This is a genomic window from Pelistega suis (assembly GCF_013133795.1).
In the GTDB taxonomy this organism is placed as follows: Bacteria; Pseudomonadota; Gammaproteobacteria; order Burkholderiales; family Burkholderiaceae_B; genus Taylorella; species Taylorella suis.
Window position 1 is genome coordinate 173,015 of sequence record NZ_JABGBN010000002.1, and the last position, 57,671, is coordinate 230,685.

Here is a 57,671-nt window from a genome sequence, read left to right on the forward strand (position 1 = left end):
GAACTAAGATTGAATCTGCTCATGTCGCCGTGAGAGAGATTCCTAGCGATTGGGTGGTTAGTGGCAGCCTAAAGCCTGAAGAATTTATTCATATTGAAGGACAGGTGATTACTGTCGCCTTAAAACGCGGTGATCCCTTGCTATGGGCCAATACCGCCACCGTTAGTAAAAGACCTTTTTCTGAGCGTATTCATCTAGGACGACGTGCCGTGACGATGCCTGTGGATAGTATTAATTCGGTGTCGGGCATGCTAGTACCAGGAGATTTGATTGATTTATACGTCTCTTTTGAATACCGACAGCGTCAAATTACAGCACCACTTTTACAAGGTGTCTTGGTGATGGCAACAGGACAACAAAGTCGGCAGAGTGAAGCAGGGGAAGCACAAAGTTTTTCAACTGTAACGCTAGATGCTGCACCAGAAGATGCCGCCAAGCTTGTCGCTGCTCGCCAAGCAGGTGTCATTACTGCGTTATTACGTAATCCTAATGATGATAAGGCTAGTCAAAAAGCCATTCGAGGGGATTTAGCCACTATTTTAGGCTTAGCAACACCACCACCGGTCATCAAGAAAAAACCTGCGATTGTATATGGAGATCAGCAACAACGCCGGTTACCCGCCTTAGCTATTAATAAAGAAGCAGAGGAAGGAGGGGCGACAGTTCAACGTGGGGTGATTGATGTACCTCATCAAGAGGATATTGTGAGTGCATGGATTAATTCTTTACCGCAACCTACACCAGAGCAATTACAAGTAATTGAGTAGTTTTACTAACAGGAGACCAATATGTTAAATCAAAGGATAAAAAAGGTGGCTATAGGGATTTATGTGTTGATGAGTAGTGTAGTTACATCAGTCGCTAATGCAGAGGTACAAACGCCTATTAAGATGCAAATTGGTGATATTAAAGTGATTGCGCTTGAACGTATTGCTCGTGTGGCGGTGGGGGATAGTAAAGTGCTCAATGCCAATACCGACGATGATAAGGAGTTAGTACTCTTTGCACGTGCTGAGGGGCAAACCACCTTAGAGGTTTGGAATACGGAGGGACAGCGACATAGTTACTTAGTGGATATTCGTTCAGCCAAAGCGCGAGAGATTAAGGAAGATATTCGTCGTATGTTAAATAAGATTCCCAATGTTAAAGCCTCTATTGTGGGAGAAAAAGTCATTGTTGAGGGAGATAGATTAAGTGATGCCGATCGTGAGCGGGTTCAAAAACTACTTTCCCATTATCCGCAAATTGTGGATATGAGTAGTCAAATAGGTTGGGATGATATGGTGATGATTGATGTGCAGATTTTAGAGATGCCACGTCACTATATGCAGGAGTTAGGGGTGAAATGGGCATCACAGACGCAAGGGGGCTTTCATCTGGGCGCCGCTTTTGACGCTAAAAGTCAAGGTTTATTAAGTCATCCTGCGGAGGTTTTTATGGAAACAGCGCTAGGTGGTAAAGCCGTATATTCAGGCTTAAATGCCGTATTGAGCTCTTCTATCCAAGCGATGGCAAGCCAAGGGCAGGCCGTAATTTTAGCGCAACCTCAGTTGATGGCACGTAGTGGGGCGACGGCTGAGTTTTTAGCAGGAGGCGAAGTTCCTTATTCGGTATCGGATGGCAATGGTAATACACAAACGATGTTTAAACCTTATGGTGTGAGTTTATACATTACGCCACGAATTGAGAAAAATGGCATTATTCGTTCCAAAATTAATGTGGAAGTCAGTGCCGTCGATAGTTCTTTAAGTCTTAATGGAGGGCCTGCTTTAAAAACCAGAAGAACCTCTACCGAGTTTAATGTGAAATCTGGTGAGCCTTTAGTACTATCGGGGTTTATCTCGCGTGACCAAACACAAGGCATGGAGCGCTTACCAGGGGCAAGTGATATTCCTATCTTGGGTGAATTATTTCGTTCTCGAAAATTCCAACAAAATGAAACGGAACTGGTGATTATTGTGCGTCCTATGGTCATGTCTGCACAAAATCATCAACTACAAAAGCGGGTGATGCGTAGTCAAGCCATTATTGATAGTAGTTTTGAAGCAGAGCCTTTGATAAACGTTGATTTACTTCCTAAGAATGCAAAGTTTGCGATTGTCAAAAAAGCACCTGTGGTTAAGCCGTTGCCCGTCACAAAGTCCACCAAACCGACCAAGCGTCAGTCAAGACACGGGAGGTAATCATGCAAATTGATGTTCGTTTTGAAGATGGTCGAGAGACATTATTGACATTAACTTTCCCCTACCGAGTTGGGCGAGCCAAGGATATGAATTTTGTAATCAAGTCATGGCGTGTGGCAAAACACCATGCCAACTTTATTCAGCGTGAGGGGGCTGTGTATATAGAAGATCAGGGCGCTTTAGCAGGAACCTTACTTAATGGTGAGCGAGTCCATTTAGGTGGGCCGCTTAAAGTGCGAGATGAAATTATTATTGGTCCTTGCCTGATGACAATTGTGTCTTTGGAGGAAGTAGTAATCAATCCTCCTGCGGTAGCTTATGAGCAAACGCAACCGTCTCTTGTCACACAAGTGCAAGAAAGTGCAGCAGTGCCATTATGTAAGCAAGCATTTAGGCGAGATGGGTTTATTCAAGAGAATGGTCTTTATGCTAAAGCGCAGAAAAGTCATGAGGGATATAGACTATCAAGTCAGCGACAGCAAAGAGAGATTGCCCATCGACAGCGCTTACATAGTAGTGTATTGGAGCGATTGGATTTGCGTCGTCGCAATATTGCCGAGATGAGTGATGAGGCTTTGCGTAGTGAGGTAGAGGCAATTCTCGATAAGATTCTTGAACAAGATGTAGAAATAGAGGCGGAGTTTGATAGAGCACAATTAAAACAAGCTGTTTTAGATGAAGCAGTCGGTTTAGGTCCGTTGGAACCGCTATTAAAAGATGCCTCTATTACCGAGATTATGGTTAATCGTTTTGATGAAATTTATATCGAAAGAAAAGGCTTATTAGAAAAAACATCAACGGTGTTTAGTAGTGAAAAAGCGGTGCTTGGGGTGATTGATCGTATTGTGGCACCCATCGGTAGACGAATTGATGAAAGCTCTCCTATGGTAGATGCCCGTTTGCCTGACGGATCGCGTGTCAATGCTGTGATTGCGCCGATTGCGTTAAAAGGAGCTAGTTTAACGATTCGTAAATTTGCCCAACATCGGCCACAAATGCAGGAGCTAATTGACTTGGGTTCATTAGATTATGCGATGGCAAGCTTTTTAGATTTGTGCGTGAAATACCGTATGAATATGATTATCTCTGGAGGGACAGGGTCGGGTAAGACAACGTTATTAAATATTCTGTCTCATTGTATTCCAGATAATGAGCGTATTGTCACTATTGAGGATGCCGCCGAATTGCGATTGAATCATTCACATTTGGTGAGCTTAGAAGCTAGACCTGCCAATATGGAGGGAAAGGGAGCGGTATTGATTCGTGACCTTGTGCGTAACGCCTTACGTATGCGTCCTGACCGTATTATTGTGGGGGAGTGTCGAGGGGCTGAGGCGTTTGACATGCTTATGGCGATGAATACCGGCCACGAAGGCTCCTTGACGACTTTACATGCGAATTCCACTAGAGATGCTTTATCACGCTTAGAAACCATGATTATGACGGCGAATATGGATTTGCCATTGCATGCGATTCGCGAGCATATCGCCAATAGTATTCATTTCATTGTGCAGCAGACACGGCTATCCAATGGGAAACGTGTAATTTCTTCTATTGCTGAAGTGGGTGGTTTGGAAAGTGGCGTGATTAAAACGCAGGAGTTGTTTGTGTATGAGCGCACAAAACATACAGGAGCATTTGTGGGGAAAGGGATTTTTCCTTCAGCATTTGAACAATGGCGTGAAGCAGGCGAAAGTATAGATATGGACTTATTTAATCAGCGTACGGTTTTAGCGAGCAGTGAAGGAAGAACGTTGTCATCATCAGCTAGCTGAGTGGATAAAGCATTCGTTTAACTATTCGAGGTATGTATTAAGGGCGTTGTGAGAGTATTGAGGGCATTGATGTCGTTAAGGAGGTCATTATGTTGGGATTGGCATTGATTTGCGCCATTATCTGTTTGAGTGTGCTGTTTTTTTTGGGTTTGCGAGCATTTAATCATGCTTTGTTAGCTTATGAGGAGCGGTTTAAAGGTCAGGCACAAAGGAATATGGCAGAAATTTTTCTCTTTTTTGATCCTTTGCAAGTTTGGAGTGCTGCCGTACTATGTTGTGTGAGTACGATGATTATTGTCTGGGTTTTAAGTCTTAATTTAATGCTTTCTCTTATGTGTGGACTTGTTTTGTTAGTACTGCCGCCTTTTGTATTTCATTATCTTAAGCAAAAGCGCTTAAAGCTTTTTATTGAGCAATTACCCTTGATGTTAAGCATGTTGTCTTCTGCTTTAAAAGCAGGATCTGGTGTACAGAGTGCTTTAAAGACGGTGGTGCAAGAGGCTCCAGCACCTTTATCTCAAGAGTTTGGTTTGGTGTTGCGTGAGCAAAGGTTAGGGCTTTCGTTTGATGAGGCTTTATCGAATTTGAGTGTGCGCATGCCGACAGAGGCGACATATCTCGTGGTGTCTTCGCTCAAAATAGCTGCTCAAACAGGAGGTAATTTGGCAGAAGCATTGGAGCGTGTTGCTAATACCTTACGTGCAGTTAAACAGATTGAGGACAAAATTGAGGCTTTAACAAGTCAGGGAAAATTCCAAGCCAAAGTGATGGTGTGTTTACCTATTGTTTTAATGTTTGTATTAAATATAGGTGATGTACAAGTGTTGTCGATGCTATGGACAACCTCTACTGGGTGGTGGGTGCTGGCGATTATTATGTTGCTAGAGATAAGTGGCATTATCTTTATTCGCAAAATCGTTAAGGTGGATATTTAAGCCTCGCCATATTTTGACAATCTCTATTCGCTAATACTGAATAAATTTATATGTTTATTATATGTTTAATACGTATTAATAATATGTTTATTTAATTTGAAATCAAGAGGGATATAACAAGGAGGGGGGTTCGTGTTATTTATTATTAGTGTGCTATTTTCCGCCATATCACTCAGCTTTTTAGTGTATGTGCTACTAAGTCCTAGCCTTAGTGATGAGCATCAACAGACGACTTATTTTAAACATTTTCGGTGGTTGTTCCCGTGGGTGAATGTCTTGAGTTTGTTGGTGATGCCGTTTTTGTCGTGGCGGTATCAAAAAAATATCGAAAAATTGATTGAAACTGCAGGTTACAAGGATAAGGTCTGGCTAAAAGAGATTGTGGGTCTGCAGGCAGTGGGTGGCATGGTGGGTATGGGTCTGTGGGGGATTTTATGGACACAAATCACGTTGCACTATGGATTAGGCTTATTGGGAGCCATAACAGCAGCATGGATAGGAGGATATTTACCGATAGCTTGGCTTAAGCGTAAAAGACAAGCGCGTAAGCTGGACATGCTTAAAGCGTTTCCGTTTTTTTTGGATATGGTGACATTATGTGTTGAAGCAGGCTCCAATTTGCAGACGGCGTTGATGGTCGCCATGCAAAGTATGCGTGAATGTGCTTTACGTGATGAATTGCAACATGCGATTAATGATATGCGGACAGGGACGGGGCGAATTGAGGCTTTAAAGGCAATGGCGGTACGTTGTGATTTAGCTGAGGTAAAGCAATGGGTGAGTAGCTTAGCACAGGCTGAGCTGTTGGGGACGAGTTTGGGGGTGGTATTGAGGGCACAGTCAGATCAATTCCGCCAAGAGCGATTTTTACGTGCCGAAAAACAAGCTGCCAAAACCCCTGTGAAATTACTCTTTCCATTGATATGTTTTATTTTTCCTTGCACATTCATTGTGATTGGTTTTCCGATTGTAATGAAATTACTGGCGATGGACTTATTTTAGATAGGAGTGCATTCGATGAGAATTACCTCGGCGATAAGCTTTTATCAGCGTTTAATGGGCTTATTAAATAGGAAAGACTTATCGCAAGATGAAGGGATGTATTTTCCTCACTGCAATGCGGTGCATACTTGTTTTATGCGTTTTCCAATTATGGTGGTTTTTTGTCGTTCAGGTAAGGTTGTTCAATGTCATCCCTATGTTAAACCTTGGCGATTTTTGCGCTGTGCAACAGCGGATAGTGTATTTGAGTTTGCGGTCTATAGGAAGGCGGGTGACAGTAAGCGACAAACCGATAGGGAGCATTTTTCTTCAAGGCAAATCGTGGAGCCTATGTCTTTTCAGTTGTATCAGGAAGTGCAAGTAATTATCGATGGCTTCTTCTTGGTGTCTGAGTAAACCGTTTTTCTTGGGGATTTCCCCTAAAGTTAGAGAAAGTCGCTAGGTGATAGAAGGGCTTTATCTTATACTTGAGAAAGTAGTTGATGTATTAATAAAAGGAAATCAAAGGAGTACGAACATGACTTTTAAAGCAGCCTTAGACGACTTTAAGTTTAATTTAATGGATATGGGCTTGTTAAAGTCTGTGCAGGCATTGCCGGGTTTTGAAGAGGTGACTGATGATGTTGTCTTGGCTGTTTTAGAAGAGAACGCTCGTTTTGTAGAAGAGCAGATTGCGCCATTAAATGCGGTGGGTGATAGAGAGCATGCGCAATGGTCCAATGGTCAGGTCAAAACAGTCACAGGCTTTAAAGAGGCATTTAAGGCTTATACGCAAGCAGGTTGGCAAGCTTTACAGCATGATGTGAATTATGGTGGACAAGGCTTCCCTAAAACCATTGCAGCAATTACATCAGAGAGCCTACATTCGGCTAACCTGTCTTTTGCGCTTTGTCCATTGCTGACAGATGGTTGTGTAGAGGCGATTTATCAAGCAGGGAGTGAAGAGCAAAAACAAAAATATATTCCGCCTATGCTTGAGGGACGTTGGACAGGAACAATGAATTTAACTGAACCACAAGCAGGTTCAGATTTGGCTTTATTAAATACCAAAGCAGTAAAACAAGCTGACGGTACTTATCGCATTAGTGGTCAAAAGATTTTTATCACCTATGGCGAGCATGATATGGCAGAAAATATTGTCCATCTGGTCTTGGCGCGCACGCCTGATGCTCCTCCTGGTGTAAAGGGAATTTCTCTTTTTATTGTCCCGAAGTTTTTGGTCAATGAGGATGGTTCACTAGGCAAACGTAATGATGTATGGTGTGCCTCTATTGAAGAGAAAATGGGAATCCATGCCAGTCCTACGACGGTCTTAATTTACGGTGATAACAAGGGTGAGGTAGGAGAAGGTGCGATTGGCTATCTTGTCGGTGAGGAAAATGCGGGTCTTGCTCATATGTTTGTGATGATGAATGAGGCACGTTTTAATGTGGGGGTTCAAGGGTTTGCCTTGTCTGAGCGCTCATATCAACAGGCATTAGCGTATGCACAAGAGCGTGTCCAAGGCAATGTAGAGGGGAGTAAAGGTGCTGTGCCTATTATTCAGCATCCTGATGTACAGCGCATGTTACATACCATGCGCGCTTTGACACAAGGTGCTAGAGCGACAGCGCTTTATACCGCTATGCATCAGGATTTAGCGCATCATCATCCAGATATAGAACAACGTAAACAATTTAAAGCGATTCAAGAATACTTAGTGCCTATTGTTAAAGCGTTCTCAACTGAAATGGCTATCGAGGCAACATCACTGGGTGTCCAAGTCCATGGTGGTATGGGTTTTATCGAAGAAACCGGTGCTGCGCAACATTTCCGTGATGTGCGTATTACGGCTATTTATGAGGGAACGACAGCCATCCAAGCTAATGATTTTATTGGTCGTAAAACTTTGCGTGATGGCGGTGCTGTGGGCAAGTATTTTGTGGCTGAAATGCAAAAAACAGTTGCGGAACTACAAGCGAGTGGTAATGAGAAATTGGGCTTTATTGCACAACAGCTCGAGCAGGCCGTGAAGGCTTACCATGTGTCTATTGATGAAGTTTTGGTGATGGCTAAAGAAGGAGCCATGAAAGCAGCATTTAGCGGTAGTGTACCGTTCTTAATGCTGGCGGGGTATGTGCATGCAGGTTGGCATTTAGCAAGAGCTGCTTTAGTGTGTGAGGGCAAGTCAGCGCCGTTTTACCAAACTAAGCAAGCAACAGCGATATTTTATGCTGCACATTTATTGCCTCGTGTCACGGCATTAGCGGCTACGCTGAAGTCTAGCAGAATAGTGGCAGATTTAGGCTTTACCGAATAAACGAGTACTAAGCGTTATTGATTATTCTTCATCAGGTTATATCCTCCGAGGTGCGTCTATCGGTTCTAATCGGATAGGCGAACCAAGGAGTGATGGTCAGTTTAGTATTCGATACACGGTATCATGGTATTGAGGAGTGGTCACTGGTTTAGTATTCGACAAGCGTACCAAGGAAGAGTGTAGTTGGGATAATACTTGCCCACAATAAAGCGGTAATGGCATCACCATAGTAAGGATTAAGTTTGCTTAGTAAGGCATGAAGATCTCTACGTAAGCCACGAGTTTGAGTTGTGCGGACATGTGCCCAATCTTCTAGGTATCGACGAGATACAGCAGGTGATTGTGACGGCTTAATCAGTGAATAAGGTGAAGCATGATGGGTAGTGTTGTTTGAGCGCTTAGAACCTGCATATACTGTGTTATTCATTGTATTCATCATCAGTCCCTCTGTCTAAAAGAGATAAATTTAATTGGTTTATAATGGGTTTATATAGTCTCTATAAAGTAGGCTAAAGTCTGTATAACGATATGACTGTATAAAGCGAACTTTATAGGGTCTTAACTATATAAAACTATGTAAAGTAGGCGCCATCTACCTGTCTATTAGCTCACCAACAGGTAGATGGATAATCAGGACCCTAAACCTGATTGCCTGTTGTCGCGACTATGCTTACGACATTTATTACTGTATATTCAACCAGTACTATTTGCAAGACATTTTATCCAGTACTGGATAAATATTTTTTTGATGTTGTTTTTTTTAAACAGTTCCCTTTTTTAAGCCATAAGGTCTGACATGAAAGGCAATAATTTGGAATAATGTGTTGGAAGTGCTTGAATATACAAGAGAAAAAAGCTAAACTAAAAGGCTAAGTTTTACCCATCCTCTGGCAACTACCATTCTTAAAGGTAAGAGCGGTTATAGATAGATGTCATATCTTTTTATATCAATGTTAGGGTTGCGAATGATGGCATTGAAGGAAAATTCATGAACTTAATTCAAAAACTAGAGCAAGAAGAAGTTGCTCGCTTAACAGAAGGTAAACCAGTAGTTGAGTTTGCCCCTGGTGATACAGTCGTTGTAAATGTAAACGTAGTTGAGGGTAACCGTAAGCGTCAACAGGCTTACGAGGGTGTTGTTATTGCTAAGCGTAACCGTGGTTTAAACTCTGCGTTTATCGTACGTAAGATTTCTTCTGGTGAAGCTGTTGAGCGTACATTCCAATTGTACTCTCCACAAATCGCTTCTATCGAAGTAAAACGTCGTGGTGCTGTTCGCCGTGCGAAACTTTACTACTTACGTGATCGTTCTGGTAAATCTGCTCGTATTAAAGAGAAATTATCAGCTCGTAAAGCTTAATATTAAGCTTAATGTGAGAGGAAGCACCTGCAATAGTGGGTGCTTTTTTTGTATCTAGTATCTATTTTGTATTGTCTGGGTATATGGCACTATCAACTATTCGACACGGCAATCCGACATTTGACCCTCAGGCACAAGAAGCTTTTCAAGCCAATCAAGGCTTATCTGTATTGCCAATGGAGAGAATGAGTATCGCTTTTATTCAAAAGGCATTGAGCTCCCCGCAATTGGTTTCTTTGGATCCTATTATTGAGCGTTGGAATCATGAAAAGCGTCTTATTCATGCGCAGCAACCTTATGCGGAGGCAGCGACCTTAATGTTGCTTGTGGAAAAAGAGCAGGGGGTCGAGATGTTGCTTACACGTCGTGCTATGCACTTAAAAAAGCATAGTGGTCAAATTAGTTTCCCAGGAGGACGCATTGATAAAGAAGATGCATCGGCAGAACAGGCTGCATTGCGTGAGACATTTGAAGAGATTGGTATAGCGTCAAACTCTATTCAGTTACTAGGACAGCTTCCTGACTTCTTTACAGGGACAGGCTTTTTGATGAAACCTTTTGTTGGGATGCTTAAGCCGGATTATGTTTTATCTATTAACCGAGAAGAAGTTGATGAAGTGTTTTCAGTACCCTTGTCCTTTTTATTAAATCCCAATCACCATTTCTTGCATAAAGTCACCGTGGATGAGGGGTTGCGAGAGTATTTTTCGATGCCATGGCAGGATTATTTTATTTGGGGAGCCACCGCTGCGGTTATTCGTAACTTGTATCATGTTTTGGATGTATTCGAGGTGTAGTTAAACCTTAGTGATTATCCCCCACTTCACTTTACCCCCAGTTTCTTAGCGAGTTTGTGTAAGTTACTCGCATCAATATCCAGTATTTTGGCGGCGGCTGTCCAGTGATACTGGGTGTGCTCTAAGGCAGTTTTAATTAGCGTATATTCAAATTGTTGCAAAAGCGGTTTTAGTGGGCCGAGTGAGGGGGTATGAGTAGAAATTTGAATGGTGTGCCGATCTTCCTGTGATGGTGTTGCCGCTACAGCATCTAACGCTAATGCGTGATGTTCTGGATGTATATCTAAGTAGCGAGCTTCTAAAGTCGCAATTTCTTGGCGGTTAATACCAGAGGCGGTGATTTTTAAAGCCGCTCGACTAATAATATGCTCGAGTTCTCGTACATTGCCCGGCCAACGGTATTGCATCAAGAGCTGACTTGCTTCAGGACTCAGACGGATACCACGCAAGCCTAGGCGTACACGGTTTTGTTCTAAAAAATGTCCGGCTAAAAGCAGAATATCTTTATCGCGTTCGCGAAGGGCGGGGACTTGAATTGGGAATACCGATAGTCGATGATATAAGTCCATACGGAAACTACCATCCTCAGAGGCCTTGAGTAAGTCACGATTACTGGCGGCAATAATGCGAACATTAACGTGATGGGTTTGGTCGGAACCTAGGCGTTGGATTTCGCCATTTTGTAATGCACGAAGTAGTTTGGATTGGATAGGAAGGCTTAGTTCTCCAATTTCATCTAAAAAGAGTGTGCCTTTGTCCGCGACTTCAAAACGCCCCGCACGTTCATGTGTTGCACCTGAGAATGCGCCTTTTATATGTCCAAAAAGTTCACTTTCGGCTAATGCTTCGGGTAGGGCAGCACAGTTGACAATCACCATCGGTTGAGCGTGTCGCTTAGAATGTGCATGGATATAATGCGCAACTAAGTCTTTACCCACACCGGTTTCTCCGCTAATGAGGACAGGCACTTCAGCATCAGCTACTACATGAATATCATCGAGTAAACGTAATACAGCAGGGCTATTACCGATGATTTTTCGACTATTTTCAATATTGTGAGGTAATTCGATGGTACTAAAGTGGTGGCGTTCATCCAATTGATGTTCTAAGTCCGCCACCCGAATAGTGGCTTCTAAATAGGGTAAATACTCTTTGAGTAAGGCTTTTTTATCTGTGGTAAAGGTATTGACCATTGCATCCAGAGTCAAAATCCCCCACAGTTGTTGGTTAATATGGAGTCTTATGCCCAAGCAATCATGGACCAGTAGTGGCTCCCCGGGGCGCGTGTTGACCAGACCGTCATAAGGATCAGGTAAAGGAGAGTGGTGGTCAAAATGTACTAAGTCTGTGGTATGGACGATAGTGGATAGACGAGGATGTTCATTCAGTGAGAATTGTCGTCCTAGTGTATCGTGACTTAATCCCTCAGCGGCTACCATGAAGAGTGTGTCGTTATGTAGGCGCAATAGACCCACAGCGCTACATTGGAAAGCTACTTTAATCGTATTGACTAAACGACTTAAGCGCTGGGTAGGAGAAAGTTCAAGGGATAAATCCGCAATAAGGGAATGGATAGTCAAGGTAAAAATAACCTAATAGGTAAAAAATACCCATATATTATAAGGTAAAAAATACCTTGCTTGCTGTAAGTGATTGAAAATAACTTAAATAAAAGTTGGCACGCTATTTGCTTATAAAAAGATGACGGCACTATAAAAGTGCATTGTGACTGCTCATAAGCAATGACAATACGCTAATGGCGCCACTCAATGTTTCATATCGCAGTAGATATTTTTAGGAAAAGTTATGGGAAATTATAAAAAGCTGTGGTTTTGGCTTATAGGTATCTTAATCGTTACCTTTTCAATCTTAGGGTACTTTGGTGCCGATGTTTATCGTAATGCGCCACCGATTCCTGCTCAAGTAAAAGTTGAGGCAACAGGTGAGGTGTTAATGACGCGCGAAGATATTTTGCAAGGTCAGTCGGCTTGGCAAAGTACAGGCGGTATGCAAAACGGTTCTATCTTTGGTCACGGTGCTTATCAAGCGCCAGACTGGACAGCGGACTGGTTACATCGTGAGTTAGTAACTTGGATGAATTTGTTATCGCAAGAGCGTTTTGGTGTATCTTATGAGCAAGCAAATGAAGAGCAAAAAGCTATTCTAGAAGCGGCTGCGAAAAAAGAGTATCGCACCAATACTATCGATGCGAATGAGGTAGTGACAATTTCTGCTCGTCGTGCTCAAGCGATGAAGATGACTGGCGAATACTATAAAGGTCTTTATGGTGATGAGCCTTCATTAAATAGTACTCGCGAAAGCTTTGCGATGAAAACTAACACGCTTGCGGATCCTGCGCGTCGTGATAAATTAGTGAATTTCTTTTTCTGGAGTACATGGGTTGCGGCCACAGAGCGTCCAGGATCTGATGTGACATATACCAATAACTGGCCACCAGAGTCAATTATTGATAATGTACCTTCTGCAGAAAATGTTATCTGGTCAATTATCAGTGTGATTCTTTTAATTGCAGGGGTAGGTCTATTAGTATGGGGTTGGGCATTCTTAAGCAATCATGCTGAAGATGAAACACAAGCACCAAAGATGGATCCTATCACGACATTTAAATTAACACCATCACAAAAAGCCTTAGGTAAATATGCTTTCTTAACGGTGGCATTATTTGGCTTTCAAATGTTAATGGGGGGTGCCGTTGCACACTATACGGTAGAAGGTCAAACATTCTACGGTATCGAATTATCAAAATGGTTCCCTTATTCTTTATTACGTACATGGCATTTACAAAGTGCGGTACTATGGATTGCGGCAGGTTTCTTAACAGCCGGTCTATTCTTAGCGCCGATTGTGAATGGTGGTAAGGATCCTAAGGGTCAAGCATTAGGTGTGAATGTATTATTCCTTGCTTTATTGGTGGTAACGGTAGGCGCTTTTGTAGGTAACTACTTAGCGATTGCAGGTCAAATGCCAGCAGAACTTAACTTTATGTTAGGTCATCAAGGTTATGAATATTTAGACTTAGGTCGTGTATGGCAGTTTGCTCTATTCTTGGGCATTGCTTTCTGGTTATTCTTAATGGCACGTTGCCTTGTTGGTGCATTTAAACAGGGTGGTGATAAAAACTTACTCGCGCTCTTTACTGCGTCTGTTGTGGCTATTGGTCTATTCTACGGTAGTGGTTTATTCTATGGCGAACACTCAAATATCGCGGTAATGGAATACTGGCGTTGGTGGGTGGTTCACCTATGGGTAGAGGGCTTCTTTGAAGTATTTGCAACAGCGGCTTTAGCCTTTATCTTTAGCTCAATGGGTTTAGTATCACTCCGTATGGCAACAACAGCATCATTAGCTTCAGCATGCTTGTTTATGCTAGGTGGTGTACCAGGTACTTTCCATCACTTATACTTCACTGGTGCAACAACACCTGTGATGGCGGTAGGTGCAAGTTTCTCTGCTTTAGAAGTGGTACCTTTAGTGGTATTAGGTTATGAAGCTTTTGAAAACTGGAGCTTACGCAACCGTGCGCCATGGATGGCAAACTTACGCTGGCCTTTAATGTTCTTTGTAGCAGTGGCTTTCTGGAATATGTTAGGTGCGGGTGTGTTCGGCTTTATGATTAATACACCAGTGGCTTTATTCTACTTACAAGGTCTAAACACAACAGCCGTTCACGCACACGCAGCATTATTCGGTGTGTATGGTTTCCTTGCTTTAGGTTTTGTATTACTCGTATTACGCTATATTCGTCCAACGATGCAATTTAGCGATGGTTTAATGAAAGCCTCTTTCTGGGCATTGAACTTAGGTCTTTTAGGTATGATTGCGACCAGCTTATTACCTATCGGTTTATATCAATTCCACGAGAGTGTTAGCGTAGGTATGTGGTCTGCACGCGGTGAAGCCTTCTTACAACAAGACTTCCTTGAAAATTTACGTTGGATTCGTACGATTTCTGACGTGATCTTCTTGGTCGGTGGTTTTGGTGTGGCATTACAAGTATGTAAAGGTGTATTCTTAAACCGTGCGCCAAAATAATCACGATTCATCTTAATCAGTGATATTCAAAGGAACCAGCATCATATGTTGGTTCCTTTTTTATTGGCGTTAATATTTTGCTTTTTAAAAATGGCTTGTGTATAGTAGTTAAAAATCTTTTTAGAGAGGAAATACGATGAAAAAGACGGTATTGATGACAGCATTGATGGCTGTGTTTACTTTGACCGCTTGCGAGGATAAGCAAGCGATACAACAAGCGTCAGAAGCGGTCAATACTCTTGTACAGTTAAAAAAAGACTATCAACAGCTAGAAAGTGCTATGACAGCTAAAGATCAAGAAATTACGCGCTTAAATAAACTGCTGGAAGAAGCACAAACGTCACAGTCCGCTGGTGATGTCGTCGGACTTCATGTCAAGATTAAAGAACTCTACAAAGCAAAAGAGCAATACCTCCTACTTAAAGAAGGCGATGTAGAAGAGGGCGAAGGGACTGTGCAAATCGTAGCTCGTGTGGCAGAAACCAATCAAGCATGGTTAAATGATTTACTCATGCGAGAGATGTTGGTAGAGGCTGTGGATGAGGAAAAAATGAAAGCATTTGACCAGTCTGCTCAAAAAGTCGATGAGGCGACTTTACAGACACATTATGAGGAAATGTTTGAAGAGTATCAAAAAGAAGCGATTGAAAATCGCCTCATCGGTATGCATAATGTGATGCGCATGGACTATATGGGTCAACGCAATCATCTAGCCCAGTTTAGCATATGGAACGAGTCTTATAACGGTGGTGCACATGGTGTACACCACACCAATTATATTGTGGTAGATTTAGCCAAGCAGCAACGCATCACCTTAAACGATGTCTTCTCATCTTCTGTTATGGAAGAGCTTAATCTTCTCTTACAAGGGCAATATTTCGTTGTTCTAAGTCATCATGAACTAGAGGCGTCTTTAGATATGAAAGATTTCCGAGTGTCGGATAACTTCTATTTTTCACCCACAGGAATTACCTTTGTATATCCATTGTATGAGTTAGGACCTTATGTCCTTGGCGAGGTAGAGTTGAGCTTGAGTTATCAACAAATGAACCATCTGCTGAATAAACCTTTCCAACAAACAGAAGCGGATGGCTTTTTTAAAGATGACGATTTTTAGTCACCAATATTGAGCCCTAAAACAATGGGGGTTAATACCCCCATTTTTCGTCGAAATAGTGTTTTCATCTATTGCCCACTATTGCTGGGGACGAGCAGGAGCTTTAGCCTTTAAAGTAAACGCAATACGATAAGATTCAGGTGCAGAGCTTTTTTTGGCCTGTTCAAGCTCTACGCTAGGTTTGTAGAGAATGCGTAAATCGTAAAGCCCATTTTCTGGAATGGTATATTCTGTGTTATTGCTAAGAGGCACGATATTGGTACCGTAAAGAAGCATCTCGATATTGTCAGAAGCTTCTAATTGAAAATGAATCTTTTGCCCTTGTTCTGCGAGCAATTGATAAGAAGAGTATCCCACACCTTGCACATAGCCACGGTATTGTTGCGTATCATTAAGGTCATGTAATTGGATATTTTGGGTCAGATTAGTGAGTGATTTGACGGTGGTTGGATCAAGTAAAAAATCTTGTCCTGCACTTTGCCCGCTGGTATTCGCCACAGACTCACTCGGTAATTCGGGTGTTGATGGGGCAGTGAGAATAACACCTAAAATCGTCGTGGCAATGATAGCAATAATGAGTTTTTTAGAGTTGGTCGTTAATTGCATAATAATCCAGCGTTAACGGTAGTAATCAGCAATTATAAACTGACATTATTAATTTTAAAATAACCTCTCGTTTTTTCGATAAAACTCTCTGTATCATTGTTATTTCTGCCTATATCGGCTATCCTTTCGCTATTGTCTTAGGAGAGGAATGCGCAAATGCATATTTTTGTGTTAGGTAGTGGTGTTGTAGGAACAACAACAGCGTATTATTTAGCTAAAAAAGGGTTTGAAGTGACGGTCATTGATAGACAAGAAGGTCCCGCACTCGAAACTAGTTTTGCGAACGCGGGGCAGATTTCACCGGGCTATGCATCCCCGTGGGCTGCACCAGGGGTACCGTTAAAAGCAATTAAGTGGATGTTGCAAAAACACTCACCACTCATTATGAAACCAACGTCTGATTTAACGCAATACCGTTGGATTTGGCAGCTGATTAAAAACTGCAATCCTAAGAGCTATGCGATTAACAAAGAGCGTATGGTACGTATGTCAGAATATAGTCGTGATTGTATTGACCAATTACGAGCAGAGACAGGCATCGCTTATGAGGGTCGTCAAAAGGGTACGATTCAATTGTTCCGTAAGCAACAACAATTAGATGGTGTGAGTAAGGATGTTAAGGTGCTCGAAGAGATGGGGACACCTTATGAAATTCTTGATAGACAGGGTATTTTATCGTATGAACCGGGTCTCAGTGGCACGATTAATGAGTTCGTGGGTGCTTTGCGTCTACCTAATGACGAAACAGGTGATTGTTTTATGTTTACGCAAGCCTTGGCTAATCTAGCTAAAGAGGCGGGTGTTAAGTTTAAGTTTAATCATAGTATTGACCGCTTTGAATACAAAAATGGTCAAATTCAAGGTGTCTGGGTCAATGGTCAGTTGGAAACGGCCGATGCTTATGTGGTTGCTCTCGGTTCATACAGTACGGCGATGTTAAAGCCGATAGGTATTGATGTGCCAATCTATCCATTAAAAGGCTTTTCATTGACTATTCCTATTTCTGATGAGAGCAAAGCACCACAATCCACCGTCTTAGATGAAACGTATAAAGTCGCATTAACGCGTTTTGATAACCGTATCCGTATGGGAGGTATGGCAGGGGTGAATGGCTTTGATTTAAGCTTGAAACAAAAATATCGCGATACCTTGCATGAGGTCTTTAATCATGTATTCCCTGGAGGTGGTCACTTAGAAGAGGCGACTTTCTGGACTGGTTTGCGTCCTGCGACACCAGATGGTACACCGATTGTGGGTAAGACACGCTATAGTAATCTCTGGATTAACTCAGGGCATGGTACATTAGGTTGGACGATGAGTTGTGGTTCTGCTAAATATCTGGCAGATTTGATGGCGGGTGAACAACCGCAAATTAGTACAGAGGGTTTTGATTTGAGTCGTTATTCTGCCTAGCACCCATGAGGCTTGGGTCTCTACATCGCAAGAGAACGGTTAGATTAACCCCCCCCATAAGTGAAGACTTATGGGGGGTGGTTTCATGGTTTAACGATTATATTTAGGGTCAGCCGCTGCTGTAAATACCACGTCAGTTGATGAGTTTAATGCAGTACCACACGGGTCTTGTACGACCATAATAGACAGACCTACAGCAACCATTTGCATAGCAACATCATGCTCAATATTAAATAAACTTGCTGCCATAGGGACAAGCGGTAATGCGCCTCCGGGTACACCTGAGGCTCCAATAGCACCAATGACAGCTAATAAGACAAGTAATAGCGTCGAGAAAAAATCAACAGGGATTCCTACTGAATGTACGGCAGCAAGAGTCAGTATTGTAATAGTAATCGCTGCTCCTTCCATATTGATAGTGGCTCCGAGAGGAATGGATACACTATAAACCTCTTCTTTTAAGCCAAGTTTTTTACTTAAATTGAGATTAACGGGAATATTAGCGACGGAGCTACGAATAAAGAAGGCAATAATGCCGCTTTCTTTTAGGCAAGTGAATACGAGTGGATAAGGATTCCGTTTTGTTTTGAGAAAAACAATTAAGGGATTGCCGAGAAAGGCCATGAATGCCATCGCTACAACAATAAGCAAAAGAACATGGAGATAAGCATTTAATGCTTGCAAACCTGTAGTAAGGATGGTTGATGTGATTAAGCCAAAGATGCCAATAGGAGAAAGTCGAATGACCCATTGAACAATAGCGCTGATAGCAGAAGAGAGACTATTGAGTAGTTGTTTAACAGGCTCTGGCGACTTTTTTAAGGCTAAGCCAAGAACTGTTGCCCACACTAAAATACTTAAGTAATTAGAGTCAGACAATGCTTTTATAGGGTTACTCGCTATTTTAAAAAGGAGATTGCTAAGCACTTCTCCTAAGCCATTTGGTGTTGGACGATTAGCGGCTTCAATACCTTGTAAAGGAATAGTCACAGGGAATAAGAAACTGATACTGACGGCGATAATAGCCGCCATTAACATACCAATAGCGTATAAAATTAATACTGATTTAAGTCCGTGTGATTTACTTAATGTTGAGGTTTGGTGTTGAGCTATGGCTGAAATAATGAGAATAAACACTAAAACAGGTGCAATAGCCTTTAAAATTTCAACAAAAAGTTTACCCAGTAATTGAGTAATAGCAAGTACAGTATCGTGTGCAACCGTATTTTTTGTTAAAAATGCTAAAAGAATACCAAAGAGGATAACGATAAAAATTTGCGTTCCTAGTCCTAAACGTCTTGCCATGATAAAAATCTTTTATTTAAATAAAAATGGCATTGTAAGCGTTTAGTTCGTAGAAATTAACGAATTTCTTTCAATTTTGATATGTTGAAAAATTATAAGTAGCTTATGTCTATTGTGTTAATAGACATAAGCAAGGGGTATGAGTTATTGTTTTTTCTCACCACCTAAGGCATCGGTGAGGTCGTTAAGCAATGCGTTTAACTCTCCAAACATTAAGGTCATCTCAGCATCAAAATGCTCAATCGCATCATCAGAGTTGAGATTTTCGCGTGATTCTGCCAATACGTCGAGTGGCGTAATACGGCGGATATCACCCGCATCATTTAAGACAAAAGATACGCGGTCATTCCATGTCATGGCGAGGCGAGTACATGTCTTACCCGCCGTGATATGCTTAGATAATTCGTCATGCTCTGGCGAATGATTGGCATAACGAACGCTGATACGAGAGTCAGTCATCGACTTCAATTCGGTATCCTGATCAATTGTAAAGCTATCAGGTGCTGTCTCATCCAATAGCCAACTGGTCATGCTGCTTGTTGGGGATTGCTCGGTCATATAGCTGAGAATAGGTAAGGGATCGAGGACTTTGGCTAATGTACCAATCACCTCATCGGATTTGCTGCTAGCGCCAGCATCTACAATCATCCAATGATTGTCTAAGTCAAACCACACACGCGTTTCGCGATAAATGCTAAAAGCTTTGGTGCGTAGAACAGCAGTGACATCTTCTTTGATTTCTTTCATTTGTTTGCGACCCACTTTATAACCTTGTTGTTCTTCGACTTCTAAGGCTTTGGCTTTAGCAAATTGATTAATCACAGAAGCAGGGAGAAGTTTCTTTTCGACAAGGAGTTTGACAAGGTAATGGCGTCCTACTTTATGGATAAGCGTGCCTTCTTCGTCAAAAAAAGGTGCCCAGCCTAGATTTAAAGGCTCTGATGAAAATTGTCCTGCTTGGAAAGCTTGTTTTTGTAATAGAGTTTCAAATTCTTCCGTACTGGGTTGCCAAGTTGGCGATAAACGGAATACTTTTAGATTTTTAAACCACATAGAATACTCATAGTAATAAGGTAAAGACAGCAAATTTTAACCATTCTTCACCAAGGTATGTTGAAAAAAGACGAGAATACGACAAATGCATTAAAATATAGGATAAACTTATCTTACTGTATGGACATACAGTATATTTAATGGCATAATAGCAAATATCGTCATGGATGTCTATATTAGATAGAGGGTATAAGTAGGTGCTACTTAGGTGCTCTTAATGCATTAATGCTTCTTAATATAGTGACATTGATTAATTTAGTTTTTTAAGGATCCTCGTGATGGATGATAAACAATCAAAAGCGGCATCAGCTGAGCGTGCTAAGGCCTTATCGGCTGCACTAGCGCAAATCGAAAAACAATTTGGTAAAGGTTCGGTGATGCGTTATGGGGATAATGAGGTGGCTCATGATATCCAAGTTGTATCAACGGGCTCTCTGGGTCTTGATATCGCTTTAGGTGTGGGTGGTTTGCCTCGTGGGCGTGTCGTAGAGATTTATGGTCCTGAGTCGAGTGGTAAGACGACATTGACGCTTCAAGTTATCGCTGAGATGCAGAAAATTGGCGGTACGTGTGCCTTTATCGATGCTGAGCATGCCTTAGATGTACAGTACGCGGCTAAATTAGGCGTTAATCTCTCGGACTTATTGATTTCTCAGCCAGATACAGGTGAGCAGGCATTAGAGATTACTGATGCTTTAGTACGCTCGGGCTCTGTGGATCTTATCGTGGTTGACTCGGTCGCGGCACTTGTACCTAAGGCAGAGATTGAGGGGGATATGGGTGATAATCTACCCGGTTTACAAGCTCGCTTGATGAGTCAAGCACTACGTAAACTGACCGCTTCTATTAAGCGTACGAACTGTATGGTGATTTTTATTAACCAAATTCGTATGAAGATTGGTGTGATGTTTGGTAGTCCAGAGACCACGACAGGGGGTAATGCACTTAAGTTCTACTCTTCTGTACGTCTAGATATTCGCCGTATTGGCTCTATCAAGAAAGGTGATGAGGTCGTAGGTAACGAAACGCGCGTTAAAGTCGTTAAGAATAAGGTTGCACCACCATTTAAACAAGTGGAATTCGATATTATGTACGGTACAGGTATTTCTCGCGAAGGTGAGATTATCGACCTAGGTGTTAAGGCTGGTATTGTTGATAAGGCAGGTGCTTGGTTTAGCTATGACGGTACGCGTATCGGACAGGGTAAGGACAATGTTCGAGAGTACTTACGTGAGCATCCAGAAATGGCTCGTGAGATTGAAAACAAAATCCGCCAAAACATGGGTATCATTGAGATGGGGCAGTCTGTTGGTCCCGAAGACGGTGATGATATCGAAGATGACTATATCGAAGAGTAATGTCGAGTCAGTCATTTAATTCTTCAGGGCGTGCACCTCGAGCAGGAGGTGTCAGCCCTGTTGAAGATGAGTTTATCTCTGACGAAAAGGCTATAGATAAATTTTCTACAACCTCTAGTGCGATACCAACACATTCTGCTCAACAAACGGCCAAGCCTGTTAATTTACTGGCTAAAGCCGTCGCTTTATTGTCACGACGAGAGCATTCGGAGCAAGAGCTACGCCGAAAATTGGCTAAGTACACCGATGATGTGCAGCAAATTGATACCGTTCTTGCTCGTCTCCAAAAAGAAAACTGGCAATCTGATGAGCGTTTTGCAGAGAACTTTGTACTTTTTCGTCAAGAGCGATGGGGTAATCAAAAAATTCTCCAAGCCTTGCGCCAACATCATCTCCCTATAGAGACAGTCGCTACTCTCAAAGAAAACCTTCGAGAGACAGAATTCAGTCGCGCTCAAGAGGTATGGGAGCGTAAATTCCATGGGCAGTATCCAACGACGCCACAAGAAAAGGCAAAACAGATGCGTTTTTTGGCGAGCCGTGGATTTAGTGCTGATGTAGTTTATAAAGTGCTTCAAAAGCGATAAGTAAAAATTACTTAATACTTACTGTTTATCAGCGTCGTGCCAAAAAATTCCATCTTTTAAGATAGAGGGGTATCAAGTTTCAGCGTGTATTTCTTGTTCTAAAGAGTCGTGCGCTACTTAGCGTTTAGTTGAGGTTTTAATCCATAATTCGGCATATTTGACAAATACCGAATGAGCGGATAAGACAGCCAGTAAAAAACCATGTTTGCCATCCATAAAACCTCTTTTTAGAAGATACATTCTAATAAACCGTGCGAAAGCATGTGAGCAAGCGTCCCATAGACTGGCTTTTTTGCCTTTTGCGGCACGTTGTTCTGCCCAAGCTTGAGCATAACTAGCTGACTTATTGAGATATTGATGTAAGGTTTTATAAGTGTAATGTAAGAGATGCCCGTCAAGTTTTTTAAGTTTAAACCCAGCAGGAACCACCACACTTTCGTGTACAAGTGAGTCGTCATACTGTGTATCTTTTGTACGATATAGACGAGTCACATAATCTGGATACCAGCCTGAGTGGTGGATTTTTTTGCCAAATACTTCGCTAAGACGATTAATTTGATAAAGTGTATGGCTTTCATCACTAGCCACAGCCGCTTGAATCTGTGCCTTTAATTCAGGGGTTACACGCTCATCGGCATCTAGCCAGAGGACATAATCACTCTTGATATAGGTTTGCGCAAGCTGACGTTGTTTGCCAAATCCGGGCCAATGAGTATTACTATAGACTTTAGCGCCATAACTCTGCGCAATCGCTTGTGTGCCATCAGTGCTACCAGAATCGAGCACAATCATTTCATCTACCCAATCTTTGACACTATTTAAACAAAAGGGGAGTTCTTGTGCTTCATTTTTGACGATAAGTGCGACGGCAAGTGTAGGCATAGTTAATCCGTTTAAGAGAAAATTTCTCGTGGTTCGTGCTTAAAGAGAGCAATAAGTGCTACGACGGCTATCACCACAAATAAGCCTAGCGCCCATAAAGCATACTCAATGCCCAATAAATCGACTTTAGCATCCATACAGCTAGAATAGATACCGAATAACCAAGGCATCATACCATCTAAGCCAGTCCATTTTGCCATAAATTGATCAGCGAATGTCATATCACATGAAAACATATTGGCTGCGACACTATATTGGTACCAAGCACTCAGGACACCCCCAACCGATAAAGCAAAGGTAGTAAAGGCAAAGAGTTTTTGTAAAAAGCCACTACGGAAAAGGTTTGCCAATAGACAAATACCTGCAATAACTAAGAAAATCAGGCGTTGAAAGACACACCAAGCACAAGGTTGCATGTCGAGCACGTATTGAGAAAAAAGTGCAAAACCAACCGCAGTGAGACAGACGATAGCGATAAGATTTAGAATGCGTTGAGTACTCATTTTATTTTGGCCACTTCAGTAAAAAGACTAATAACAAGATCATGGACACCCGCCCAGAGAATTTGTACGCCGACGCATAAAAGAATAAATGCAGAAAGACGCATAAAAATTACGGTACCATTTTGTCCTAAACGATGTAAAAATTGTGCAGCAAAGCGCAAACAGAAAAATACTGTCAATGACACAATGCCTACACCTACCATCGTACCACTTAAGGAGGTAACGGTGGTCCAATTAAGTTCACTGTTTTGTAAGCTAGCACCGACGGTAATGGCTGCTGCAATCGTACCCGGTCCACAGGTAATAGGAAAGGTCAGGGGGTAAAAAGCATTATTCTTAGCTTTGTCGATAGAGTATTCACTATCAATTGGGTGCAAACTGGTATCTGGGTCTTCGGCGTTGAGGAGTTTCCAAGCAGCAGCAATAACCAGTAAACCACCGCCAACACGGACTACCGATAAAGAGATTCCCAGCATACTGAGGACAAAATTTCCCAGAAAAATCGCTGTGACAATCATCACAAACACATTTAAGGCAATGCGTTTTGATAACATTTTACGTGTTTGATTATTTGCACCGCTCGTCATTGTCCAGAAAATAGGGGCAACGGCAGGCGGATTTAAAATGGGTAAAATTGTCGCCAAGACAAACAGTAAGTTAGTTAAAAATAGTGATAACATGGCTTTTATTTAAGTTTGGTCAGTCGATTAAGGGTTTCGAGAATATCACGCTCAAAGGCGAGTTGATTTTTTTCATTACTTAAATGCTGGCTTTCAATCATAAAAACGTCTTCAGCACGCTCACCTAAGGTCATTACTTTTGCCATATGTAGGCTGACATGATGCTTATTAAATAAACTAGCGAGATGATAGAGAATGCCCGGACAGTCTGTTGTGATGATAGAGAGCAGCCAAGAGTTACTATACTCATCTTTCACTAGCTCGACACTTGGGACGATAGGGAAGGTGCGAGAGCGACGTACATCCGCTCCAACCATGAGAGGAGTATGCGTTTTATCCTGCGCAATATATTCAGGTAGCTCACTATTAATGGCCTTAGCGAGATTGACTTCAATAATCGAAATAAAATCACGGGGTTGTTGGATTAGATTCGATGAGATAGAAAAGCTATCCAAAGCGTAACCATCTGTACTGGTATGAATACGGGCATCTAAAATATTGATATTGTGCTGATAGAAGTAGGCCGCAATTTTTTCAAAAAGGTTGGATCGGTCACGCGTAAAAACGACGACTTGAATATGCTCGCTCTTATCGACAGGACGTGCCTTGACAATCGTATCCTCAGTGCTGATATGGTTGTAAAGCGTGCGTGTATGCCATGCAATATCGCTTGCTTCATGACGGAGAAAATAGGCTACATCCATTTTTGACCAGAAACAATCACGCTGTTCATCAGATAGTCCCGCTAATTTAATAATGGCATTAGCGTCTTCTTTGCGTTGCGATAAAATCGTATGGCGATCAAAGGTATCGCCGTCAAAAAGGAGCGCCGTACTTTGATAAAGGTTTTGTAAGAGCTGACCTTTCCACGCATTCCACACTTTTGGGCTGGTACCACGAATATCGGCAACCGTTAATAGATATAATGCTGTTAAGCGACGACGTGTTTTGACGGCTTCACTAAATGCTTTAATTACTTCAGGATCCGATAAGTCTTTTTTCTGGGCAACATTAGACATTAAGAGGTGATTAGCCACTAAAAATTCTAATAAATCCGTATCTTCTTCACTTAATTGATGAAGCTCTGCAAATTGTCGAATATCTACCGCTCCCAGTGTAGAGTGATCCCCGCCACGCCCTTTAGCAATGTCATGGAATAAAGCTGCAATATAGAGTAACCAACTGCGGTCAAACTCCGCTATTAAGCGAGCGGCCAGAGGGTTTTCTTGTGCGTATTCTGGCATGGTAAAGCGTCGCATATGACGGATTACTTGTAGTGTATGTTGGTCGACCGTATATACATGAAATAAATCATGCTGCATTTGTCCCACAATTTTGGTCCAGATAGGGATATAGCGAGGCAAAATTTTCAGTTTGGAGAGGCGACGGAATGTATGAACAATACCTTGTGGCTGCTGTAAAATGGCTAAGAAGGTTTGTTGATTAATCGGATCTGCTCGGAATTTGGTATCAATCAGTTTGCGATTGCCCCAGATAAGTCGTTGCGTACGTACACTAAAATCCTCTAATTCTGGGTGTTGTTGCAGGACTAAAAAGGCTTTGAGTAATAGATTAGGGTTTTGTTCAAAAGCATCATCTTGACGGACATCGAGTAGCTGACCAACGCTTTGAAAGTCCTCATCAATATGTACAATTCGCTTATCCTGATCAGGGAATAAATAGTCCTTAAAGTTTTGCAACATAAAGTGCGTGATTAAATTCACAATACGTGCTGCACCGTAGTAGTCTTGCATAAACATTTCGGAAGGACGTTTACCTGTTTGTGCCTTATAACCATAAACCTCCGCCAACATAGGCTGTACATGGAACAACACACGGTCATCACGTTTTTTGTGAATGAGGTGTAATTCAATACGGAAACGTTTAAAGCGTTGTTCCGTGGACCGAATAACCTCAGCCTCTTTTTCAGTCATGAGATTGGCGGCAACTAAAGCATCCCAGCCCTCGTTAAATTGATTAGAACGTGCTAGCCAATGAATTAATTGAATATCACGCAAAGCACCAGGAGACTCTTTGCAGTTTGGCTCAAGTGAGTAAGGGGTGTTGTTATACCGTGTATAACGTTGTTTAAACTCTAGGTGTTTAGCTTGGAAAAAGTCCTGTGGATCATGGTGATCCATAAAGGTTTGTTGAAGTTGTTCCACTAAGGTCGCATTACCAAGGATATAACGACACTCTAATAGACTGGTTTCAATAGTGATGTCTTTTTTTGCCTCACTTAAACAATCCTCAATGGTACGGACACTTGCACCAATATCCAACCCCAAATCCCAGAAAGATTGGACAAGACTTTCTAAACGCGATTTATCTTCTTCGTTAGGCTCTTGAGCAAGCAGTAGGAGAATGTCAATATCGGAGAAAGGATAAAGTTCATGGCGTCCATAGCCCCCAACAGCACATAAGGCTGCTCCCTCGGGTAGAGGGAGTATTGACACCACTTCTTTAAATCCCTGATCAATTAATTGACTGTGTTGACTTAAAAATTGATCCGCAGATAATACGCCTTCTTTGTATTGATATCTCAATTGCTCGCGTTGTTCGGCGATGTGTTGGCGAATAGTTAGAAGTGGTGTTGTCATAGGCGTAATAAGCAATTAAGCAGTTTTTACAAAAGCAGGAGGTTTTGGCATGTTCTCTGATACTGTCAATACCTCATAACCTGTCGCCGTTACGATAATCGTATGCTCCCATTGTGCGGAGAGACTACGGTCTTTGGTCACAACTGTCCATTTATCCGGCATGATTTTGGTGGCATAATGACCTGCATTAATCATCGGTTCAATGGTAAACGTCATGCCTTCTTCGAGTTTCATGCCTGTATTTGGTTTGCCATAGTGAAGTACCATAGGTTCATCATGGAAAACTTGACCAATCCCGTGACCACAATAATCGCGAACGACAGAAAATCCTTGTGCCTGAGCATGGGTCTGGATGGCATAACCGATATCGCCTAGCGTTGCTCCCGGCTTAACTTGTTCGATACCTAACCACATGCACTCATAAGCGGTTTCGCTCAATTTGCGCGCTTGTACAGAGGGCTCGCCAATATAGAACATACGGCTCGTATCTCCAAACCAACCATCTTTAATGATGGTGATATCAATATTCATAATATCACCGTCTTTTAAGATACGATCGCCTGGAATACCGTGACAAATCACATTGTTGATAGATGTACAAATACTCGCAGGAAAAGGAGGGTGTCCCGGAGGACCATACCCTATGGTAGCGGACTTGACTTTAAGGACATTATCGATATAGTCAATCACTAAACGGTCTAGCTCACCTGTGGTCACGCCTGCCTTAACAAAGGGTGTGATGTAATCAAGCGCTTTGGCAGCGTCTTGACAAGCAGCGCGCATTTTCTGAATGTCTTCGGGATTTTTAAGAATTGGCATAAAACTTGAACAAATATATAAAAACAGTATATAATTATAGGCTTATTTGAATATAAGTCCAATAGTTCGTTATTGGGGAGATATTTCAGATAGTTTAACCTTATTTTTAAATAGCGTGCATCGCTACATAGGGTGTTGATACTAAGAAATCTACTATCAATGCTGGCGATGTACAAGACATAACCCTGTGGAGTCAAATATGTCATTAATGCGTCAAATGTTAGAAGCTGGTGTTCACTTTGGTCACCAAACACGTTACTGGAACCCAAAAATGGGTCAATACATTTTCGGTCAACGTAACAAAATTCACATCATCAACCTAGAAAAAACAGTGGCTAAATACTTAGAAGCGATGAATTTCATTCGCCAAACAGCTGCTCGTGGTGGTGACGTATTATTCGTCGGTACAAAACGTTCTGCTCGTGAAATCATCGCTGCAGAAGCGACACGCGCTGGCGTTTCTTACGTTAATAACCGTTGGTTAGGTGGTATGATGACTAACTTCAAAACAGTTAAGTCTTCTATCAAACGTCTAAAAGACATGGAAGCTGCTCAAGTTGACGGTAGCGTTGAGCGTTTAAGCAAAAAAGATGCGTTAATGTTCTCTCGTGATTTAGAGAAATTAAACAAGTCTATCGGTGGTATCAAAGATATGAACAAACTACCAGCAGCGTTATTCGTTGTTGACGTTGGTTACCACAAAATTGCTATCCAAGAAGCACGTACATTAGGTATTCCAGTCATTGCTGTTGTGGATACTAACCACTCACCAGAAGGTGTTGATTTTGTTATCCCTGGTAATGATGACTCAGCAAAAGCGATTGAGTTATATGCGGCTGGTGTAGCAAATGCAATTCTAGAAGGTCGTGAGCAAGCACTTAACGGTCTAGTAGAAGAAATTCAAGAGGGTGCAGAAGCAGCGGCTGAATAATCGTCGCCTGTTGAAGTTCCTGATGGTCGGCTCCTTGGAGCCGACTTATGTTATTATGTAGTCTATTTTTTATGCATCATAAAGATGCTTGGTTCTTATATTTAAGAACTCTATCACTTATCTAAAACTGGAGAAAACATGGCTGAAATTACCGCTGCAATGGTAAAAGAATTGCGTGAAAAAACTGACGCTCCTATGATGGAATGTAAAAAAGCCCTAGCAGAAGCTGATGGCGATTTAGCACGTGCAGAAGAAATTTTACGTGTAAAACTAGGTAATAAAGCAAGCAAAGCAGCTACTCGCGTGACAGCAGAGGGTCTAATTGGTTCTTACATCGAAGGTGGTAAGGGCGCATTAATCGAAGTTAACTGCGAAACAGACTTCGTGGCTAAAAACCCAGAATTCGTTGAATTTGTTGAATCTTTAGCGAAAAAAGTTGCACTAGAGAACCCAGCGGATGTTGCTGCTTTAAGCGCATTAGCTTTAGGTGACGGTACTGTAGAAACAACACGTACAGCTTTAGTGGGTAAAATCGGTGAGAACATGACAATCCGTCGTTTCCATCGCGTAGAGACCGCTAACAAATTAGCGAGCTACAGCCACGGTGGTCGTATCGGTGTATTAGTAGAGTACAGTGGTGACGACGAAGTAGGTAAAGATGTGGCAATGCACGTTGCGGCAACAAAACCAAAAGCATTAGATGCAGCTGGTGTTCCTGCTGAAGATATCGAAAAAGAGCGTTCAGTGGCAGCACAAAAAGCGGCTGAGTCTGGTAAACCAGCTGAAATCGTTGAAAAAATGGTTGAAGGTTCTATTGCTAAGTACTTAAAAGAAGTTTCTTTATTGAACCAACCTTTCGTGAAAAACGATAAGCAAACAGTTGAACAAATGCTTAAAGAGAAGAAAGCCGCTGTTCAAAGCTTCGGTTTATTCATCGTAGGTGAAGGTATCGAGAAAGCAGTCACTGACTTTGCTGCAGAAGTAGCTTCTATGGCTAAAGCATAATATAGCTGTTTTAAAATTTGTGAAACCCCATTGGAATTTTCTGATGGGGTTTTGTTTTATTGGTGGCGTACATTGGTACGGTTTAATGCTTAACTAATACACCAAGAATAGACTTATGAGAACTAGGGGTAAGTGTGGTAATCTACCTATAAATTGTAAGTTTACATTTTTTTTAAATTTATTTTTGGTATAAAAATTCTTTTTTATCATATAGTTACGATCACTTTTTGCTTATTCCTGTGCTTGCGAAAAAGGAAAAAGTTTACTATACTTGCGTTCTATATCTTGTGTTATACGCAAGTCGAACAATACTAAATATAGGTTTTAACAAAAGCCTATATTTAGTCCTGTCAATTTATTGCTGCTGGACTATACAATGACTACTCAATTGTTTGTTGTTAAACGCAATGGGTCGAAAGAACCATTGAATTTAGACAAAATTCATCGCGTTATTAATTGGGCTGCCGAAGGGCTTAATAACGTTTCTGTTTCTCAAGTTGAATTGAAATCTCAAATTCAATTTTATGATGGTATGCGTACCGAGCATATTCACGAGACGATTATTAAAGCGGCAGCGGATTTAATTTCACCGTCAACTCCTGATTATCAGTTCTTAGCAGCACGCTTGGCGATTTTCCATTTGCGCAAAAAAGCGTTTGGGGAGTTTGAACCTCCTAGTCTGTTTAGTCACGTGACTCGTCTTGTTGAGATGGGTAAATATGATAAGCATATTCTGGAAGACTATACCAAAGAAGAATTAGACATTTTGGATAGCTATATTGACCATTCACGCGATTTAACATTTTCTTATGCAGCTGTTAAGCAATTAGAGGGTAAATACCTCGTACAGAATCGTGTGACTAATGAGATTTATGAAAGTCCACAGTTTCTTTATATTCTGGTTGCGGCTTGCTTATTCTCTAAATATCCTCGAGAGACTCGTCTTGACTATGTCAAAGGTTTTTATGATGCGACATCAACCTTTAAGATTTCATTGCCAACGCCTATTATGGCAGGTGTACGCACCCCAACACGTCAGTTCAGCTCTTGCGTATTGATTGAGTGTGGCGATAGTCTAGATTCTATTAATGCGACAAGTGCAGCGATTGTACGTTATGTATCACAACGTGCGGGTATTGGTGTTAATGCAGGACGTATCCGTGCCGTAGGTAGTCCAATTCGTGGTGGCGAGGCTCAGCATACAGGGTGTATTCCTTTTTATAAACACTTCCAGACAGCGGTAAAGTGCTGCTCTCAGGGTGGTGTGCGTGGTGGTGCAGCGACCTTATTTTATCCAATTTGGCATTTGGAGGTAGAGTCTTTATTAGTCCTTAAGAACAATCGCGGTGTTGAAGAAAACCGTGTGCGTCATATGGACTATGGTGTACAGCTTAACCAATTAATGTATAAGCGCTTTATTAAAGGCGAGAATATTACTTTATTTTCACCCTCTGATGTGCCGGGTTTATACGATGCTTTCTTTGAGGATCAAGCTTTATTTGAAAAGCTTTATGTTCAATATGAAAATGACCCAAGTATCCGTAAGCGCAGCGTGAAAGCGGTGGAGTTGTTCTCTTTAATGATGCAAGAGCGTGCAGGAACAGGGCGTATTTATATTCAAAATGTGGATCATACCAATACGCATGGTGCCTTTGATCCTAAGGTTGCTCCTGTTCGCCAATCGAATCTATGTTTAGAGATTACCTTACCGACCAAGCCATTAAGTGATATTAATGACGAAAATGGTGAAATTGCTTTATGTACCTTATCGGCTTTTAACCTAGGTGCTATTGAGAACTTAGCGGAATTAGAGCATTTAGCAGATTTAGCCGTTCGTGCTTTAGATGCTTTACTCGATTATCAAGATTATCCAATTAAAGCGGCTTACTTAGGCAGTATGAAGCGTCGCTCATTGGGTATTGGTGTGATTAACTTTGCCTATTATTTAGCGAAAAATGGAGCAAAATACTCAGATGGTTCAGGTAATGCCTTAACGCATCGTACTTTTGAAGCGATTCAGTATTATCTCTTAAAAGCCTCTATGAATTTGGCTAAGGAATCAGGTCCTTGCTTAGGTTTTAATGAAACCCATTATGCTAAAGGTATTTTACCGATTGATACCTATAAAGAAGCGGTAGATAGCATTTGTGCAGAGCCATTACATTTAGATTGGGAATGGTTGCGTGCAGAGATTGTTGAGCATGGTTTACGTAATTCTACCTTGACAGCACTAATGCCGTCAGAGACCTCAAGTCAGATTTCTAATGCCACTAATGGTATTGAGCCACCACGAGGTTTAGTCACGGTCAAAGCCTCAAAAGACGGTATTTTACGTCAAGTCGTGCCTGACTATGAAACGCTCAAAGACAAGTATGAAACCTTATGGGCAATGCCGAATATGGAGGGTTATTTGCAATTGGTGGGTATTATGCAGAAATTCGTCGATCAGTCGATTTCAGCTAATACGAGCTATGATCCTCAACGTTTTGAGGGTGGGCGTGTCGCGATGAAGCAATTGCTTAAAGACTTGCTCACGGCGTATAAATATGGTGTAAAAACCTTGTACTATCATAATACGCGTGATGGTGCAGATGATACCCAAGATGATTTAACTACGGCACAACCTGAAGATGAGGATTGCGCTGGTGGTGCATGTAAAATTTAAAAAAGAGTGTTGAAGATGTCTTATAGTACTTTTTGCCAAACACCTAATGACCCATTAAAAGAGCCAATGTTCTTTGGGCAAAGTGTCAATGTGGCTCGTTATGACCAACAAAAATACGAAACCTTTGAGAAGCTGATTGAAAAGCAACTCTCATTTTTCTGGCGACCAGAAGAGATTGACGTTTCTCAAGATCGTATCGATTATGCTAGTTTACCAGACCATGAAAAGCATATTTTCATTAGTAACTTAAAGTACCAGACATTATTGGATTCTATTCAGGGGCGTAGTCCAAATGTGGCCTTATTGCCTTTGGTGTCTATCCCTGAGCTAGAGACATGGATTGAGACGTGGGCGTTTTCTGAGACGATTCACTCGCGCTCTTATACACATATTATTCGTAATATCACCAATAATCCTAGCGTGATTTTTGATGATATTGTGAGCAATGAACATATCTTAGCTCGCGCTAAAGACATCTCTCGTTATTATGATGACCTTATCCAATTGACTCAGCTATATGATCGCTTTGGTGAGGGTAAGCATGTTATCAATGGTCAAGAGGTTCGTGTGAGCTTATATGAGCTTAAGAAAAAACTCTATCTATGTCTAATGGCGGTCAATGCTTTAGAAGCGATTCGTTTTTATGTGAGTTTTGCATGCTCATTTGCTTTTGCTGAGCGTAAGCTGATGGAAGGTAATGCGAAAATCATTAAACTGATTGCACGTGATGAGGCGTTACATCTTACCGGTACGCAGCACATGCTGAATATTCTTCGAAGTGGGGTGGATGACCCTGAAATGGAATATGTGGCACGTGATTTAGAACAAGAATGTTTTAATCTTTTTAAGGTCGCTGCCGAGCAAGAGAAAGAATGGGCGGAGTATTTGTTCCGCGATGGCTCAATGATTGGTTTGAATAAGGATATCTTGGTGCAATATGTTGAATATATTACCAATATCCGTATGCAAGCTGTCGGTTTACAACCAGCATTCCCGGGTGCTACGCAAAATCCAATTCCATGGATTAATGCATGGCTGACCTCGGACAATGTTCAAGTCGCACCTCAAGAGGTAGAAATTTCTTCGTACTTAGTGGGTCAAATTGACGCTGAAGTCAATACGGACGACTTTGAAGAGTTTGATTTATGAGTTTAGTCATTACGCGCTCACGTAGTCTTGTTTTGCATGCGGGAGAGACCTTGTTAGAGGGTTTAGAACGGACGGGACATGTGGTAGAGTACCAATGCCGTTCGGGCTATTGTGGCTCGTGTCGTACGCGTATGCTAAGTGGGGAAGTTGAATATCTGTCTGAACCACTCGCCTATGTTGCCAATGGCGAGGTGTTACCTTGTTGTTGTGTCCCTGTGGGGACTGTCTCATTAGATGTAGGAACAGAACGAGATTATGAGAGTGATGGTGGAGCTTATCGTACCCAAAGTGAGTTGATTTAAAGATAGGCGATACAAGCTATTTAAAAGATTATAAAATTACCTCTGCATAATTTAACAAAGCAGAGGTAATTTTTTTAGATGAATTATAGTGTTCAGATATTATAGTGTTCAGAGCATGAAGAGAGGGTTTTTATTCATCTGCTTCAGTTTTGTCGTCGGGCCAATGCTTAATATAGGCTTTAAGCATATTGTTTTCAAATTGCTCCATTTCTAATAAAGCACGTGCCATATCATAAAATGAAATCACGCCTAATAGGGTAGGACCGTCCATCACAGGGACATAGCGTGCATGTAGTTCTAGCATAAGACGTTGTACCTCGGTTGCCTCGGTATTGGGCGTCACACTCACAGGGTGGTCATCCATAATACTGCGAACGGTCGCTGAATGAATGTCTTTTTTATGATTGAGGCAGCGCATAATTTCTCGGAAAGTTAGCATGCCAACGAGTTCACCATGTTCTAAAACCACGAGAGAACCAATATCCTGCTCACTCATTATCTGAATGGCTTGCTCGACAGTTGCGTCTGGTGTGATAGTGTAAAGGACATCACCTTTAACACGGAGAATTTCATTAACTTTTAGCATGGTCTATCCCATAAAATCACGTATTCCTTCAATGTACACGAATAAAAGGAAATTATCAACTCAGGTTTTTAAAGGGTTATTAAAGGACTTCTTTGAGTTCAACATTTTCTTTTAAGATTAAACGACTCATCGCACTACGAATTTTATCATCCGCCATCGCTTGATCTATTTCGGGGTTAAGTAAAAATAAATCACTTAATGCCGATAGCTGTTTGTCTGTGGTATTAGCAAGTACCCAGCGTTCAGAGCGTTTGCCTTGAGTATTCACGATGTAACTGAGAGAGCTTAATTGTTCGAGGACATAAAGGGTATGTGTACTATTGCCCCCCATATTTTTTTGTAAATATTGTGTGCTTTTACCGGGTGGGTTGTTATTGCTGTTTTCTGCCAAAATACGTAATAAACGAATGGCTTGTACAAAATCGGCACCTGCTTTATCACTCGTTTCAATATGCCCAAAGCGGATTTGTGGCGCAATAGAAGCAATAATGGCACCAAATAAAATGACTAGCCAAGAGAGGTAAATCCAAAGTAAAAATAATGGAATAGTGGCAAATGTGCCATAAATAACGGTATAAGAAGGAAATTGCGTAATATAAAAAGCAAAGCCATTTTTCATGGCTTCAAAAAGCACGGCGGCAATGGCAGCGCCAATCATCGCATCGCGTAGGTAGACACGACGATTAGGCACGATATAGTAGAGCAAGGTAAAACCAATAAAAGACAGGAGAGTAGGGAAGACTGTCGCAAAGATATTTTGAACAATACTGATATCTACCCCAAAGCCTAATTTGGCTCGTGCGACAAAAGTACTTGCCCAAATGCTCGCAGCGAGCATAAAGGGACCGACGGACAGAATGGCCCAATAGATTAAGACTCGCGTCATTAAAGGGCGTTGTTTTTGTACGCGCCAAATTTTATTAAGCACCTCATCAATGGTTTTCATGAGCAAAATAGAGGTAATCATTAAAAAGACAGCACCAATGGCAGTCATATTACGGGCTTTTTCGGCAAAGCCATTTAAATGGGTCATAATGCTGTCGGACATTGCTTCTGGCATAAGATTATTAGCCAGAAAATGATCCAACTCAGTTTGCAGTTCTTTAAAGATAGGGAAGGCAGTAAACAAAGAGAGGATGACGGCTAAGAGTGGGACGACAGCCAATACGGTAGTATAAGTCAAACTACCGGCGACCTGCGTTAAATTATCATCTGATAAACGGTGAAAAGCGGTCACAACGGCCTGTCTAAAATAAGGGCGAGCATTTTGTTGGACCTGATCCTCTTCAGCTTGTTCTTGGTTCTCTTGAATATCGTTAAGATGTTCGGTATCTTTATCGTGCATCGCTTTAAATTTGAAAAAATTAATAAATGACAAGTCAAAGTATAACAAGATAATGCGATAGACCCAAAAAATCCGTATAATGAATGATATTCTCTACAGATGAGTACAGTATCAATGTCAGACGAGTTAAAACTCAACCCTATATTACGCCTAGGTGCTTTTATCGCTTTATTGGCTTTATTTATCCTTTGTATTGTTTGGGAATTGTGGTTAGACCCACTAGTGCCGGGAGGTAGTATTTATGTCCTTAAAGCTTTACCTTTGATGTTTCCTTTGTATGGTGTGTATAAGGGGAATCTTTATACGATGCAATGGTCATCAATGTTGGTATTGCTTTATATTCTTGAAGGGTCTACACGATGGTATTCGGATACCTCTGTCTTATCACAACGCTTAGGTATGATAGAGTTTTTTCTTGCCTTGGCGGTATTTTTATTTGCTATTTTCTATGTTAGACCCGCTAAGCGTTTAGCAAAAGCCAAGAAAAAAGCGCAAGAGCAAAAAACACACTAAATTTAGGATGAAAACATGTCGGGTAGCTCGTTAGGTAAGCTTTTTACAGTGAGTAATTTTGGTGAGTCACATGGTACAGCGATTGGCTGTGTGATTGATGGTTGTCCTGCAGGGATGGTATTGACAGAGGCGGATATTCAGTTTGAGTTAGATCGTCGTAAACCTGGGACTTCACGTCATGTGACGCAACGCCGTGAACCTGATACTGTTCAAATTTTATCGGGTATTTATGAGGGCAAAACGACAGGGACACCGATTGCCTTATTGATTCAAAATGAGGATCAACGCAGTAAAGATTACAGCAATATTAGCGACTCCTTTAGACCCGGACATGCAGATTTTACGTATTGGAATAAATTCGGCATTCGTGATCCACGTGGTGGTGGACGCTCCTCTGCACGCTTAACCGCACCTACGGTAGCGGCAGGGGCTGTGGCAAAGAAATGGCTTAAAGAGCGTTATGGTGTGCAAATTCGTGGCTATATGAGTCAATTAGGTCCTATTGAAATTCCTTTTGAGAGTTGGGACGAGGTAGGAAATAATCCTTTCTTTGCCCCAAATGCCACCGTTATCCCTGAGTTAGAAGCCTATATGGATGCTTTACGTAAAGAGGGGGATTCTATTGGTGCACGTATCGAAGTGGTGGCAGAAAATGTTCCTATCGGTTTAGGAGAGCCTATTTATGACCGTCTAGATGCTGATATTGCTTATGTGATGATGGGATTAAATGCGGTTAAAGGCGTATCAATTGGTGCTGGATTTAACTGCATCACCCAAAAAGGCTCAGAGCATGGTGATGAGATTACTCCGGACGGTTTTTTAAGTAATCATGCGGGTGGGATTTTAGGTGGTATTTCTAGTGGTCAGGATATTACGGTATCACTCGCCATTAAACCTACCTCAAGTATTCGTATCGAACGTCAGTCAATTAATACTAAGGGAGAGCCTGTGACTGTGCAGACATTGGGTCGTCACGACCCTTGTGTGGGTATTCGGGCAACCCCAATTGCCGAGGCTTTATTGGCATTGGTGTTGATGGATCATGTCCTTATTCAGCAAGCGTATAAGTAGTATAAATCTTGCGTAAAGGGTTGATTGGGAGTAAAATGCACATTAGGAGAATGTAGCGGTGGTTTCCCTACCGCTCACCTTGGCAACTTCTCTTGCTTTAGGTGCTTAGTTATTAATAAGCGTTATGGCTTAGTAATAAAACTAAGATGAGGATAATTACTAGTTTAATGAGCATTATCGTCTCCTAGGATTGCCACCACTTCGACTTAGGTCGGTGGCGGTAACCTACCTAGCAGGGTGTTCCAGCACCCTGTCAGGTAAACACAGTATAGCAGTACAAATAAAGCTAGTGTATTCGTAGAAATGCACTAGCTTTTCCTTTTTAGGTAAAAATTTTTATAAAACAAAGCATTATAAATGCTTGATATAGGATGAATTTGTCCTATGGGTTATTTGTTATTCGACAACATCAATCCTATTGCAATAGCGAGAATCCCAATAGCCTGATAGTTTTGGAAACTTTCTCCTAGGATAAAGACAGAAATCAATACACCAAAAACAGGCATAAGATGAATAGATAAGCCCGTCTTGACTGCACCGACTTTTTGTACGGCTATGGTATAGAGTAGATAGGCGACAACTGAAGGGAATATACCAACATACGCTAACGCTAATAGGGCATTTTGATTCCAAGAAGAATGCGTATCCGTTTGATTAATTTCCCAGATAAGAAGCGGTGCCAAAGCCATTAAACCAAAAACAATTTGTATTCCCATGAGACCACGACGATCGATATTGGCAGGAATATCTTTCATCCATAGTGTATAGAGTGCCCAACAAATCATTGCAAGAAATACGATTAAATCTCCCGGATTAAATGCAAAAGATAGCAGGCGTGACCAATCGCCATGAAGTACGATAGAGAGTACGCCACTAAGAGAGATGAGTAGTCCAAGGAGTTGGATAAAACGAAGTCGTTGTTGATAAAATAGAGCGCCTATCAACATAATGAGAACAGGAATGCAAGAGTTCAATAAAATGGCGTTAGTTGTTGTTGTGCTATGTAGCCCTTTATAAACTAAGGTATTAAATCCAGCAACACCAACAAGAGAAACGGCGATAATTTTAGTGATGTTTTCTTTGTAAAGTCCCCAGTCACGACGTATATAGTGAATAACAAATGGCAATAAAACAATAAGTGCAATCACCCAACGTCCAAAAGATAGGGTAAAGGGAGCAATATCTTCTCTGACGGCACGCCCTACAGCAAAATTACCCGCCCAGAAAAGCGGAGGTAGTACGAGAAAAGGTAATACAGAGAGAAATGAGGGTTTTGAAGATGGCATCGAGTCTACGGCTATGACGATTGATGAGTCTTAAAATAGTATGAATTTAAAATAGTTGAATTATACCGTGTGGCATAAGGCAAAGTAAAATCACATGAGTAATATATAGAATCATTTGTTTTTCATTATTTAACAATAATTCTTATTGGGCTATTTTATAATAATGAAATGATGATAATTTGATGATGTTGTTTTATTTTGTAAGAAAGTAAATGTATATAACGACAAATTATCCGTGTTTTGATAGAAAATAGCTAAAGAGAGGTTTTATGAGCAATTCTGCACAAGGTTACGGAAAGGTAGCCATTGTATTGCATTGGTTAATTGCAGTTGTGATGATTGGTATGATTTGTTTGGGGCTTTATATTAATAAAAATGAAGCTTATCACTTGATGTCTACCCATAAGTCAGTCGGTATTTTAATTTTTGTTTTTGTTGTATGGCGTTTATTATTGCGTCTACTCAAAGGATTTCTTCCTGCATTGGGTTCTACGTCTACTTTTCAACAGATATTGTCGCGTTTAGTGCATTGGATTTTGTTGTTAGGTACAGTATTATTCCCACTAAGTGGTATGGTAATGTCTGCGATGGGAGGGCGAGGTTTACAAGTGTTTGGGACTGAAATTTTTCCGATGAATATGCTTAATGGTCGTCCAGCGGCTATTAATGAGGATGTGTCTGAAATGGCGGCAAATATTCATGAGCTTTTAGTTCCTATTATGATAGCAGCGATTGCTTTACATATTTTAGGTGTGATTTATCATCAGTTTATAGTTAAAGATAATACTTTATCTCGGATGTTGGGCTGTACAAAATGCCATAAATAACTGATTTTTTCATCAGGAGCTGTGTTAAAATAAACCCTTTATTTGACACAGCTTTTTTTATGTCTGCTCCTACGCTTGCCCACTCGCTCAAAGAGTGGCTATCTTATCTTGAAAATCTTCATCACAAAAGTATTGACATGGGACTTACCCGTGTTAAGGCGGTGGCTGAACGCTTAAATCTTCATGATTGGTCTGGTTTTAAAATTGTGGTTGCAGGAACCAATGGTAAAGGGTCTACCTGTGCCATGCTTGAGGCAATTTATCTTGCGGCTGGTTATCAAGTTGGGCTTTATACATCGCCTCATTTGATTGATTTTAATGAACGCATTCGTCTGAATGGGGTTAATGCGTCCGATGAGGCAATTGTTGCCAAGTTCTATGCAATCGAACAAGCGCGTGGTGAAATTAGCCTGAGCTACTTTGAGTATACGACCTTAGCTGCTTTTTTATTGTTTAAAGAAGCGGGTTTGGATGTGTCTATTCTGGAAGTCGGTCTAGGAGGGCGCTTAGATGTGGTCAATATTGTCGATGCTGATTGTTCTATTGTCACTAGTGTAGATATTGATCATGTGGAATACTTAGGCGATAACCGCGAAATCATCGGACTGGAAAAAGCACATGTTTATCGTGCAGGCAAGCCTGCTATTTGTAGTGATCCTCAGCCGCCTGAGAGTTTACTTAACTATGCCAAAGAAATTGGGGCTGATTTATGGCTCTTTGGGCGTGACTTTAACTATGACGGTGATAAACAACAATGGGCATTTGCGAGTCGGATTGGACGCAAAAATGCGTTAGCGTATCCTGCATTACGCGGAGCAAATCAGTTATTAAATGCTTCAGCGGCACTGGCAGCGATTGATGCCTTGCGACCACATTTAGCTGTACCATTGCAGTCGGTGCGTCAGGGCTTATTACAAGTGACATGGGCAGGACGTTTTCAGATTTTACCGGGACAACCCACGACGATTTTAGATGTAGCGCACAATCCGCATGCGGCAGCCGTATTAGCACATAATCTACAAAGTATGTCGTATTTTCCTTATACCTATGCGGTATTAGGTATGCTCAGTGATAAAGATGCTGCCGAGGTTATTCAGAAATTTAAAGGCATTATAGATCATTGGTATCTCTGTGATTTAAGCGGTCCTCGGGGACGTAAAGCGCAGGAATTAGCTGTTTTGGTCGAAAAATTTTTACCCAAAGATGATGAGAATCTACCAACTGTGCAAATTTTTGAAAATCCAGTGGTGGCTTTTGAGGCAGTGAGGGCAAAAGCAAACGATAATGATCGTATTGTGGTATTCGGTTCTTTTTTAACCGTCTCTGCCGTCTTAGAACATATTCGCTAATCTTAGGTGCGTGTTAATCGTATCTCCATTAGCATTAAAGGAAGTATTTAGAGGATTTTATGGGTTTATTTAACAAATCAAACCAACCGCAACGTCGCCAAATTCGTACAATGCATAAAGAGCGCCCTAGCGAGAACAGTGATTTGCAATATAAGGCAAAAAGCAAATTGATTGGTGCTGCTGTGTTGGCGGCACTAGGTGCTGTGATACTCCCCTTTATTTTTAGTAGTGAAGAACCTATTAATCAAGTGACTACGTCAGGTCAAGCGCCTTTAGTCGCACCAGGAGTACAAGCTGAGGCAGGGGCTTCAGGTACGATTGCGATTTCAGCAGCACCAGGTGTGAGTGTACAAAGTACAGAGCAGGGTGCAGCAGTAGCTAGCACAGAGTCAACATCAAGCACAGAGGCTGAGACTTCTGTACAAGGGACGATTGATACAGCGGGCCTAACAACGAGTACAGCGATTCCTCAAAGTATCGCCAATGCCGTGGGGGAGTCTCAAACTGAGGTACCGGCGGTGGCAACGCAAGCTCCCAAGACAACATCTACTCAAAGCGTAGCGGCTAGTACACAAACAAAACCTGCGGTAGAGGTGGATAAACCTACTAAACCAACAGGAGAGCTGAAATCTGTTGCTCCTCGTCAAGAAGTTGCTCAATCTACACAAGAGACTGTGACGAAATCACAGGCACCTAAAGTCGAAGAGGAACCTCAACGTACTGTAGCGACAAAATCAGAGTCTAAAACAGATATCAAAACGATAACCAAAGCAGAAACTAAGGCGGAGTCTAAATCAACAGCCAAGGTGGATAATGTCAAACGTACAGATGATGGTAGTGCTGCACGTGCTTTATTAGAAGGAAAAAAAGTCACCTCGATATCATCTGCTACCCAGGGTAGTGCAAACAGTAATTTTCCTAAGCCACAGTCTGTGACATCGACATCAAAACAACGTTTGACGGTACAAGTAGGCTCATTTACGTCAATGGATGATGCTCGTGCCCAACGTAACCGCTTGAGTTCATCAGGCGTATCCAATGTTTTTGTTCAAAATGCCGTGGTCAATGGTCGTCAAACCTATCGCTTGCGTGTCGGTCCTTTTACGAATCAAGAGTCAGCGCAAGCCGCATTAACTCGCTTACGTGGTTTAGGTCATAATGGTTTTATTACGGGTAATTAATTTTGACTGAATTTGATTATGTTGTGTTAGCCGTTTTAGGGTGTTCTGCCTTACTCGGTTTTATTCGAGGTTTTTTAAAAGAGGCTTTTTCCCTCATTGCTTATGCAGCAGCAGGTTATGCAGCGATACAATGGGGGCCAAGTGCATTGCCTTGGTTCCTCAGTCTTTTTGATAATTATTATGTAAGTGCCGCTGTCGCTTATGCGGTGGTGTTTATTGCGGTGCTTTTAGTGGTGGGATTACTCAATCTTACCTTAAGCTCTATGATTTCTTATGCAGGTCTAGGTCCTGCAGATAGTGGTTTAGGGCTGCTTTTTGGTTTAATTCGTGGACTTATTATTATTTTGCTTGTCGTGATTCTATTGGGGTATACGGATTTTCCTCAGCAAGCATGGTGGCAAAATGCAAAATTCTCTGCTATGTTTGTGGATATGGTTAATCAGTTAAAATTATTATTATCAGCAGATATAGCTAAATATCTTCCTTATTAATTCTCTTTCTTACTAAAGGCTTCTTTACTATGTGCGGTATTGTTGGTATTTCAGGTGTATCACCAGTTAATCAGTTAGTCTATGATGCGTTGCTGCTATTACAACATCGTGGTCAGGATGCGGCAGGTATTGCAACATCAAAAGATGATCATTTTAGTATGTTTAAGGCACATGGCTTAGTTCGAGATGTTTTCCGTACGCGTAATATGCGATCTTTACCAGGAAATTGCGGTATTGGTCAGGTACGTTATCCCACGGCGGGGTCTAGTGATAGTATTGATGAGGCACAGCCTTTTTATGTGAATGCTCCCTTTGGAATCACCTTTGCCCATAATGGTAATTTGACGAACCCCGACGAGCTACGGGAGCAGCTTTTCCGTATTGACCGCCGCCATATTAATACCAACTCTGATTCAGAGGTATTGCTTAATGTATTTGCTCATGAGTTGCAATTGGCGAGTGATAAAAAGTTATCACCTCAAGAAATGATTTTTACGGCTATCCGTGCCTTACATCGTCGAGTTCGTGGTGCTTATGCGGTTGTTGCTGAGATTGCGGGTTTTGGTATGGTAGCTTTCCGCGACCCCAATGGTATTCGTCCTTTATGTCTTGGCAAAAATGAAACGCCTGAGGGTATTGAGTATATTGTAGCCTCAGAGTCGGTAGCCATTGATGGGATTGGGTTTGAGCCTATTCGTGATATTGAGCCGGGTGAGGCCGTGTATATTGATAAGGATAAAAACGTTTTCTTTGAGCAATGTGCAGATAACCCACGTTTAAATCCATGTATTTTTGAGTATGTGTATTTTGCGCGTCCTGACTCCACTATTGATGGGGTAAACGTTTATAACGCCCGCTTAAAAATGGGACAGTATCTTGCGGATAAAGTCGCACGTGAATTACGCTTATCTGATATTGATGTGGTCATGCCTATTCCGGATACTTCCCGCCCTGTAGCGATGGAGTTAGCTTCTCGCTTAGGGTTAGAGTATCGCGAGGGCTTTATTAAAAATCGTTATGTTGGTCGTACGTTTATTATGCCAGGGCAGGCAGTACGTAAGAAGTCTGTTCGCCAAAAACTCAACGCCATGAGTGTTGAGTTTAAGGATAAGAATGTATTGTTAGTCGATGACTCTATTGTCCGTGGTACGACGAGTCGTGAGATTGTCGATATGGCAAGAGCAGCAGGGGCAAAAAAGGTGTTCTTTGCTTCAGCAGCTCCCGCTGTTCGCTATCCTAACGTGTATGGGATTGATATGCCGACACAAACCGAGCTGATTGCGCATAATCGCAGCACAGAAGAAGTGTGCAAAGAAATTGGTGCAGACGGTCTTGTGTATCAAGGTTTAGAGGACATGAAACAAGCCGTGTCTGATCTCAATTCTGCCATTCAGCACTTTGATACGTCTTGCTTTGATGGGATTTATGTTACTGGGGATATTGATCAAGCTTATTTGGATCGTTTAAGTGCAAACCGTCATAAGCCTAAAGAAGAGCCTAAGTCAGGTGGTATGTCGGTAAATATGGGCGTAGAAAACGACTAACGTCAATCCACAAACAAAGAATGAAGATTATTCAAGCCCCGATGGCAGGGGCACAAGATGCGGAATTAGCTATTGCTGTGTGTCGTGCTGGTGGAATAGGTTCTTTACCAGCAGCGATGTTGTCTTTTGAACAGTTGCAAAATGAATTACAAAAGCTACAAACACAGCTTGATAGTAGAGCTCTTTATAATCTTAATTTTTTTGCGCATCAAACACCAACGATTAGTGACTTACAATACCAGCGATGGTTGGATTTGCTAGCCCCTTATCTTGAAGAATATGGTTTACGTATTGAGGATATTCCGCAAGGAAAGGGGAGAGAGCCTTTTAATGAGGCTAGTCTTTCGTTGGTTGAAAAATTTCGTCCTCCTATTGTAAGTTTTCATTTTGGTTTACCCGATGATAAATTACTAGGTGCGGTTAAAGCGACAGGAGCACAAATTTGGTCTAGTGCCACCACTGTTGCTGAGGCTTTATATCTTGAGTCTAAAGGCGTTGATGCTATTATTGCTCAAGGTTTTGAGGCAGGTGGACATCGAGGGATGTTTTTAAATAAGGATCTCAGCCAGCAAGTAGGGACGTTGGCACTCCTCCCTAATATTCGTAAGGCAGTAAATTGTACGGTTATTGCAGCAGGGGGGATCAGTGATGCGAGAACGATGGCTTATGCTAAAGCGATGGGTGCAGATGCGGTTCAGGTTGGGACGGCATTCTTATTAGCTAACGAGGCTAAAATCACTCCCGAGCACAAGGCTGCTTTACAAAGCCCAGCTGCGCAGCATACGGTTATCACCAATTTATTAAGCGGTGGTTATGCACGAGGCATTCCCAATCGTTTTATGCAAGACGTGGGGGCGATTCATGTGGATGCACTACCATTTCCAATGGCAAGCCTTGCCATTGGTCTGCTGAATACGGCAGCAACAAAGCAGGGGAAAACAGATTTTCGGAGTCTATGGGCTGGGCAAAATGCCATCTTGACCCAACCCGGCTCTGCATCAGAGATTATATTACGGCTACAAAATGGTTAAATTTAACTACTAGCTGTAATATAGCGACTTAAAGACACCTTATTTTAAATACCCAAATAAATCTTTAGGGTCTTCTAAATCTGGTACTAAGTCGATGGGTTTCGCTAAGCCTAGACGTAATGCGACATCGTGAATATAACGAATTGCTGAAAAGTCTTCAATCGCAAAACCGACTGAATCAAAAATGGTAATTTCTTCGTTAGAAAGGCGAGCAGGTTTCCCTGTTTTAAAGACATCTGCAAGGTGCTTAACTGGAAAATCTACCGCTTTGTTTTGTAACTCTCCCTCAACACGTGTTTGTGGTTCAAACTCTACATAAACATCGCCCATATCAAGAATACGAGGGTCTAACTCTGTTTTATTGGGACTATCACCACCGACAGCGTTGATGTGGACACCTGCTTCAATCATTGCTTGGGTGAGGATATGGGCTTTAGAGTATTCTGCAGTGACGGTAGTGATGATATCTGCACCTTTGACGGCATCGGCGACACTATCTGCAATAGCAATGCTAATCCCTGTATCTTGGAGATTACCTACCAATTTTTCACTCGCTTGTCGGTCAATATCAAATATCGCTAGTTCATCAATACCTAATAAGTGATAGAAAGCTAAGGCCTGAAATTCACTTTGACAGCCATTGCCAATCAATGCCATACGTTTGCTATTTGGGCGAGCTAAATATTTGGCAACAAGCGCAGACATCGCTGCAGTGCGTAGGGCAGTAGTGATAGTGAATTCACTAATGACGTCGGGTTGACCTGTGTTATTACGCATTAAAGCCCCAAAAGCCAAAACCGTAGAAAGACCTTGTTGTGGATTGTTAGGGTGGCAATTAACATATTTAAAGCTATATTGTTCTTTAGAGGCAATAGGCATTAGTTCGAGTACGCCATTATCCAGATAGCTAGCCACTCGTGCTGTCTTATCAAATTCATGCCAACGTAGATAGTCTTGCAACAAATAATCTGACATACCCTCAAGGGTCGCCTTTATCCCTTGGATATGAATTATTTTTGCTATATCTTGTGGGCTGATAAGCGTTGTTGATAGGGTCTTCATTGTTTGCCTCATTAAGGTGTTATTGTGTTTATTAAATACATAATGCTGTCATCATCTTATGGATAGTTTGGCTTATTTTTATGTCAATGAAAATGGCAAATTATGATAATATTTGCTTATATTTTTACTATTTTGATAGATTAACTTATCATTTTGATAGATTTAATGAGAAACCATGCAAAATTTAGACCAGACTGATCAACGCTTATTAAGTCTCTTACGCGAAAATGCTCGCTATTCCATTGCTTATCTTGCACAGAAATTACAAGTTTCTCGAGGGACGGTGACAAATCGTATAGCTAAATTGGAAGATGAGGGAATTATTCGAGGATATACGGTGGAGCTAAGACCAGAAAATGAGCTCTCCAATGTACATGCTTGGACAAGTATTGTGATAGAAGGTAATATGACACTATCTGTGGTAAAGGCTTTGCGAGGAGACCCTTGTGTGACGGCTATTTATGACACCAATGGACGATGGGATATCTTAGTGGAGTTAAGAGCTTCTTCTTTAGAAGAGCTAGGAAAAGCATTAGAACGTATTCGCTTGATTAAAAATATTAGTAAATCAGAGACAAGTATTCACTTAAAAAGTTATATGTAGGTTATTTTTGTCCTAGTTCACTATTTTTTGAAACCTAGCCAATATCAGCCTTTTGCGAGGGTTTAGTCATCAAAAAGGAAAAAGCAGCGTATTCGGGGAATAGGCTGCTTTTTATTGTACTGCTATACTGTGTTTACCTGACAGGGTGCGACAACACCCTGCTAGGTAGGTTACCGCCACCGACCTAAGTCGAAGTGGTGGCAATCCTAGGAGACGATAATGCTGACCAAGTTAGTAATTATCATCATCTTAGTTTTATTACTAAGCCATAACGCTTATTAATAACTAAGCACCTAAAGCAACCGAATTTGCCAAGGTGGGCGGTAGGGAAACCACCGCTATTTCTCCTAAAAGCTATTTTACTGATAATTATTGGTTTTAGCAATAATGAGCAATATATTCTACTATATTGACTAAACGAACTATACGCTGATTATTCCGCCAAAATACGCTCAGCTTCTGCTTTAACGCGAATAGGGGCTGTACCACCGATATGGTTACGAGCCGATACCGACCCCTCTAGTGTAAGGACTTTAAAAATATCTTCCTCGATAGCGTTATTAAAGGCTTTAAGTTCAGCAAGGCTTAAATCGGCTAAATCAATGCCTTTTTGCTCGCATTCACGGACGGCCAAAGCAACGGTTTCATGCGCATCACGGAATGGTAGGCCTTTTTTCACCAGATAATCTGCTAAATCTGTGGCAGTCGAAAAGCCTTGCAGGGCAGCAGCACGCATATTGTCTTCTTTTACTTTGATACCTGCGACCATATCCACAAAGATAGTCAATGTATCGCGTAGCGTATCCGCAGAATCAAAAAGACCTTCTTTGTCCTCTTGATTATCTTTGTTGTAGGCGAGTGGCTGACCTTTCATTAAGGTGAGTAGGCCGATTAAATTACCATTTACGCGACCTGTTTTACCACGAGCAAGCTCAGGCACGTCAGGGTTTTTCTTTTGGGGCATAATTGAACTGCCTGTGCAGAAACGGTCAGCTAACGTAATAAAGCCCACACGAGGACTCATCCATAAGATTAATTCCTCAGATAGTCGAGAAATATGGGTCATGACTAGGCTTGTTGCTGCACAAAACTCAATGGCAAAGTCACGATCAGAAACCGCATCTAGGGAGTTACGGCACACACCGTCAAAACCTAAAGTTTTGGCAACACGCTCACGATCAATCGGATAAGATGTCCCTGCTAAAGCAGCTGCACCTAAAGGTAATTGATTAACACGTTTACGGCAGTCCATTAGGCGCTGATAGTCGCGACCAAACATCTCCGCATAGGCGAGTAGGTGGTGACCGAAAGTGACCGGCTGTGCTACCTGTAAGTGCGTAAATCCAGGCATAATCGTAGCGTGATGCTCTAGTGCCATTGTGGCAAGTGCCTTACGCAACTGTAATAATAATTCAGCAGAAGTATCAATCTCGGCACGCAACCATAGACGAATATCGGTCGCTACTTGGTCATTGCGTGAACGCCCTGTATGTAGACGCTTACCTGCATCACCAATCAGCTCAACGAGACGCTTTTCGATATTTAAGTGAACGTCTTCTAAATCTAATTGCCATTGTAATTCACCGCGATTAATCTCATCGATAATTTGCGCCATACCCTTTTGAATATCCGCATAATCTTGTGCTGAAATAACACCCACATGGCTAAGCATTTCCGCATGGGCAAGAGAGCCTTGAATATCAAATGGGGCGAGTCGTGTTTCAAAGAAAATAGAAGCCGTATAACGTTTGACTAACTCTGAAACTGGCTCAGAAAAGCGAGCTGACCATGCCTCGCTTTTTTTATCGAATTGATTTTGCGTTGTACTCATGACTTACCTTTTAAAAGACTGTATAAATTTAGCCTCAATTATAATGAATTCGCGCAAAGTATGCTTTAGATATGTGATAATTTATACGTCTTGTTTAGGTTTTTACTTATGTCTTTATCTATCTCTATTGGTTTAGCCCAAATCAACCCGACTGTAGGGGCGTTTCAGCACAATATCGCCTTGATTGTAGATGCAGCAAGCAAAGCTCATCAACAAGGAGTGGAAATCTTGGTGTTTCCTGAGTTAGCGCTTACCTCTTATCAACCAGAAGATTTGATGTACCGACCGCAGTTCTTGCAAGAGCATCAAGCAGCTTTACAAAGTGTGCTAACTCAAGTGAGTGGTTTACAAGGTTTGCGCATATTATTGGGGCATTTGGATGAGGTAGAAGGACAGCTTTATAATGCTGCCTCATTGATTATCAATGGTGAGATTGTACAGACTTATCACAAACAAGCTTTACCCAATTATGGTGTTTTTGATGAACATCGCTATTTTACAGCTGGCTCACAAGCATCTACTTTTGATTATAAGGGGCATCGTTTTGCTATCGCTATTTGTGAGGATGTCTGGTTGACTGAGGTAGCCACACAGGCTAAAGCACAACAAGCACAGACCTTATTGGTATTAAATGCCTCACCTTATACGATGCATAAGGATGAGCAACGTATCGAAGTATTACGCCAAAATGTCAGTACCCACGGTATGAATACATTTTATTGTAATTTGGTCGGTGGGCAAGATGAGTTGGTTTTTGATGGTAGCTCATTAGCAGTAGATGAACAAGGTAATGCGATAGGTGAGTTAAATGCTTTTGTCAGTGCTTTAGGTATTTATGAGGTAGGGGCATCAGGTATTGCGTTTAGGACCGCGATCAGTTTAGTCGAGCAACAACCAGCAGCAATGGGTCAAAGCATGCTAAAAAATGCGGATGAGCCATTAGAGTCAGAGGTTTGGCGAGCATTAGTTTTAGCAACAGGCGATTATTGCCGTAAAAATGGTTTTAAGACGGTCGTTTTAGGCTTATCAGGGGGCATTGATTCTGCTGTTGTCATGGCGATTGCGGTGGACGCCTTAGGCGCAGATAAGGTGCGTGCGGTGATGATGCCTTCACGTTATACCGCGGATATTTCTGTCAATGATGCGGCAGAAATGGCAAAATGGCTTCATGTCCAATATGACGAAATCGCCATCGCACCGATGTTTAATGCATTTTTAGAGGCTTTAGCACCAAGTTTTACAGGTCTTGCTAGTGATACCACCGAAGAAAACATTCAAGCACGTACACGGGGTGTATTATTAATGGCTTTTTCAAATAAATTTGGTTCATTGGTTCTCACGACAGGCAATAAGTCAGAGTTAGCGACAGGTTATTGCACACTTTATGGCGATATGGTGGGTGGTTTTGCCACCTTAAAAGATATTCCCAAAACCTTGGTCTATCGTCTATCGATTTGGCGTAATAGTATCAGTCGTGTCATTCCAGAGCGTATTATTACGCGCCCACCGAGTGCAGAGTTACGCGAGGATCAAAAAGACCAAGATAGCTTGCCTGAATATGATGTATTAGATGCCATTTTAGAGCGCATGATGGAGCTTAATCAGTCGAGTCAAGAGATTGTTGCGGCAGGATTTAAGGCCGAAGAGGTGGAAAAAATTGCACGCTTATTGAGAATCAATGAATATAAACGTCGCCAAGGTGCGCCGGGTCCTAAAATTACCCGTCGAGCATTTGGTCGCGATTGGCGTGCACCGATTACAAATGGATATCGATATTAAACGAGGATAAGATGAAATTAATTACTGCTATTATTAAACCTTTTAAATTAGATGAAGTGCGTGAAGAACTTAACGAGGTTGGTATTAATGGTCTAACCGTCACGGAAGCAAAAGGTTTTGGGCGTCAAAAAGGGCATACAGAGCTATATCGTGGTGCAGAATATGCGGTCGATTTTTTACCTAAGGTCAAAATCGAAATGGTGGTCAATGATGATTTGGTCGAAACGGCGGTTGAAACGATTGTCCGCGCAGCGCGTACCGGTAAAATTGGTGATGGCAAAATTTTTGTGACGAATGTTGAGCAAGTTGTCCGTATTCGTACTGGCGAGATGAACGAACAAGCATTATAGTGATTTATAACTGTAAGTAGTACGCTATAATTTCTGGGTAAAAAGGGATGGATTTTATCTATCCCTTTTGTTGTTACACCCTTTGCAAATTAGGTAATGCCCAAAAGCTCGGTAAAAAACACTCTGTCACCATTAAAGGTAGTGCATTTTTATAAAAAATAGAGCGACGGGCATAATGGGCTTGATGGACTTGTTCTGGGAAATAGCGCTGTAGTGCTGGATAAAGCACAGATGCTGGGTGGATACGGCTTACTTCAAAGTGACTGCGGATAATACGCGGATCATCATAGAGGATTTCAGCGAGAGGGCGTGTATTTAAATGGCGAATCCCTCGCCAAACAGACTGAGAGGCTTGGATTGGTGTTATACTTCTAGCCCAGACACAAGGTAAATCATTAATACTCATCACTATTTCTCTTACCCAAATGACCGTAGTGTGCGGTTGTTGTAGGGCAATTTTGTCTTCTTCGCACATTGGGCTGGGAGACTCGTTCAGAATATGGATTTTTACCTTACCTAATTGACGTAGTCCTGCTGTTAATGCACCTGAGCGGTTTAACCAGTATTTTTGTAAATGGTTGAGCGAACTGGGTGGAGTGCTTTTCCAGAGATTTTGTAAGATAGATACACTCATGGGGCTGTCATCCTCGTTTATAATAGGCGTATGGTGTTGAGAGCGTATAGATATACCTCTTTTTATAACTAAATTTTAATTGAAAAATAATGATGGAAAAAGTTCGAGTTTCTAAAATATTAAGCGAGCAAGGCATTTGCTCTCGTCGAGAGGCGGATGCTTTTATCGAGCGAGGCTGGGTGAGAGTAGATGGTAAAGTAGCGACCTTAGGTACAAAGGTTTTTCCCTATCAAGAAGTAACCCTTGATAAACAAGCCTTAGCCAGACAGGCTCAGCAAGCCACCATTATTTTAAATAAGCCTGTGGGCTATGTATCCTCGCAACCAGAAAAAGGCTATAAGGCTGCGGTGTCTTTGATTACGCCTGATCGTCAATTTGACCGTGCACATAATAAATTTGACCCCAATCATCTTAAAGGCTTAGCGACAGCGGGACGATTAGATATTGAGTCTCAGGGATTGTTAGTGTTGACTCAAGATGGACGCATTGCTAAGCAACTCATCGGAGAGGATTCTGATGTCGAAAAAGAATATATCGTCCGTGTAGAGGGCAAAACCTCTAGCAATGGCTTAAAACTTTTAAATCACGGTCTTAGTCTAGATGGACAGCCTTTACGTGAGGCAGAGGTTGAATGGATTAATGATGACCAATTGCGTTTTATCTTATGGGAAGGACGCAAGCGACAAATTCGACGTATGTGTGAAATGGTAGGTCTAAAAGTGGTTGGACTTAAACGTGTTCGTATGGGGAATGTTACTTTGGCGGATTTACCACAGGGGCAATGGCGTTATCTAAAACCATTTGAACGTTTTTTATAAGAGACAATCATTTTTGGTATTTAGGTTTGAAGTAATTTGTTGCAATAAAAGCGTGATAATCACGAATATGTTGTTATCACGCTTGGTCATTTCTAATAAAATGTTAAGTTATTAGCGAATTGTTTAGCAATTTAGTAGTATTTATTTTTCTTGTTTTCTGTCTATCGTTGGAAAAAGTTATGCGTCTTAGTCGTTTAAGTATCTGTTTAGGTCTTGTCACTGTTCTTTCAGGTTGTCAAGTGATTGATCGAGTTATGGGAATTACATCAGGTTCTACCGCATCGTCGAGCTTGCCGTCAGATATTCCAACAGCACCACCGCCAAATCAAACCCAAACTAAAGCGCCGACGCCAAAACCATCTCAGCAAAAGGTTAGCTCTTCATTAGTTATTTATGTAGGCGCAACATCAGAGGTGTCAGGTTATACGCAAGTGACTCAAAAAGGGCGTACAGTTTATGTGGATCCGACACAAACATTGGTCTATACAGATTTAAGCAATACACTGGCCGTCTTAGATGAGAGTAATAATCCATATGTGAATTTAGTATTCTCTCAAGCTGGGGCTCAAAAATTATCCGCATTGACTGCAAAAAATGTGGGTAAAAGCTTAATCGTGACGTTAAACAATGAACTCATCTCTATCTTAAAGATTGATGCACGCAATAGCAACGGTATTTTACATGTACCAATGAAGAGCGTTAGCGATGCGCAGACAGTCGAGCGTCGTATTTTAGATGGTGAATAATAATTAAAATATCATTGCACTAATAACAAAATCCCCAGATTGTCTGGGGATTTCTTTTGGACTAAAAATCAATGTCATGTAAAAGTGCTTTTACGACATCAAACGGCTTTTTCTATGTCTAAACAATCTCCACCACCACCGGCGTATGATCAGACGGTCGCTCATTGCCTCGAGGGGCTTTATCAATCGTACTGGCAATACAATGTGGCACGAGCGCATCCGAAATCAACAGATGATCAATCCGTAAACCTGCATTGCGTTTAAAGCCAAATTGTCGGTAATCCCACCAGCTAAAGCTTTTTTCTTCTTGTTCAAATAAACGGAAAGAGTCCTTCATACCTAGATTCAATAAGGCTTGAAAATGAGCACGCTCTGCAGGAGAAACAAGGATATCACCTGAGTATTTAGCATGAACATCTCGGTCTTCGGGAGCAATATTAAAGTCGCCTGTCAGTACTAATTGAGGGTATTGCGTCAGTTGAGCTTTAATATAATGCTGTAATGCCTCAAACCACGCCATTTTATAAGCAAATTTATCACTCTCTAATGAACTACCATTGGGGCAATATACGCCAATGACACGCACTATATCACCATTAGCTTTTTCAATATCGGCAGCGATAAGGCGTTGCTGTTCATCTGCATAGAGCGGGTTATTAATTTGGATATTGTTAAGTGCTATTTTACTTAAAATTGCCACGCCATTGTAGGTTTTTTGTCCTGACCAGGCGGCATGATAGCCAATCGCTTTAAAGGCTTCTTCTGGAAATTTATGTGTTTCCATCTTTAACTCTTGCAGGCAAAGCACATCGACTTGGCTACTATTTAACCAATCAATGACTTGTTCTAAGCGAACGGACAAAGAGTTTACATTCCAACTAGCAATTTTCATATTTAAAATTTAGGCGTGAACGGTTATACTGTTTTTAGAAAACTATTATTGTATATCTATTTGTCAAAGGAGATGTTAATGTCTGAGGTTTATGTTGTATCTGCTATGCGTACAGCGATTGCTTCTTTTGGGGGTGCTTTAAAGGATTTTGCACCTCATCAGTTAGGTACCGCAGTAATGAAGGCTGTTTTAGAAAAGGCGGGAGTTGCACCATCAGATGTAGGACATGTTGTTGTGGGGCAAGTGATTAATACGGAGCCGACGGATTTATATTTATCGCGCGTTGCCTCAATTAATGCAGGGGTTGATATCTCAACACCTGCTTTTAATGTTAATCGTCTCTGTGGCTCAGGTTTACAAGCTATCGTGAGTGCGGCTCAAGCGATTAAATTAGGCGATACGGATGTGGCATTAGCGGCGGGTGTAGAGTGTATGAGTCGTGCACCATACATTGCACCAGCGGTACGTTTTGGTGCTCGTATGGGAGATGCTATGCTACAAGATATGATGTTAGGTACCCTGCATGACCCCTTTAATAAAATTCATATGGGTGTGACCGCCGAAAATCTGGCGTGTGAGTACAATATCAGCCGTGAAGAACAAGACAAATTAGCGTATGAATCACATACTCGAGCCTTAAATGCGATTGATAAAGGCTATTTCAAAGAGCAAATCGTGCCGATTATGCTCAAAACACGTAAAGGCGAAGTGGTGTTTGATACGGATGAGCACCCACGCCGAGATGTTGATTTAGAGAGTTTGGCCAAACTCAAACCCGTTTTTGTCAAAGAAAATGGCACGGTCACCGCAGGTAATGCCTCTGGTATTAATGATGGTGCAGCTGCTGTATTATTGATGAGTGGTGAGGCTGTCAAAGCGAAAGGAGTTAAACCTCTTGCACGTCTTGTTGCTTATGCACATGCTGGGGTAGAGCCTAAAATCATGGGGATTGGTCCAGTTCCTGCAACTAAGTTAGCGCTCGAAAAAGCCGGCTTAAAAGTCGAAGATATGGATGTTATTGAAGCGAATGAGGCCTTTGCGGCACAAGCATTAGCAGTTAGCAAAGCGCTTGGTTTTGATCCGGCTAAAGTTAACCCTAATGGTAGTGGTGTTGGCTTAGGACACCCTGTCGGGGCAACTGGCGCAATTATTACCACTAAAGCAATTTATGAACTACACCGTATTCAAGGCCGCTATGCACTGGTTACAATGTGCATTGGAGGAGGCCAAGGTATTGCAGCAATTTTCGAGAGAGTCTAGAGAGATGCAAAAAACAGCGCCTGATGCCGAACGAGATATGCCCACTCTATCAGAAATGGATGGCGTGCGCTGTTTGCATTTTGATAGTCCTTGGATTCAAGGCGCCATGCAGGTATCCAATCCATCTCGTTTAGTATTTTTATATACCCGCCAAATGATGGGGTGGTTACTTTTTTTAGAAACAGCATCGGTTAAACGAATTGATATGTTAGGTTTGGGGGCAGGATCTTTGACACGATATTGCCTCAAGCATACAAAAGCCGATATTCATTGTGTGGAATGGAATCCGACTGTAACTGCTTTTTGTCATCAATTTTTTAAATTGCCTCGACAACATAAGCGTTTATCCATCACCCACGAAGATGCACAATTATGGGTGGCCAATGAGCAAAATCATCATCAATCACAGGTATTATTAGTGGATTTGTATGACTATACGGCACAGGGGCCTGTGGCAGACTCATTGGAGTTTTATGAGAACTGTTATCGTGTTTTAGGCGATTACGGGGTTTTAGTGGTTAATTTATTTGGACACCATCCTAGTTATCGTAAGAATATTAAACATATCCAAAAAGCTTTTTCTCAGAGAGTATTAATATTTGATGAGACAGAAGATGGTAATCGTATTGTCCTAGCCTTTAAAGGCCCCCATTTACAAGTGAATAAAGAGGATTTACTTGCTCGTGCTCGTGTATTACAACGACATACAGAACTAGAGGCTGTAGAGATGGCGCAGATGATTATCCCTCAGATGGAGAAGAACGCCATAAAAAATAAGGTTTACCCTAATTTTTTAGTTGTTTAAAAGCCGTTATATTGTCGGAAATAATGTGGTGAATGCTGAATTTGCCTGGTTTAATCGAATTTATTTAGTTTTAGGAGTAGATTATGTTGCTTAAAAAATTTAAATTATCAGCATTGGCTGTTGTTCTTGGAATGAGTGCAGCTGGTACTGCCTTAGCACAAGATAAATTTGTGGCAATTACAGCGATTGTTGAGCATCCTGCTTTAGATGCTGTGCGTGATGGTGTTATTAAACAACTAGAGAAAGAGGGTTTTGTCCAAGGTAAGAACCTCAAGGTAAAATATCAAAGCGCGCAGGGTAATACCGGTACAGCAGCGCAGATTGCTCGTCAATTTATCGGTGAAAAGCCTGATACCATTGTAGCGATTGCAACGCCTTCAGCACAAGCGGTCGTGGCCGCCACAAAAACTATCCCTGTGGTATTTGCAGCCATTACAGATCCTGTTGCAGCACAACTTGTCAAAGCAAAAGAGCCCTCGGGCACTAATGTAACTGGCGTATCTGACATTCTTGAATTACAACCACAAATTGATCTCATCAAGCAAGTGGTACCTAATGCCAAAAAAGTCGGTGTTGTATATAACCCAGGCGAAGCAAACTCGGCTGTTGTCGTTAAGCAATTAAAAGAGACGCTAGCGACTCAAGGAATGGAACTTGTTGAAGCCTCTGCGCCACGTTCTGTTGATGTAAGTTCTGCTGCACGTAGTCTTATTGGTAAGGTTGATGTTATCTACACGACGACGGATAATAATGTGGTATCTGCCTATGAGGCTTTAGTTAAAGTAGGTAATGAAGCAGATATCCCATTGGTTGCATCAGATACATCGAGTGTCGAGCGTGGTGCGATTGCGGCTTTAGGTCTTAACTACTTTAATATCGGTGAGCAGGCTGGGGTGATTGTTTCTCGTGTCCTTAAAGGTGAGGCACCGGGTACTATTGCATTTGAAACGTCTAAAAACCTTTCACTACATCTTAATAAGAAAGCCGCTGCTGAGCAGGGTGTTAGTTTAAGTGATGATTTGGTAAAAACAGCAGAAAAAGTCTTTGATTAATTATCTCTAGTACGGATGGCGTAATACAACTTGATTACGCCATTCTTCCTTATAAACAGTGGATTTTATACGCTGTTGTGTAGTTTAAAAAGGATATATCTTTTAAATATCTTTAAAAACTAGGCTTATAAATCCATTTTGGATTTTTAGAATATATGTCATTATTTGCATCCTTAGGCGCGTTAGAGCTAGGTTTTATCTATAGTTTAGTGGCTCTAGGCGTGTTTATTTCTTTTAAGGTTCTACGTTTTCCTGACCTAACAGTTGACGGCACGTTTGCGACAGGTGGGGCAGTGGCTGCTTTGATGATTAGCCATGGCGGCGATCCATTTATTGCCTGTATTGTAGCGATGGTGGTTTGTGGTTTTGCAGGCATGGTCACTGGCTGGCTGAATGTCAAATTAGGTATTATGGATTTATTAGCCTCTATCCTTATGATGACGGCTTTATACTCTATTAATCTGCGCATTATGGATGGACCTAATATCCCACTTATTGTGAGTGATACTGTCTTTAGTTTGACGCAATTTAGCTTTCTTGAAGATTATCACTGGCGTCCTATACTGCTAGCCATTGTCGTCATCGTCGTTAAATTTTTAATGGACTGGTTCTTTGCCACAGAAACAGGTCTCGCTATGCGATCAACAGGCTCTAATCTACGCATGGCTCGCGCTCAAGGAGTTTCTACTGATCGTATGGTAATGTTAGGGATGGCTATCTCTAATAGTCTTGTCGGTTTAGGTGGTGCATTATTTGTTCAATCCCAAGGAGGTGCCGATATCTCTATGGGCATTGGTACGATTGTGATCGGTCTAGCAGCGGTCATTATCGGTCAAAGTATTATTACGGCTCGTCGTTTTATTTACATCACGTTAGCCGTTATTGTCGGGGCGATTTTATATCGTTTCTTTATCGCTTTAGCACTTAATAGTGATTTTATCGGCTTAAAAGCACAAGATTTAAACTTAGTCACAGCCGTATTAGTGACAGTAGCATTAATCTTACCAAAACTTAAACACAAATTAAAAAAATAGGGGGAATGGTATGCTAAAAGCTGAGAAATTATTTATTACCTTTAACAAGAAAACACCCATCGAAACACGTGCTTTGCAAGGGATTTCTTTGGAGATTCCAGAGGGACAATTTGTGACGGTTATCGGTTCCAATGGTGCTGGTAAATCTACTTTTTTAAATGCGATTGCAGGTGAGCTATTGGTAGATGAGGGACATATCTA

54 protein-coding genes (2 of these 54 running past the window's edge) are annotated in these 57,671 nt (G+C 41.6%); 37 read left to right on the forward strand and 17 right to left on the reverse strand.

Annotated features, from left to right (window positions below; translation table 11 throughout):
- The 7 genes from cpaB to HKX39_RS04140 form a co-directional block, all read left to right on the forward strand.
- Positions 1-767, forward strand: partial view of a Flp pilus assembly protein CpaB gene (gene cpaB / locus HKX39_RS04110; RefSeq protein WP_171680044.1) — the 3' portion only. The gene continues 175 nt to the left of window position 1, outside the view; the window shows 767 of its 942 coding nt (coding positions 176-942); its start codon lies beyond the left edge, outside the window; it ends in the stop codon at positions 765-767.
- Between the two features lie 69 nt (positions 768-836).
- Positions 837-2,183: a type II and III secretion system protein family protein gene (locus HKX39_RS04115; protein WP_246226023.1), complete on the forward strand. Its 1,347-nt coding sequence runs from the start codon at positions 837-839 to the stop codon at positions 2,181-2,183.
- A gap of 2 nt (positions 2,184-2,185) precedes the next feature.
- Entirely contained in the window at positions 2,186-3,958 is a 1,773-nt protein-coding gene (locus HKX39_RS04120) for a TadA family conjugal transfer-associated ATPase (protein ID WP_171680046.1), read from the forward strand.
- An 89-nt stretch (positions 3,959-4,047) separates the two neighbouring features.
- Entirely contained in the window at positions 4,048-4,893 is an 846-nt protein-coding gene (locus HKX39_RS04125; protein ID WP_171680047.1) for a type II secretion system F family protein, read from the forward strand.
- A gap of 132 nt (positions 4,894-5,025) precedes the next feature.
- Positions 5,026-5,895 (forward strand): type II secretion system F family protein, encoded by an 870-nt coding sequence (locus tag HKX39_RS10780; protein WP_171680048.1) that lies wholly within the window; start codon positions 5,026-5,028, stop codon positions 5,893-5,895.
- 15 nt (positions 5,896-5,910) lie between these two features.
- On the forward strand, positions 5,911-6,291 hold the full coding sequence (locus HKX39_RS04135) for a DUF192 domain-containing protein (protein WP_171680049.1): 381 nt from the start codon (positions 5,911-5,913) through the stop codon (positions 6,289-6,291).
- Between the two features lie 121 nt (positions 6,292-6,412).
- Positions 6,413-8,194 (forward strand): acyl-CoA dehydrogenase family protein, encoded by a 1,782-nt coding sequence (locus tag HKX39_RS04140; protein WP_171680050.1) that lies wholly within the window; start codon positions 6,413-6,415, stop codon positions 8,192-8,194.
- A 148-nt stretch (positions 8,195-8,342) separates the two neighbouring features.
- Here the strand turns inward: HKX39_RS04140 and HKX39_RS04145 are convergent, their stop codons facing one another.
- Entirely contained in the window at positions 8,343-8,621 is a 279-nt protein-coding gene (locus HKX39_RS04145) for a hypothetical protein (RefSeq protein WP_171680051.1), read from the reverse strand.
- Between the two features lie 561 nt (positions 8,622-9,182).
- Here HKX39_RS04145 and rplS point away from each other — a divergent pair.
- Together rplS and HKX39_RS04155 are read left to right on the forward strand one after the other, a co-directional pair.
- The gene (gene rplS, locus HKX39_RS04150; RefSeq protein ID WP_171680052.1) at positions 9,183-9,554 is read left to right on the forward strand and encodes a 50S ribosomal protein L19; all 372 of its coding nucleotides are present in this window, start codon (positions 9,183-9,185) and stop codon (positions 9,552-9,554) included.
- An 83-nt stretch (positions 9,555-9,637) separates the two neighbouring features.
- Positions 9,638-10,351 (forward strand): CoA pyrophosphatase, encoded by a 714-nt coding sequence (locus HKX39_RS04155; RefSeq protein ID WP_171680053.1) that lies wholly within the window; start codon positions 9,638-9,640, stop codon positions 10,349-10,351.
- A gap of 26 nt (positions 10,352-10,377) precedes the next feature.
- Here HKX39_RS04155 and norR read toward each other — a convergent pair whose 3' ends face one another.
- Positions 10,378-11,931, reverse strand: a complete 1,554-nt coding sequence (norR, locus tag HKX39_RS04160; RefSeq protein WP_216605042.1) for a nitric oxide reductase transcriptional regulator NorR — start codon at positions 11,929-11,931, stop codon at positions 10,378-10,380.
- A 226-nt stretch (positions 11,932-12,157) separates the two neighbouring features.
- On the opposite strand from norR, the gene HKX39_RS04165 reads away from it, so the two are divergent.
- Positions 12,158-14,404 carry a nitric-oxide reductase large subunit gene (locus HKX39_RS04165; protein ID WP_171680054.1) on the forward strand — a complete coding sequence of 749 codons (2,247 nt, stop codon included), beginning with the start codon at positions 12,158-12,160 and terminating at the stop codon, positions 14,402-14,404.
- Between the two features lie 136 nt (positions 14,405-14,540).
- Positions 14,541-15,521 carry an RsiV family protein gene (locus tag HKX39_RS04170; RefSeq protein ID WP_171680055.1) on the forward strand — a complete coding sequence of 327 codons (981 nt, stop codon included), beginning with the start codon at positions 14,541-14,543 and terminating at the stop codon, positions 15,519-15,521.
- A gap of 78 nt (positions 15,522-15,599) precedes the next feature.
- Here HKX39_RS04170 and HKX39_RS04175 read toward each other — a convergent pair whose 3' ends face one another.
- On the reverse strand, positions 15,600-16,127 hold the full coding sequence (locus tag HKX39_RS04175) for a hypothetical protein (RefSeq protein ID WP_171680056.1): 528 nt from the start codon (positions 16,125-16,127) through the stop codon (positions 15,600-15,602).
- 156 nt (positions 16,128-16,283) lie between these two features.
- Here HKX39_RS04175 and HKX39_RS04180 point away from each other — a divergent pair, with 156 nt between their 5' ends.
- A complete protein-coding gene (locus tag HKX39_RS04180; protein WP_171680057.1) occupies positions 16,284-17,540 on the forward strand; it encodes a D-amino acid dehydrogenase in 1,257 nt (418 codons plus the stop codon).
- 90 nt (positions 17,541-17,630) lie between these two features.
- On the opposite strand, the gene sstT is transcribed toward HKX39_RS04180, so the two are convergent.
- On the reverse strand, positions 17,631-18,845 hold the full coding sequence (sstT, locus tag HKX39_RS04185) for a serine/threonine transporter SstT (RefSeq protein ID WP_171680058.1): 1,215 nt from the start codon (positions 18,843-18,845) through the stop codon (positions 17,631-17,633).
- Between the two features lie 144 nt (positions 18,846-18,989).
- A complete protein-coding gene (locus tag HKX39_RS04190) occupies positions 18,990-19,898 on the reverse strand; it encodes a recombination-associated protein RdgC (protein ID WP_171680059.1) in 909 nt (302 codons plus the stop codon).
- Positions 19,899-20,176: 278 nt separating this feature from the next.
- Here HKX39_RS04190 and recA point away from each other — a divergent pair, with 278 nt between their 5' ends.
- Together recA and recX are read left to right on the forward strand one after the other, a co-directional pair.
- On the forward strand, positions 20,177-21,256 hold the full coding sequence (gene recA / locus HKX39_RS04195) for a recombinase RecA (RefSeq protein ID WP_171680060.1): 1,080 nt from the start codon (positions 20,177-20,179) through the stop codon (positions 21,254-21,256).
- A complete protein-coding gene (gene recX / locus HKX39_RS04200; protein ID WP_171680061.1) occupies positions 21,256-21,843 on the forward strand; it encodes a recombination regulator RecX in 588 nt (195 codons plus the stop codon). The genes recA and recX overlap by 1 nt, the downstream gene beginning before the upstream one ends.
- 117 nt (positions 21,844-21,960) lie before the next feature.
- Here recX and HKX39_RS04205 read toward each other — a convergent pair whose 3' ends face one another.
- From HKX39_RS04205 to map, 5 genes are read right to left on the reverse strand one after another with little or no spacing between them, the layout of a single operon-like run.
- Positions 21,961-22,725, reverse strand: coding sequence for a glycosyltransferase family 2 protein (locus HKX39_RS04205; RefSeq protein ID WP_171680062.1), 765 nt, complete (start codon positions 22,723-22,725; stop codon positions 21,961-21,963).
- Positions 22,726-22,736: 11 nt separating this feature from the next.
- Positions 22,737-23,228, reverse strand: a complete 492-nt coding sequence (locus HKX39_RS04210; RefSeq protein ID WP_171680063.1) for a disulfide bond formation protein B — start codon at positions 23,226-23,228, stop codon at positions 22,737-22,739.
- Positions 23,225-23,908 carry a MarC family protein gene (locus HKX39_RS04215; protein ID WP_171680064.1) on the reverse strand — a complete coding sequence of 228 codons (684 nt, stop codon included), beginning with the start codon at positions 23,906-23,908 and terminating at the stop codon, positions 23,225-23,227. The genes HKX39_RS04210 and HKX39_RS04215 overlap by 4 nt, the downstream gene beginning before the upstream one ends.
- Positions 23,909-23,913: 5 nt before the next feature.
- On the reverse strand, positions 23,914-26,508 hold the full coding sequence (locus HKX39_RS04220; RefSeq protein ID WP_171680065.1) for a [protein-PII] uridylyltransferase: 2,595 nt from the start codon (positions 26,506-26,508) through the stop codon (positions 23,914-23,916).
- A gap of 15 nt (positions 26,509-26,523) precedes the next feature.
- The gene (gene map, locus HKX39_RS04225; protein ID WP_171680066.1) at positions 26,524-27,327 is read right to left on the reverse strand and encodes a type I methionyl aminopeptidase; all 804 of its coding nucleotides are present in this window, start codon (positions 27,325-27,327) and stop codon (positions 26,524-26,526) included.
- Positions 27,328-27,526: 199 nt separating this feature from the next.
- Here map and rpsB point away from each other — a divergent pair, with 199 nt between their 5' ends.
- The 5 genes from rpsB (at position 27,527) to yfaE (ending at position 33,379) form a co-directional block, all read left to right on the forward strand.
- On the forward strand, positions 27,527-28,258 hold the full coding sequence (rpsB, locus tag HKX39_RS04230) for a 30S ribosomal protein S2 (RefSeq protein WP_171680067.1): 732 nt from the start codon (positions 27,527-27,529) through the stop codon (positions 28,256-28,258).
- A gap of 138 nt (positions 28,259-28,396) precedes the next feature.
- Entirely contained in the window at positions 28,397-29,263 is an 867-nt protein-coding gene (gene tsf / locus HKX39_RS04235) for a translation elongation factor Ts (RefSeq protein ID WP_171680068.1), read from the forward strand.
- 376 nt (positions 29,264-29,639) lie between these two features.
- On the forward strand, positions 29,640-31,928 hold the full coding sequence (gene nrdA, locus HKX39_RS04240) for a class 1a ribonucleoside-diphosphate reductase subunit alpha (protein ID WP_171680069.1): 2,289 nt from the start codon (positions 29,640-29,642) through the stop codon (positions 31,926-31,928).
- Between the two features lie 15 nt (positions 31,929-31,943).
- Positions 31,944-33,077 carry a class Ia ribonucleoside-diphosphate reductase subunit beta gene (nrdB, locus tag HKX39_RS04245; protein WP_171680070.1) on the forward strand — a complete coding sequence of 378 codons (1,134 nt, stop codon included), beginning with the start codon at positions 31,944-31,946 and terminating at the stop codon, positions 33,075-33,077.
- A complete protein-coding gene (yfaE, locus tag HKX39_RS04250; protein ID WP_171680071.1) occupies positions 33,074-33,379 on the forward strand; it encodes a class I ribonucleotide reductase maintenance protein YfaE in 306 nt (101 codons plus the stop codon). The genes nrdB and yfaE overlap by 4 nt, the downstream gene beginning before the upstream one ends.
- 130 nt (positions 33,380-33,509) lie before the next feature.
- Here yfaE and HKX39_RS04255 read toward each other — a convergent pair whose 3' ends face one another.
- Positions 33,510-33,965 (reverse strand): CBS domain-containing protein, encoded by a 456-nt coding sequence (locus HKX39_RS04255; protein ID WP_171680072.1) that lies wholly within the window; start codon positions 33,963-33,965, stop codon positions 33,510-33,512.
- 79 nt (positions 33,966-34,044) lie between these two features.
- Positions 34,045-35,310, reverse strand: a complete 1,266-nt coding sequence (locus HKX39_RS04260) for a YihY family inner membrane protein (RefSeq protein ID WP_171680073.1) — start codon at positions 35,308-35,310, stop codon at positions 34,045-34,047.
- A gap of 99 nt (positions 35,311-35,409) precedes the next feature.
- Here HKX39_RS04260 and HKX39_RS04265 point away from each other — a divergent pair, with 99 nt between their 5' ends.
- Complete coding sequence (locus HKX39_RS04265) at positions 35,410-35,823, forward strand: DUF2069 domain-containing protein (protein ID WP_246226025.1); 414 nt, start codon at positions 35,410-35,412, stop codon at positions 35,821-35,823.
- A gap of 15 nt (positions 35,824-35,838) precedes the next feature.
- Positions 35,839-36,894, forward strand: a complete 1,056-nt coding sequence (gene aroC, locus HKX39_RS04270; RefSeq protein ID WP_171680074.1) for a chorismate synthase — start codon at positions 35,839-35,841, stop codon at positions 36,892-36,894.
- Between the two features lie 389 nt (positions 36,895-37,283).
- On the opposite strand, the gene HKX39_RS04275 is transcribed toward aroC, so the two are convergent.
- The gene (locus HKX39_RS04275; protein ID WP_171680075.1) at positions 37,284-38,180 is read right to left on the reverse strand and encodes a DMT family transporter; all 897 of its coding nucleotides are present in this window, start codon (positions 38,178-38,180) and stop codon (positions 37,284-37,286) included.
- A 269-nt stretch (positions 38,181-38,449) separates the two neighbouring features.
- Here HKX39_RS04275 and HKX39_RS04280 point away from each other — a divergent pair, with 269 nt between their 5' ends.
- Genes HKX39_RS04280 through HKX39_RS04305 form a run of 6 tightly spaced genes read left to right on the forward strand, consistent with a single transcriptional unit; the run spans position 38,450 to position 44,603 of the window.
- A complete protein-coding gene (locus tag HKX39_RS04280; protein WP_171680076.1) occupies positions 38,450-39,007 on the forward strand; it encodes a cytochrome b in 558 nt (185 codons plus the stop codon).
- A gap of 59 nt (positions 39,008-39,066) precedes the next feature.
- The gene (gene folC, locus HKX39_RS04285; protein ID WP_171680077.1) at positions 39,067-40,356 is read left to right on the forward strand and encodes a bifunctional tetrahydrofolate synthase/dihydrofolate synthase; all 1,290 of its coding nucleotides are present in this window, start codon (positions 39,067-39,069) and stop codon (positions 40,354-40,356) included.
- 59 nt (positions 40,357-40,415) lie between these two features.
- The gene (locus HKX39_RS04290) at positions 40,416-41,537 is read left to right on the forward strand and encodes an SPOR domain-containing protein (RefSeq protein WP_171680078.1); all 1,122 of its coding nucleotides are present in this window, start codon (positions 40,416-40,418) and stop codon (positions 41,535-41,537) included.
- A gap of 2 nt (positions 41,538-41,539) precedes the next feature.
- Positions 41,540-42,028, forward strand: coding sequence for a CvpA family protein (locus HKX39_RS04295; RefSeq protein WP_171680079.1), 489 nt, complete (start codon positions 41,540-41,542; stop codon positions 42,026-42,028).
- A 29-nt stretch (positions 42,029-42,057) separates the two neighbouring features.
- On the forward strand, positions 42,058-43,572 hold the full coding sequence (gene purF / locus HKX39_RS04300) for an amidophosphoribosyltransferase (RefSeq protein WP_171680080.1): 1,515 nt from the start codon (positions 42,058-42,060) through the stop codon (positions 43,570-43,572).
- Between the two features lie 20 nt (positions 43,573-43,592).
- Positions 43,593-44,603, forward strand: coding sequence for an NAD(P)H-dependent flavin oxidoreductase (locus tag HKX39_RS04305; protein WP_171680081.1), 1,011 nt, complete (start codon positions 43,593-43,595; stop codon positions 44,601-44,603).
- Between the two features lie 39 nt (positions 44,604-44,642).
- Here HKX39_RS04305 and HKX39_RS04310 read toward each other — a convergent pair whose 3' ends face one another.
- Positions 44,643-45,665 (reverse strand): ornithine cyclodeaminase, encoded by a 1,023-nt coding sequence (locus HKX39_RS04310; protein WP_246226026.1) that lies wholly within the window; start codon positions 45,663-45,665, stop codon positions 44,643-44,645.
- A 175-nt stretch (positions 45,666-45,840) separates the two neighbouring features.
- Between HKX39_RS04310 and HKX39_RS04315 the strand changes: the two genes are divergently transcribed.
- The gene (locus HKX39_RS04315) at positions 45,841-46,269 is read left to right on the forward strand and encodes an Lrp/AsnC family transcriptional regulator (RefSeq protein WP_171680083.1); all 429 of its coding nucleotides are present in this window, start codon (positions 45,841-45,843) and stop codon (positions 46,267-46,269) included.
- Positions 46,270-46,702: 433 nt separating this feature from the next.
- On the opposite strand, the gene argH is transcribed toward HKX39_RS04315, so the two are convergent.
- A complete protein-coding gene (argH, locus tag HKX39_RS04320; RefSeq protein WP_171680084.1) occupies positions 46,703-48,100 on the reverse strand; it encodes an argininosuccinate lyase in 1,398 nt (465 codons plus the stop codon).
- A 108-nt stretch (positions 48,101-48,208) separates the two neighbouring features.
- Here argH and HKX39_RS04325 point away from each other — a divergent pair, with 108 nt between their 5' ends.
- Together HKX39_RS04325 and HKX39_RS04330 are read left to right on the forward strand one after the other, a co-directional pair.
- Positions 48,209-49,879: an NAD+ synthase gene (locus tag HKX39_RS04325; RefSeq protein ID WP_171680085.1), complete on the forward strand. Its 1,671-nt coding sequence runs from the start codon at positions 48,209-48,211 to the stop codon at positions 49,877-49,879.
- Between the two features lie 11 nt (positions 49,880-49,890).
- On the forward strand, positions 49,891-50,229 hold the full coding sequence (locus HKX39_RS04330; protein ID WP_171680086.1) for a P-II family nitrogen regulator: 339 nt from the start codon (positions 49,891-49,893) through the stop codon (positions 50,227-50,229).
- A 73-nt stretch (positions 50,230-50,302) separates the two neighbouring features.
- Here the strand turns inward: HKX39_RS04330 and HKX39_RS04335 are convergent, their stop codons facing one another.
- Positions 50,303-50,863: a chorismate--pyruvate lyase family protein gene (locus HKX39_RS04335; protein ID WP_171680087.1), complete on the reverse strand. Its 561-nt coding sequence runs from the start codon at positions 50,861-50,863 to the stop codon at positions 50,303-50,305.
- 92 nt (positions 50,864-50,955) lie between these two features.
- Between HKX39_RS04335 and HKX39_RS04340 the strand changes: the two genes are divergently transcribed.
- Entirely contained in the window at positions 50,956-51,681 is a 726-nt protein-coding gene (locus HKX39_RS04340) for a pseudouridine synthase (RefSeq protein WP_171680281.1), read from the forward strand.
- Positions 51,682-51,860: 179 nt separating this feature from the next.
- Positions 51,861-52,427, forward strand: coding sequence for a SecDF P1 head subdomain-containing protein (locus HKX39_RS04345; RefSeq protein ID WP_171680088.1), 567 nt, complete (start codon positions 51,861-51,863; stop codon positions 52,425-52,427).
- Between the two features lie 118 nt (positions 52,428-52,545).
- Here the strand turns inward: HKX39_RS04345 and xth are convergent, their stop codons facing one another.
- Complete coding sequence (gene xth, locus HKX39_RS04350) at positions 52,546-53,319, reverse strand: exodeoxyribonuclease III (protein WP_171680089.1); 774 nt, start codon at positions 53,317-53,319, stop codon at positions 52,546-52,548.
- A 78-nt stretch (positions 53,320-53,397) separates the two neighbouring features.
- Between xth and HKX39_RS04355 the strand changes: the two genes are divergently transcribed.
- The 5 genes from HKX39_RS04355 to HKX39_RS04375 form a co-directional block, all read left to right on the forward strand.
- Complete coding sequence (locus tag HKX39_RS04355) at positions 53,398-54,579, forward strand: acetyl-CoA C-acyltransferase family protein (RefSeq protein WP_171680090.1); 1,182 nt, start codon at positions 53,398-53,400, stop codon at positions 54,577-54,579.
- Between the two features lie 4 nt (positions 54,580-54,583).
- A complete protein-coding gene (locus tag HKX39_RS04360; RefSeq protein WP_171680091.1) occupies positions 54,584-55,384 on the forward strand; it encodes a spermine/spermidine synthase domain-containing protein in 801 nt (266 codons plus the stop codon).
- 80 nt (positions 55,385-55,464) lie between these two features.
- Positions 55,465-56,436 carry an ABC transporter substrate binding protein gene (locus tag HKX39_RS04365; protein ID WP_171680282.1) on the forward strand — a complete coding sequence of 324 codons (972 nt, stop codon included), beginning with the start codon at positions 55,465-55,467 and terminating at the stop codon, positions 56,434-56,436.
- Between the two features lie 155 nt (positions 56,437-56,591).
- Positions 56,592-57,470, forward strand: a complete 879-nt coding sequence (locus HKX39_RS04370; RefSeq protein WP_171680092.1) for an ABC transporter permease — start codon at positions 56,592-56,594, stop codon at positions 57,468-57,470.
- Between the two features lie 10 nt (positions 57,471-57,480).
- Positions 57,481-57,671, forward strand: partial view of an ABC transporter ATP-binding protein gene (locus tag HKX39_RS04375; RefSeq protein WP_171680093.1) — the beginning only. 604 nt of this gene lie beyond the right edge of the window; only the first 191 of its 795 coding nucleotides appear in the window; its start codon is at positions 57,481-57,483; its stop codon lies beyond the right edge, outside the window.

Coding starts and splice junctions, on each gene's coding strand:
- HKX39_RS04165 (WP_171680054.1), top strand. CDS start 12,158: ATGGGAAATTATAAAAAGCTGTGGTTTTGGCTTATAGGTATCTTAATC.
- HKX39_RS04220 (WP_171680065.1), bottom strand. CDS start 26,508: ATGACAACACCACTTCTAACTATTCGCCAACACATCGCCGAACAACGC.
- argH (WP_171680084.1), bottom strand. CDS start 48,100: ATGAGTACAACGCAAAATCAATTCGATAAAAAAAGCGAGGCATGGTCA.
- yfaE (WP_171680071.1), top strand. CDS start 33,074: ATGAGTTTAGTCATTACGCGCTCACGTAGTCTTGTTTTGCATGCGGGA.
- sstT (WP_171680058.1), bottom strand. CDS start 18,845: ATGGCAAGACGTTTAGGACTAGGAACGCAAATTTTTATCGTTATCCTC.
- recX (WP_171680061.1), top strand. CDS start 21,256: ATGTCGAGTCAGTCATTTAATTCTTCAGGGCGTGCACCTCGAGCAGGA.
- HKX39_RS04335 (WP_171680087.1), bottom strand. CDS start 50,863: ATGAGTGTATCTATCTTACAAAATCTCTGGAAAAGCACTCCACCCAGT.
- HKX39_RS04180 (WP_171680057.1), top strand. CDS start 16,284: ATGCATATTTTTGTGTTAGGTAGTGGTGTTGTAGGAACAACAACAGCG.
- HKX39_RS04315 (WP_171680083.1), top strand. CDS start 45,841: ATGCAAAATTTAGACCAGACTGATCAACGCTTATTAAGTCTCTTACGC.
- xth (WP_171680089.1), bottom strand. CDS start 53,319: ATGAAAATTGCTAGTTGGAATGTAAACTCTTTGTCCGTTCGCTTAGAA.
- HKX39_RS04260 (WP_171680073.1), bottom strand. CDS start 35,310: ATGCACGATAAAGATACCGAACATCTTAACGATATTCAAGAGAACCAA.
- HKX39_RS04355 (WP_171680090.1), top strand. CDS start 53,398: ATGTCTGAGGTTTATGTTGTATCTGCTATGCGTACAGCGATTGCTTCT.
- HKX39_RS04325 (WP_171680085.1), top strand. CDS start 48,209: ATGTCTTTATCTATCTCTATTGGTTTAGCCCAAATCAACCCGACTGTA.
- HKX39_RS04255 (WP_171680072.1), bottom strand. CDS start 33,965: ATGCTAAAAGTTAATGAAATTCTCCGTGTTAAAGGTGATGTCCTTTAC.
- HKX39_RS04120 (WP_171680046.1), top strand. CDS start 2,186: ATGCAAATTGATGTTCGTTTTGAAGATGGTCGAGAGACATTATTGACA.
- HKX39_RS04135 (WP_171680049.1), top strand. CDS start 5,911: ATGAGAATTACCTCGGCGATAAGCTTTTATCAGCGTTTAATGGGCTTA.
- rplS (WP_171680052.1), top strand. CDS start 9,183: ATGAACTTAATTCAAAAACTAGAGCAAGAAGAAGTTGCTCGCTTAACA.
- tsf (WP_171680068.1), top strand. CDS start 28,397: ATGGCTGAAATTACCGCTGCAATGGTAAAAGAATTGCGTGAAAAAACT.
- HKX39_RS04175 (WP_171680056.1), bottom strand. CDS start 16,127: ATGCAATTAACGACCAACTCTAAAAAACTCATTATTGCTATCATTGCC.
- HKX39_RS04125 (WP_171680047.1), top strand. CDS start 4,048: ATGTTGGGATTGGCATTGATTTGCGCCATTATCTGTTTGAGTGTGCTG.
- HKX39_RS04310 (WP_246226026.1), bottom strand. CDS start 45,665: ATGAAGACCCTATCAACAACGCTTATCAGCCCACAAGATATAGCAAAA.
- recA (WP_171680060.1), top strand. CDS start 20,177: ATGGATGATAAACAATCAAAAGCGGCATCAGCTGAGCGTGCTAAGGCC.
- HKX39_RS04210 (WP_171680063.1), bottom strand. CDS start 23,228: ATGAGTACTCAACGCATTCTAAATCTTATCGCTATCGTCTGTCTCACT.
- HKX39_RS04345 (WP_171680088.1), top strand. CDS start 51,861: ATGCGTCTTAGTCGTTTAAGTATCTGTTTAGGTCTTGTCACTGTTCTT.
- nrdB (WP_171680070.1), top strand. CDS start 31,944: ATGTCTTATAGTACTTTTTGCCAAACACCTAATGACCCATTAAAAGAG.
- HKX39_RS04330 (WP_171680086.1), top strand. CDS start 49,891: ATGAAATTAATTACTGCTATTATTAAACCTTTTAAATTAGATGAAGTG.
- HKX39_RS04170 (WP_171680055.1), top strand. CDS start 14,541: ATGAAAAAGACGGTATTGATGACAGCATTGATGGCTGTGTTTACTTTG.
- HKX39_RS04205 (WP_171680062.1), bottom strand. CDS start 22,725: ATGCCTACACTTGCCGTCGCACTTATCGTCAAAAATGAAGCACAAGAA.
- nrdA (WP_171680069.1), top strand. CDS start 29,640: ATGACTACTCAATTGTTTGTTGTTAAACGCAATGGGTCGAAAGAACCA.
- HKX39_RS04340 (WP_171680281.1), top strand. CDS start 50,956: ATGGAAAAAGTTCGAGTTTCTAAAATATTAAGCGAGCAAGGCATTTGC.
- HKX39_RS04215 (WP_171680064.1), bottom strand. CDS start 23,908: ATGTTATCACTATTTTTAACTAACTTACTGTTTGTCTTGGCGACAATT.
- HKX39_RS04155 (WP_171680053.1), top strand. CDS start 9,638: ATGGCACTATCAACTATTCGACACGGCAATCCGACATTTGACCCTCAG.
- rpsB (WP_171680067.1), top strand. CDS start 27,527: ATGTCATTAATGCGTCAAATGTTAGAAGCTGGTGTTCACTTTGGTCAC.
- HKX39_RS04275 (WP_171680075.1), bottom strand. CDS start 38,180: ATGCCATCTTCAAAACCCTCATTTCTCTCTGTATTACCTTTTCTCGTA.
- HKX39_RS04145 (WP_171680051.1), bottom strand. CDS start 8,621: ATGAATAACACAGTATATGCAGGTTCTAAGCGCTCAAACAACACTACC.
- HKX39_RS04305 (WP_171680081.1), top strand. CDS start 43,593: ATGAAGATTATTCAAGCCCCGATGGCAGGGGCACAAGATGCGGAATTA.
- HKX39_RS04370 (WP_171680092.1), top strand. CDS start 56,592: ATGTCATTATTTGCATCCTTAGGCGCGTTAGAGCTAGGTTTTATCTAT.
- purF (WP_171680080.1), top strand. CDS start 42,058: ATGTGCGGTATTGTTGGTATTTCAGGTGTATCACCAGTTAATCAGTTA.
- HKX39_RS04265 (WP_246226025.1), top strand. CDS start 35,410: ATGAGTACAGTATCAATGTCAGACGAGTTAAAACTCAACCCTATATTA.
- folC (WP_171680077.1), top strand. CDS start 39,067: ATGTCTGCTCCTACGCTTGCCCACTCGCTCAAAGAGTGGCTATCTTAT.
- aroC (WP_171680074.1), top strand. CDS start 35,839: ATGTCGGGTAGCTCGTTAGGTAAGCTTTTTACAGTGAGTAATTTTGGT.
- HKX39_RS04360 (WP_171680091.1), top strand. CDS start 54,584: ATGCAAAAAACAGCGCCTGATGCCGAACGAGATATGCCCACTCTATCA.
- HKX39_RS04140 (WP_171680050.1), top strand. CDS start 6,413: ATGACTTTTAAAGCAGCCTTAGACGACTTTAAGTTTAATTTAATGGAT.
- HKX39_RS04290 (WP_171680078.1), top strand. CDS start 40,416: ATGGGTTTATTTAACAAATCAAACCAACCGCAACGTCGCCAAATTCGT.
- HKX39_RS04190 (WP_171680059.1), bottom strand. CDS start 19,898: ATGTGGTTTAAAAATCTAAAAGTATTCCGTTTATCGCCAACTTGGCAA.
- HKX39_RS04115 (WP_246226023.1), top strand. CDS start 837: ATGAGTAGTGTAGTTACATCAGTCGCTAATGCAGAGGTACAAACGCCT.
- HKX39_RS04280 (WP_171680076.1), top strand. CDS start 38,450: ATGAGCAATTCTGCACAAGGTTACGGAAAGGTAGCCATTGTATTGCAT.
- map (WP_171680066.1), bottom strand. CDS start 27,327: ATGCCAATTCTTAAAAATCCCGAAGACATTCAGAAAATGCGCGCTGCT.